Raw genomic sequence first — 56,913 nt, forward strand, 5'->3', positions numbered from 1 at the left:
GGAACAAGAACAGAAGAACAGATTATAGCAGCAAATGTAGATTATTTATTTTTAGTGAATGCACTTAATCATGATTTTAATGTTAGAAGGATGGAACGTTATTTATTATTAGCGTATGAAAGCGGCGCTATGCCAGTTATTGTTTTAACAAAGAGTAGTATATGTAATGATGTGGAAGAGAAAATTGTAGAAACGGAAGCTATAGCAATTGGTGTTCCTATTTTCGTTGTTGATAGTTTAGAGCATACAGGTATAGATTCGTTGAAACAATTCGTTTCTTCAGGGAAAACAATTGCTTTAGTTGGATCATCAGGGGTAGGAAAGTCAACTTTGTTAAATGCTCTAATAGGAATTGATGTAGCAAAAACGGGAGATATACGTGAAGAGGATAGTAGGGGGAGGCATACGACAACGCATCGAGAATTATTCCAATTGCCTAGTGGCGCTCTCGTGATTGATACGCCTGGCATGAGGGAATTGCAACTTTGGGAAGGCAGCGAAGCGATTCAAACAGCATTCTCTGATATTGAAGAACTTGCGACAACATGTCGTTTCCGTGATTGTAAGCATGAGAATGAACCAGGATGCGCGGTGTATAGTGCAATTGAAAACGGACTTATTACGATAGATCGTTTGAAAAGCTATAAAAAATTACAAAGAGAACTGGCGTATTTTATGAGGAAACAAGATGCAATCCTTGCCAGAGCAGAGCGTGATAAATGGAAGAAAATTTCTAAACAACATAAAAAAATGTAAAAACCAAAGGGGCCCCTTTGGTTTTTTCTATTTGTAAATTTTATAATAATGTTATTCATATATATAGACAAAGAGAAATTAATTGTTTAAACTTTACAAAGTATTCACCATAATAGGTTATGAAAATAATAATTAAGGAATGGGAAATATTCATAATTAACTCAATTTAACTTTTAAATTTGAAAATTAGGAGGTTCATAATGGGTAAACTATTAAATTTGTTTCGTGATATGAAAGTAGCAAAAAAGCTATTAATTTCATTCTTTGTAATTTTAATTGCAGCCGTTTCTATAATCGGGGGCATGTCTTATCAAACTGCTAAAAAGAATTTTGAATCACAAATTACGAGTAGTGCTAACGATAATATAAAAATATTAGATAATTTAATCAATCAAATGATTGAAGCAAAATTTAACGATGTGAATAACTTTGCACGAGTAATTCAAGGGAATATGTATCAAGGGGATAATCAGGATGAGCTAAGAAAGACATTATCTCAGTATATCAATTTGAATATAGATGTTGAACAAGTGTATGTTGCCGGTAATGATAAGAAATTTGTACAGGAACCAAATATACAAATGGCAGCAGATTATGATCCAACAACACGACCTTGGTATAAAGATGCAGTGGCAAAACAAGGTGGTATTGTTGTTAGCGAGCCATATAAGGCAAAAGGAAATGGACATATTGTCGTAACGATTGCAAAACAAACAGAAGATAAAAATGGGGTTGTTGCGCTAGATTTAAGTTTAGACAATTTATTAAAAACAACAAAGTTAATCAATATTGGTAAAAAAGGATATGCCTTCATTTTAGATGGAAAGCAAAAAATCATTGCTCATCCACAAGAAAAATCAGGGGATAAAGCAGCTGATTCTTGGGCAAAGAAAATTTATGAAGATAATCATGGTGCTTTTACATATTCTTATGGTGGTAGTGAAAAGAATATGGTATTTGCTACAAACGTAAAAACAGGTTGGAAAATTGGTGGGACGATGTACGCAACTGAAGTAATTGAAGCTGCTCAACCTGTATTTTATAATATGTTAATTGTTATGCTTATTTCGTTAGTAGTAGGTGGAGTACTTATTTATTTTGTGACACTTTCAATTACGAAGCCTTTAAAGAGATTAGTTATCACTTCTAAAGAAATAAGTGAAGGAGATTTAACGCAAACAATTGAAATTCATTCTAATGATGAAATTGGTCAACTTGCGAAAGGTTTTAACGAGATGACAAATTCATTACGGACGTTAATTGGAAGGATTAACACTTCGGCAGGACATGTTGCAGCAGCATCAGAAGAACTAACTGCAAGTGTAAGACAAGCGAGTGAAGCAACTGAGCAAATTACAACAGCAATGGATGAAATATCAAGTGGGGCAACGACGCAAACAACAAGTGTAGAAAATGGTGCTATGTTACTGTTTGATGTAACGGAAGGAATTCAGCATGTAGCAAATAGTTCATCATCTATTAATATCGCTTCTGCTCATACTCGTGAAAAAGCAGAAGATGGTGGGAAACTAGTAGGAAGAACAGTAAACCAGATGCAGTCTATTGCAGAATCGGTTTCACAATCAGATGCTGTTATACAGTTATTAAATAATAAATCAAAACAAATTGGTGATATATTGGAAGTAATTCAAAACATTGCAGATCAAACAAATCTTCTAGCTTTAAATGCGGCAATTGAAGCGGCAAGAGCTGGTGAACATGGAAGAGGTTTTGCAATTGTTGCAGATGAAGTACGTAAATTGGCAGAGCAGTCTAGCATATCTTCCAGTGAAATTAGTAAATTAATAGGCGAAATACAAGACGATATGGGTAAGACAGTCAAATCAATGAATCATGTAAATGAAGAAGTTCAATCTGGACTTGTTATTGCAAATGAAACGAAGCAAAATTTTGCTGAAATTTTACAATCTACAAATGAAATAGCTAATCAAATTAAGACGATGGTTGAAACGGCTAATGGAATGTCAAAAGGGGCAAATGAAGTATCTATTTCAGTAGGACAAATTGCAATGACAGCACAAAATAATGCGACAAGCACACAAAATGTTGCGGCTTCAGCTGAAGAACAGCTAGCTTCGATGGAGGAAATTGGATCAGCGGCGGGTACGCTATCTCAAATGGCTGAAGAATTGCAAGTATTAATTGAGAGATTTAAAGTTTAATAGAGAACAGACTCCCCCTAGTAGCATTATGACACTAGAGGGTAGTCTGTTTTATTATGTAAAATCAAATGAAGATGTAAACTTCCTTTATGACGTTTAAAATGGTATTTTGCATAATATTTGTCGAAAAATAGAGGTGTTTGTTAGCTTTGTGTATAATTATTAACCTATAGAATACAAATAAAAGGAGAGTATTATGGGAGTGTATTGGGGGACAAAAAGACATTCTTGGCTTAGTTACGTCTCATTTTGGCTAAGTATTTCATTTTTTATTGTTTTTCTAATTGAAGTGTTTATATTAAAAACACTTTCGAATAGCTCGGTGCAAATTGTTAAATATTTTTATTTTATACTTGTACCAGTAAATATTTTTCTTAGTTTAAAGTTACTATTTAAGAAGAATGAAAAGAAAGCGTTACCTATTTTTAGTTTCATTGTCTCATTATTATTTGCAATTTTAATAATCGTATTAGTTTTAGCAGCTATAGGGAAGTTCTTTTAAGGGGAGTGGTATAAGTCACTCTCCTTTTTTATTTGTGATAGTCTTACTATATGTAAAAGTGTGAATGCTGTGAGCTAATAAAAGCGGAGAGTAGACAATATTTGCATGGATTAAAGTCTGTCGTTATTTGAACTTGTAAGAGTGTATGGAGTAATGAGGTAATATACATAATAATGGAGATAGAATTAGTTATTTTATAAGTGTGTATGAAGCAAATGAATACGGTAAGAACGGTGATATATGGTACAATAGCTATGGATAGTGATAGAGATAAAGGGTATATAAAATACTCATCGTTTTTTAGTAAGAGAGGGGTTATCTTATGCTATACGAGGATTTGGAGACATTATTTCAAACAGCTCCGAAAGAAGATAGAGGCGGATGGAAATATATAATCCAAGAACAAAATGATACATTTAAAATTGGTGATGAAATACTGAAAAATCAAATGAGTGTCGAATTGTATTTTAATGAATACGATGAGGTGAAAATCACTTTATATAAAGATGGAATTCCCATTACGACTATGCAAAAAATTACGATTTCAAAAGTTGAATTAGACGAAGATGAAGAAGGTATTCAATTTGTTTTAGAACGCATGCCTAGTCGAATGATTCGGTTGCAGTTAAAGCCGTATTTAGCATTAGAAATGGGACCGTACTGGGAAGTATGTGATGATTGTGAATGAACATAAAAAAGCATCCAATAACATGGATGCTTTTTTATGTTTTTTGAAGTTGTTTAAACGCAATGATTGGAAGTATAACAATACTTACCCATCCGATGATAGGATATAGAATGTGAAGTAAGTCACTGTAACCGATGTAACTAAAGCAATAACTAATTAGTAAAATGAAGAAAATAATATTGTGATTTTTCCACCCAGTAATAGATTGCATCTGTTTTGTCATTCCGAACACATTACCAACTAAAGTTGTGAAAACTTCACCGAAAATAATGAGAACGAAGAAGAAGTGAAAAGTTGCATTAAATCTTCTTATGACTTCAGCCATTGGGATATTATATTGATAAAATTGATCGACTGATAAGATTGCTAAATGGCTGCATAATAAAATTAAAGAAAGTCCAGCACCACCTAAAATCCCACCCCAAAAAATGGCTTTTCGATCCTTTACTTCACTGGCTAATGGGACGAGAACACTTTGGGCGAGAGAAAGGTTTAAGGCGACATATGTAATAGGGCTAGTAATCCATTTCATATTCCAGCTCTCTGCAGGAATAGTGTTATTAATAGGAGGTGTACCGTGAAAAAAGGTTGTAATAGCAAGTCCGATAATAAAAATCATCATAATAGGTACGACAAGTGTATTTACTTCAAAAACACCTTGTAACCCGCGGCTACTTATAATGAGACAAGCGATAACTGTAATGAGAATACCGAGTTGTCTTGGTAAGCGAAGTTGCTCTTCAAATACTGCACCGGCCCCTGATAACATAACGCTCGTTACGCCGAATAAAACGAGTAATAATAATGTGTTTACAACATTCCCAAATACATCCCCAAATAAATATTTGTTAAATTCTTGCGCTGAAAATGCCCCGATTTGTGATGAAAGTAACATCATCTTTGTGCCAAGCCAAATAAAAAAAAATCCACTTACACATATGCCAATTGTCCCGTATAATCCATTCACTGTGAAAAATTCAACAATTTCTCGTCCAGTAGCAAATCCAGCTCCAACGACAGTTCCGATATAAGTAGCAGCTACTTTCTTTGCTACTTGCCATTGTTGATTGTCCATGTTATCCCTCTTTCTACTATGATGAGCTTGATGTACTATTATGCATATGTATGAGCTTGGACAATTAGACGTATGAAGTGGTTGAAAAAATACATGAATTAAATGATATTAGGGAAGCATTAAAGGTGTTAAAACTTTGTTACATATAAGCCAATTGTTCGAAAGGAAAGGGAATGTATGGTAAAATGTAATTAAGTTATTAAAAGATAAACATTACAAAATGATAAGAGGAGTGATTGTATGAGTACGAAAACAAATGTTGTTGAAGTATTAAACAAGCAGGTAGCAAACTGGAATGTGTTATATGTTAAATTACATAATTATCACTGGTATGTGACAGGGCCACACTTCTTTACATTACATGAGAAATTTGAAGAGTTTTATAATGAGGCTGGAACGTATATTGATGAGTTAGCAGAACGTATTTTAGCTTTAGAAGGTAAACCATTAGCGACAATGAAAGAATATCTCGCAACATCTAGTGTCAGCGAAGGGACAAGCAAAGAATCTGCAGAAGAAATGGTACAAACATTAGTGAATGATTATTCTGCACTTATTCAAGAATTAAAAGAAGGTATGGAAGTTGCGGGTGAAGCTGGCGATGAAACATCAGCTGACATGCTGTTAGCAATTCATACAACATTAGAACAGCATGTATGGATGCTAAGTGCATTCTTAAAATAACGATAAATATATAGAAACCCATTGAAAAATTATTTCAATGGGTTTTTTTATGATTTTTCAGTTTTCTTTTATGCTATAATATAGTAAAAAGGAGGCGATGCGATGTTTCGCTTTTTCAGAACTGGAAAAGAAGAGCGGGAAATTACGAAAGATGAATTAGAACAAGCGATGGCTCAGTTTTTAGAAACGAATGCTAATATCGTTTATACAGTATTAGTAAATGATGATTATACAGTAAATTATGATTTGTTAAAACCATATTTACCTGCATTTCCAACAAATGTTTTTCTCATAACGAAGGAAACGCTTGAGGTATTTGAACATACAGCAGAAAATTTAAATCTAGTGAAAGAAATTGATGTCGTACAAAAAGCAGTAGATCAATACGTAACAGAAAAAGAAATGTTCCCAATTGTTGAAGGTAGCGAAGATCGCCTCATATGCGGAATGAAACTAGGACCTTACTTAAATCGTAGCTTAAAAAGAGACTTATATATTTCAGAAAAACATTATTTAGTTTCAAGTAAACCAGATAGAAAAAAACAAAAGAGCGGGTAGATGTAATGAAAACAACAATACATATATTGTTGTCTTTTTTTGTTTATTAAAATATTGATTTTTCAGTCTATTGTTATTTATACTAAATGTATTGGACAGGGAAGAGCAACTATTAAGCATCATTCTGAGAATAAGGTATTGTTAGCGTGGGTTATACAAAGTGGTATAAAGATTCGCAAACAAATATTATAAAAGGTTTCGGGGGAATTGGTACATGAAAAATAGTATGACTTACATTCAATTATTAAATGAAACGTTACGTTGTTATGCAAATAAAGGAAGTTTTGAAGCGTACAATTATATAATGGAAAACGCTACAGGTGTAATAGGGAATGAGGCGCAAATATATAATTTTAAGTATGCACTCGCAAGTGCATCGGGACTTGAAAAAGAAGCATTACATTTAATGAGAGAGGCCATTATAGAAAAGGGATTCTGGTATGGAAATGAGTATTTAATTTCCGACGAAGATTTAAAATCACTACATAAATTTGAAGAATTTCATACAATGGTGCAATTATGTAAAGAAAGAGAAGAATTAGCACATAAAAAGGAAAGACCAGATGTGAAATATATATACAGTAAGAAAGAGGGAAATCTACTACTTACATTGCATGGTAACCAAGAAAATATACAAATAGTAGAACCATATTGGAAATCTGTTTTGATACAAGATTATATGTTAGCTTTACCACAGTCTTCACAAATTGAGTTTTCAGATGGATTTGTTTGGGAGGATATAGAGAGAGGGAAAGAGGAATTAAAAGAGCATTACAATAAGTTTATAGAAAATCATACAGTAGAAAGTGTAATCATTGGTGGTTTTTCTGCAGGGGCGAGAGTAGCTTTATATACGATTTTACAACAAGATATAAATGTAGATGGTTTTGTTTTTATGGCACCATGGCTTCCCGAGATTGAAGAGTGGGATGAGTTGCTAAGAGTGCTGAAGGATAAACATATAAAAGGATATATAGTATGCGGGGATCAAGATGAAGATTGTTTCGAATCCACGCAGCAATTTGTACAACTATTAAGAGAGAAAAATATAGAACATAAGTATAAAGTTGTGCCTGACTTAGATCATGATTATCCTATTAACTTTGAAGAGCTATTAAAAGAAGCTATTGAATATATAGGAAATGAAAACAATAAGTAGTAAGAAAAAGAGATGCATCACATGTGATGCATCTCTTTTTAGAATTATAAATTAAAAGCATTTGCTAGTAAGCGATAAGAATTTAATTTATGTTCAAATTGATGAGTAATCGTGACAATCATAAATTCGTCAGTATTGTATGCTTTGCTTAAGTTTATTATTTTTTCTTTTACAGAAGACGGATCACCAACAATCATACGTTGACGATTTTCTTTTATACGGAATAAATCATAAGCGCTGTATGAATAATTTTGAGCAGTTTCAATAGAAGGAGTACCAGTAGTTCGTTTTCCTTGCTCTAATAATAAGATTGATAAATCTAAACTAGAAGAAATTTTTTCCGCTTCTTCATTTGTTTCTCCGCATATAACAAAGATGGCAACGATTGAATTAGGCTTATCTCCTAAAAATGAAGGCTCATATTGTTCTTGGTAAGCCCTCATAACTTCAGGGCCTCCGAAGCCGTTAATAAATTGTGCAAATGCGAAAGAAGCTCCGTTGTTTGCAGCAATTTTAGCACTCTCTCCGCTAGAACCGAGCATCCACATTTCAGGAGACGTTGGGATAACTGGAGTGGCTTTTAAGTTTGCATAGTGATGGTTTTCTGGTACTTGATCATGTAAGTACATTGCAACGTCTGCAATTTGTTCTGGGTATTGATCAAGTGAGACCATTTTCCCTTCTTGAAGTGCGCGAGTTGCTATTGGCATACCACCAGGCGCTCTACCAACACCGAGATCGATGCGGTTCGGATACAATGCTTCTAGAACACGAAAATTCTCAGCAACTTTATATGGGCTATAATGCGGTAACATAACACCACCTGAACCGACTCTAATACGGTCCGTTTTTGCGGCAATATGAGAAATAAGTATTTCTGGACTTGAACCAGCTAAGCTTACGGAATTATGATGTTCGGATACCCAAAAACGTGTGAATCCGAGTTTTTCAACTTCTTGTGCAAGCGTAACTGTATGTGAAAAAGCTTGGGCTGCTGTGCTACCATCTGAAATAGGTGATTGGTCTAATACACTTAACTTGATCATAGAATATACCTCTCAATCTTAATGTACATCCTATTATATATTTACTTATGAAAAATGCGTAGTGAAATGCTCAAAATGAAAAGCGGATAATCTTATTTCCGCTTTTAACGAGAAAATCCGCGTTCATAATGATTCATTTCGACTAGATTTAAAATATATTCATAGTTGTCAATTTCACGCTTTAGTTGTTCACGTTCTTTTTCAGATAGTGTCATATTGCTAAGTTTTTTACATAAGTTTTGTTTCTTTAATTCTAAATGTTTTTTTGTAGCATCGTAGTCATAAGTATGTTTCATTTTTAACCACTCCTTCTTTGTAGTTGCTATATTATACGAAGTATAAAGAAAAGTGAGATCTGTCTCTTATGTACTTTTAGTGAATATTCAAATTGCAATGGTGTTATGTTTATGGGGATTTATGAATAAAATGCACTAAACCACTAACGTCCATTTGATGAAGTAAGGGGTGGAATTGTGCAGAAAGATATAATGTATAATACTGAAATGGATGAAGCGTTAAAAGTTATAGATAAAGGATTGAAGAAGACGATAAGCCCAAAACAAATTATTGTAGTGGGAGCTGGTATGGCTGGGTTAGTTTCAGCTTCTTTATTAAAGGGTGCAGGACATGATGTGAAAATTTTTGAAGCAAATAACCGGGTAGGTGGTCGTATAGAAACAGTTAGAATGGAAGATACCGGATTATATTTAGATGTTGGAGCAATGAGGATTCCTTATTCACATACATTAACGATGGCATATATAAGAAAATTTAGGCTACAGGTGAGACCTTTTATTAATAGGAATGAGACGGATATTATATACGTAAATGGACGGAAAACGACGTTAAAACAATATGAAAAAGATCCAAGTATTCTAAGATATCCTGTGGAAATGAATGAAGTTGGAAAAACGTCAGAGGAATTATTATTGTTAGCGGTACAGCCCATTATAAATTTTATAAAAAAGAACCCAGAAAAAAATTGGGATATTGTTGTAAAGGATTTTGGGAGATACTCTACTGGACAATTTTTAAAGTATCATCCTTATCAATATAATACTTACTTTTCGCCAGTAACAATTGAGATGATTGGTGTTCTATTAGATTTAGAAGGTTTTTTGGAACGGTCGTTTGTAGAGACTTTACGCTTTCTATACATTATGCAAGAGGAGAGCGGATTTTGTGAAATTGTGGGCGGGAATGATAGATTGCCAAAGTCATTTTTACCGCAATTAGAAGAGAATATTATATATAATCAAAAATTAATGAAGTTACATCAACACGATAATGGTGTGACAGCTTTCTATCGGAACGAGGAAACTTTTGAATATAGTAGTATTACAGGAGATTTAGTTATTGTTACCATTCCGTTTTCGACAATGCGTTTTGTAGAAGTAGATCCGTTTGATTCTATATCTCATGAAAAATGGAAAGCAATTCGTGAATTACATTATATGCCTGCGACGAAAATAGGAATTCAATTTAAAAGCCGATTTTGGGAAGAACAAGGACAATTAGGTGGCAGAATTATAACAGATTTGCCAATTCGTTATGCCTATTATCCAAGTTATGGAATTGGGGAGAAAGGACCGGCTATGATGTTAGGTAGCTATACATGGTCTTATGACGCGTTGTTATGGGATGGTTTATCAAAAGGGGATCGTATTTATTACGCATTACACAACTTAGCAACAATATTAGGTGGTCAAGTGTATGATGAGTTCATATCTGGAATTTCAAAAAGCTGGACATTGGATCCGTATGCGCTTGGAGGATTTGCACTTTTTCAAGCAGGTCAAGAAACTGAGCTGCAACCAGCGATTGTCAAACCAGAGGGGAGAATATTCTTCGCTGGAGATCATACAACGCTATATCACGGATGGATTCAAGGTGCGATTGAATCTGGAATTCGTGTAGCGGTGGAAGTGAATGAGTAAAAGGTTTTCAATTCAGAAAATTCTTTACTATATAACTTCAGATGGATATTATTATATATAAAAGAAATATAGGGAGTGTTTACAGTGAATCCGTTATTATTCGATTTTCCTTCTGAATTTTATACTGACAGGCTTTTTATTCGAATGCCGAAACCAGGAGATGGTAAAGTTGTATATGATGCAATTCAGGCTTCAATACAAGAACTAAAACCTTGGATGGTGTTTGCACAGAAAGAGCAAACAGAGGAAGAAGTAGAAGTGAGCATTAGAAAATCGCATATTCAATTTTTGCAACGTGAGGATTTAAGATTACTAGTATTTTCGAAAGAAACAGGTGAGTTTATTGCATCAGCTGGATTACATCGTATTAATTGGGATATACCTCAATTTGAAATTGGATATTGGATTGATACAAGGTTTAGCGGAAAAGGCTATATGGTAGAGGCTGCGAAAGGTATAACGGATTACGCTTTTTCTGAATTAAAAGCAAATCGTGTAGAAATTCGTTGTGATTCTTTAAATAAGAAGAGTAGAGCGATACCTGAGAAATTAGGTTTTAAGTTAGAAGGTACGTTAGAAAGTGCGAGTGTTGCGGTAGATGGAAACGGATTAAGGGATATGTGTGTATTTGCTATGACTAGAAATACATATGAAAAAGAAGAGCTGTAAGAAAACAGCTCTTCTTTTTATGCATTATGGTACAGGATGTCCATTAGAGCTTTCGAAAATTGTAAACCATTGTTGACGGTCTAAGTTAACTTTTGTAGCAAGAGCGGCAGTTTTTACGCGATCTAATTTACCAGAGCCAACGATTGGCATCATATTAGCTGGATGAGCAAGTAACCAAGCATACATAACCGTATCTATACTAGAAACACCTAGCTCAGTAGCAACTTTTTGCACAGTTTCACGTACGCGTACAGCACGTTCTGATTGACCAGTAAAAATCTCCCCACCAGCAAGAGGTGACCAAATCATTGGATTGATTCGTTTTTCTTGGCATAAGTCAATTGTTCCTTTTTCAAAATGCTCAAGCTGCAATGCAGAAACTTCAATTTGGTTCGTAATAAGCGGGAAATCTAAGTACGAACTTAACATATTAAATTGTGAAGGTAAGAAGTTAGATACACCGAAGTGACGAACTTTTCCTTCTTGTTTTAATTGTGAAAAGGCTTTTGCCACTTCATTTGGATCCATAAAAGGATCGGGACGATGAATAAGTAATACGTCAATATAATCTGTATGTAAATTTTTAAGTGATGCTTCTACACTTTGCATAATATGCTCTGTACTAGTATTGTAGTGAGCAACATATCGCTCTGGAAATTTCGGTGATGGGGGAGCGATTCCACACTTTGTAATAATTTGCATGTTTTCTCGTAAGGAAGGCTTTAATTGTAAAGCTTCGCCAAATAACCCTTCACACGTATATGCGCCGTAAATATCAGCGTGATCAAAAGTAGTAATTCCCATATCCATACAATCTTCAATGAAAGAAAGTAATTCTTGTTTCGTCATATTCCATTCTGCTAAACGCCAAAATCCTTGAATAATACGAGAAAATTCTAGCGTCTCAGCCATTTGAACTCGCTCCATTATAAGTACCTCCTAGAAGAATAATAATGTTTTGAAAAGGCTTTCTTACTACATGTTATTATATAGTTAATTAGGTGTACAGACAATAAATATGTTTTGCTACAAAAACGATTTTCTCTATATGCTATAATATAGAAACATATAGCTATAAGGAGATGTACGAAATGATTCCAGTAACAATATTAACTGGTTTTCTTGGATCGGGGAAAACGACATTATTAAATCGTATTTTATCAGAAAATCACGGTAAGAAATTAGCGGTGATTGTAAATGAAATAGGGCAAATTGGCATTGATAATCAGTTGATTATGAATGTGGAAGAAGAAATTATGGAAATGACAAATGGCTGTTTATGCTGTACTGTACGTGAAGACTTACTTGTTGCTTTGAAACAGTTATTGGACGTAAAAGCAGAAGGGAAAATGGATTTTGATGGTTTAGTAATTGAAACGACGGGCCTTGCAAATCCAGGCCCGATTATTCAAACATTCTTTTTAGATCCAGTCATTCAATCTGCTTACCAAATTAACGGTGTTGTAACGGTAGTAGATAGTTATCATATACATAAACATTTTGTAAAAGGATTAGAAGCAAAAGAGCAAATTGCGTTTGCTGATGTCGTTTTAGTAAATAAATTAGATTTAATTGAAGAGAATGAGAAAGAACATCTCTTGCATGAAATTCAAGGAATTAACCCGACTGCAAAGTTAATTGAGGCGACTAACTGTGAGGTAGATATACCATCTTTATTACAAATCCAAACGTTTAAAATGAAAGATACGTTGCAAATTTACCCTCATAAAGAACATAACCACTTAGAAGGTGTGAAATCATTTGTATTACGTGAAGAACGTCCGCTGGATTTACAAAAGCTTAATGAGTGGATGTCAGCTGTCGTTCAAGAGCTAGGGGAATATTTATATCGTTACAAAGGAATTTTATCAATAGATGGAGTAGATAAACGTATCGTTTTCCAAGGTGTACATACGTTATTTGCTGCTTCGTACGATAGAGAGTGGCAAGAGGGCGAAGAGCGAGTAAGTGAAGTAGTTTTTATCGGAAGAGATATTAATAAAGAGTGGTTCCAAGAACATTTCGAGGAGTGTGTGAAATAAGTCTGCGTAAATTGCAGGCTTATTTTTTATGAGCATTCTATTAGATTGCAAAACAGAATTAAATAAGGGGGAGAAACTAAAAATTGATAAATGTATAATAAAAAGCCTGTTTTCACAGGCTTGTATTTTCGTCTATTAGTAACTCCATTACAACACCTACAACTGGACCTTCATCATCAATATCCCCATTTAAGCGGAAACCAAATGATTCATACAGTCCCATTGCAAGTTTGTTGTCTGGATGTAAACTTAAGTAAATTATTTTGCATTCAAATTTTTCTTGTAAGAATTGAATGAGTAAGCGAAGGAAACGTTTTGCGTATCCTTTTCCTTGATATTGTTGGTCAATCATAAAGCGATCGAGCCATACACTTTTATGTTTTACTGAATACCATCCATACATTGCGTATCCTACAAGTGTTTCTCCATCATATAAACCTACTGACGTTCCGTTTCCTTCATATAATGATTCTGCTAAAGAAAACGCGTTACTTTCAATAAATTGTTGCTGATCTTTTGCGACGTCTAAAGCAACTACTGAACGCCAATTTTTTGCTGTTACTTCACAAATGTGAAGATTCATAATTCCAACTCACCTTCTAAATTAATATAGCTTTAAAGCTAATATGGATAATTTTACTTGTTATTTTGGTCAAGTCAAGGATAAATACATAAAAAGGCAGCTGAATAACAAATTCAGCTGCCTAGAAAGTATAATGGATTAGTTTGTTGCTTCTTTCAATGTGTTTACGTTTTCTTCCATTAAAGTAAAGTAATCTTTATTATTTTTTGCATCATCTTCAGAAATAGTAGCTAAGTGATTTAAGCGTAAAACTTTTGTACCAGTTTCTTTTTGAATTACGGATGCTACTTTTGGAGTAGAGAATGTTTCGAATAAAATATATTTTAGGTTATGTTCTTTTACTGTTTTTGTAATGTCAGCAAGCTGCTTTTGAGATGGTTCATCAGAAGCTGAAATTCCAGCGATAGGAATTTGTTTTAGGCCGTATCGTTGTTCCCAGTAACCATAGGCAGCATGAGAAACTAAAATTTCTTTCGTTTTTGCGTTCGCTACAGCTGCCTTAAATCCATCGTCTAAATCAGTAAATTTAGTTTGAAGTGCTGCAAAGTTTTTTTCGAATTCTTGTTTATGTTCAGGTTGTAACTCTACAAGTGCATTTTTAATTTTTTCTGCCTGTTTCATTGCTAGAGTAGGGTCTAACCAAACATGCGGGTCTTTATCGTGATGATGTTCATCTTCTTTATGGCCATCTCCATGATCATGATGCTCTTCTTCAGTAGAAGCACGAAGCTCAATACCTTTAGATGCATTTACAATTTTAACATTTTCTTTTTGTAATGTTTTTTCCATTTTTTCAGCAAATGGTTCTAATTCAGCGCCGTTATAAACAAATAAATCGGCTTTTGCAACTTGTACTGTTTGTTTTTGACTTGGTTCAAATGTATGTGAATCTGCACCAGGTGGGTAAATCGCTTCAACATTTACATAGTCGCCACCGATTTTCTTTGCGAAATCAGCAAGTGGAAAAATCGTTGTATAAACTGTTAGCTTTCCATCTTTCTTGGCATTACTTTCTTTTTTATTTGAGCAGCCAGCGAAAATTAAGGTAAAAATAAGTAAGAATGAAAATATAGTCAATCTTTTAGGCATGAAGTTCTCCTCTTTTCTTTTTTACGGATATATTTTCCCCAATTATAGAAGAAAAATATCATTTTAATACAAAACGGAATAATTACGTTTTAGTTTGCGAACTTAGTATAATACATCTTTAATAAAGTTGCAATAAATAATAATCATTCCGATTTGTTTTTGTTATAAAGTTGTCAAATATAGGTGTATTATTTTTGCAAATGCATGCATATGTGACAACGCTGTTTTCATATATTGAAAAGGAGGTAAAGAGGGGGATGAGCGCTTGGGTTACTTAATGGAAGCTATTTTATTAATATTAGCGGTAGTATTGCCATTATCTTTCGTATTAATTTTTTTAAGAAGATTAATAAGTAATTTAGGGGACGCTACAACAATAACGAAATTACAAGAGAGAGATGAGAAAAAAGAGTGAGTAAAGCACTATGCGTACGCATAGTGTTTTACTTGTGGTAAAATAAGAGCAGGAAACTCCTAAAGGTTGTATTTTACTAAAGGAGAGAAAAGTAAAATAAGAGGTATATGCATATATGAATAAGCGAACAGCGTTAATACTTGGTGCAAGTGGTTTAGTTGGACAAGAGATAACGCGTCTATTACTTGAATCAGATTACTACGATTCGGTTACTATTTTTGTAAGAGAGCCAATGCAATTGCAACATGAGAAGTTACAGCAGAAACAAGTTGATTTTTCGGTATTAGAGGAATATAAAGAGTTCTTTGCTGTGGATGATGTTTTTAGTTGCTTAGGAACAACAATAAAAAAAGCAAAAACAAAAGCAAATTTTAAAAAAGTAGATTATGAATATACGTTACGGGCTGCGTGTTTAGCTGAAAAACAAGGGGTACAAAATTTCCTTGTCGTGTCTTCTATGGGAGCGAATCCTAAATCATTCTTCTTTTATTCACAAGTGAAAGGAAAAATGGAAGAAGAATTGCAAAAGTTAGTGATTGGTGGTATTCACATTTTTAGACCATCATTATTAGTAGGAAATCGACAAGAATTTCGTTTCGGCGAACGAATGGCTGAAAAGTTATCTCGTATTATTCCGTTTATCTTTAAAGGAGCTTTCAAAAAATATAAACCAATTTCAGCTAAAGATGTGGCGAAAGGGATGTATATAACCGCGCTGCGAGAAGAATCGGGTATCCATACTTATAATTCAAATGAAATTACAACGATAGAATAAATAAAACCGAGAAGAATGACTTCTCGGTTTTATTTATTCGTATGAATTTTTCCTGGTGCTCGCTTATATTGGTGAGGTTCTTGCAATTCAAAGCCAAGTTCATTGGCCGCTATTCTCGGAAAATACGGATTGCGAAGTAATTCACGTCCGATGAAAATTAAATCTGCTTCGTTATTATTTAAAATTTGCTCTGCTTGTACTCCGGTCGTAATCAATCCAACTGCACCAGTTGCAATGTTAGCATGCTCTTTAATATGTTTGGCATATTGTACTTGATAACCGGGATACACATCAATATGTGCTGGTACAACTGCGCCAGAACTACAATCGATTAAATCTATTCCCTGTTCTTTCATCCACTTTGTATACTGAACATAATCTTGAACTGTTAACCCGTCAGGATGATAATCATTTGCTGAAATACGGACAAATAACGGCCCGTCCCAAACTTCATTTATCGAGTCAATGATTTCGCGTAAGAAACGATAGCGGTTTTCAGGTGAACCACCATATTCATCAGTCCGCTTATTGGAAAGCGGAGAAAGAAATTCATTAATAAGATAACCGTGAGCACCGTGTATTTCAATAACATCAAATCCAGCTTGTTTTGATCGTACTGCAGCTTGCTGAAAAGCTAATACGGTATCTTTAATTTGGTGTTTGCTCATTTCTATTGGCATTTTCATTGTTTCATTAAATGGAATGGCTGAAGGAGCTAACGCATCTGTTTCTAGTTCTGCTTTTCTTCCGGCGTGAGCGAGTTGAATGGCAGCTTTTGCACCATTATCATGTATAAAAGTAGTCGTTTTATGTAAGCCTTCAATTAAACTGTTATCCCAAATGCCTAAGTCTTTATTTGAAATTCGACCTTCAGGTAACACGGCTGTTGCTTCAATCATAACTAAACCAACTTGACCGGCAGCTCTTGTTCCATAATGAATGAGATGGAAATTCGTTACTTGGCCATCCCCGTTTTCCGATGAATACATGCACATAGGTGACATAACAATCCGGTTTTTTAATGTAACGTCCTTAATTGTATAAGGTGAAAAAAGTTCGGAATTCATCCAATAGCCTCCTAGATTGAATTTTCTTACATTGTATCATTCTCTTTTTTGTTTCTCTAATAAAACGCTTATACGAAAAATTTTGTATATTCGTGTTACAATGACTAATATGAACTGAATTGGAGGATGGCATATGTACCAGGCTTATTATGAAAGCGAAGTAGGTTTGCTTGAAATTACAGCGAATCAAGAAGGAATTACGTCTGTTATATTTGTTGATGAACGACAAGAAGAAAATAAAAATGAAATGATAGAACAATGTATAAATGAGTTAGATGAATATTTTAAAGGGAAAAGAAAAGAGTTTACGGTCCCGCTGTCTGCGGAGGGAACAGCATTTCAAAAAAATGTATGGGATGCACTTTATACTATTCCATACGGCGTAAGTGCTTCATATTTAGATGTTGCAGAGAAAGTTGGAAATACAAAAGCTGTACGGGCAATAGGAGGGGCAAATAGTCGGAATCCAATTTCAATAATTGTTCCATGTCACCGTGTAATAGGAAAGAGTGGAAAGCTTGTTGGATATGCTGGTGGTTTATGGAGGAAAGAGTGGTTATTAAAACACGAAGGTATTTTGAAATGACGTATGGATGGGAAGAGGGATTGTTTTGAAATGTATAAATTGTGGGCAACCTTGCGAGGAGGAACAGTTAAATTGTGCAAGTTGTCAGCGAAACTTGGATAATGAACAAGATGAAGGTAGCTCGTTAATAGATAAAGAACTAGAAGTATATGTAGGGAGACAATATCCGTATTACAAAAGGAAATGGGAACTTGAGAATAAGCGGATTGCTAGGTGGAGTTGGAATGGTTGGGCTGCTATTTTCAATATAGGCTGGCTAGGATATCGTAAGTATTATGTACCAGCTGCTTTATTTATGTTGTTATTAGTAGCGTGTGATGCATTTTCGTATTATATGGGATTTAATGTAGCGTTGCCAATCATTAATATGGTGCCTCTTACGTTTTTATTACTCATTTTTATTCTGTTTGGAATGGGGATTTTTGCAAATGGATTGTACTATCAATTTGCGGAAAGACGTATATACCGAATAAAAGCAAGAGAAATAAAAGATAAATCAGTTGAAAACTATCTAATCAATGATAGCGGCGGAACGAGCAAAATGGGAGCGACAATTGTTACTATTTTAGCAGTTGCCAGCATATTTTTTAGTCATTTCTTTTTTCCGACTGATCGAGACGTTATTCAAAAGGTTCGTACAAGCTCGCTTTATGAATATCCTTTCTTTTCAATAGGTGAATCTTTCGAAAATTATTTTCAAAATTCAGGTTGGATATATTATCGTGGAACGGAAGGGTTAGAATTAGTAGAATTCCAAGGATATAACACCGGAACGCCAAGACAAAAGGTGAAGATTCAATTTGTTGTCGATTATAAATTAGGTGAAGTGGAACCATACTCATTTATGGTTAATGGTGAATCTAAAACTGAAGAAGAGTTTTTGAAGCTGATGGAAGAAATATTTAAAGTTCAAAATCCATTTGATATAGAGGATGGATTACAAGTAAATGCTATTCAAGAAAGCGGCTGGAAAGAAATTTCCGATCGCTTTTTTCTATGTTTGTTAAAATAAATATTTAAAATAATCAGAATCTTTTGTATAATGAAATATATTATATAGGATTTAACTTATACATATAGATTGGGGGAAGGAAGAATGAAGAGAAAGACAACAACAATTGCTGCACTTGCGTTAACGACGAGTGTATTGGTTGCAGGATGTGGGAATGGTGAGAAGGCTTCGACAACGAAGAAAGAATCGAATAAGGGAATGGCAGATAAACAAGTTTTAAATTTGCTAGAAACAGCTGAAATTCCTTCAATGGATACATCTAAATCAACGGATTCTGTATCTTTCCGTGTATTTGTAAATGCAATGGAAGGTTTATATCGTCTAGATAAAGATAATAAACCAACACCAGGTATGGCAAAAGATGTGAAGATTAGTGAAGATAAAAAGACATATACATTTGAATTACGTGATGCGAAATGGTCAAATGGTGATCCAGTTCGAGCACAAGATTTTGTATATGCATGGCAACGTACATTAGACAAAGCAATAGCGGCAGAATATGCATTCATTTTATTTGATGTGAAAAATGCACAGAAAGTAAATAAAGGTGAATTACCATTAGATCAATTGGGTGTTAAAGCGAAGGATGATAAAACGTTGGTAGTAGAATTAGAGCAACCAGCACCTTATTTTCTTGAGCTTACGTCGTTCCCTACATTTTTCCCATTAAATGAAAAATATGTGAAAGAGCAAGGAGATAAATACGGATTAGAAGCAGATAAATTAGTATATAATGGACCATTTACAATGAGTCAATGGAAACATGAACAAAATTATCAGTTAAAGAAAAATCCTAATTATTGGGATAAAGATACTGTAAAGTTAGACGAAATTAATGTAAGTATTGTGAAGGAAACAAGCACGGGAGTAAATTTATATGATAGTGATCAAGCAGATCGAGTTATTTTAACTTCTGAATTTGTTGATAAATATAAAAAGAATAAACCAGATGAATTTAAAACGAAGTTAGACCCGCGTATGTATTTCTTACGCTTTAATCAAAAAAATGCAACATTTAAAAACCAAAAAGTACGTGAAGCGATTGATTTAGCATACGATAAAAAAGGAATTGCTGATGTCATTTTAAATGACGGTTCATTGCCAGCATATTTCTTAGTACCTGAAAAATTCACGACAGGTCCGGATGGAAAAGATTTCCGCTCTGTAAATAAAAACTTCCGTGATAGTAAAGATAACGCAGAGAAAGCAAAAAAATTATGGGAAGAAGCGAAGAAAGAGCTTGGTCAAGATACAATTACGGTTGAATTACTAAACGATGATAACGGTAGCCGTAAAAAAGTAGGCGACTTTATTAAGGAAGAACTAGAGAAAAACTTGCCTGGTATTAAAGTGAATTTGAAACAGCAACCATACAAGCAGAAGCTAGATTTAGAAAAGAAATTCCAATATGAATTCTCATTATCTGCATGGAGCCCTGATTATCCGGATCCAATGACTTATATTGATATGTTTGTTACTGGAAGCTCATTTAATGAAATGGATTATTCTAATCCGAAGTATGATGATTTAGTAGCGAAATCAAAAGGAGAGCTATTAAAAGATGATAAAGCACGCTGGAATGCACTTGCGGAAGCTGAAAAAATCTTAATTGGTCAAGACGCAGCAATTTCTCCTACGTACCAACAAAGTACAGCTTATTTAGAGAAGCCATTTGTAAAAGGCATTGCTAACCATACGTTTGGCGGGGACTTCAGTTATAAATGGGCATATATTACAAAAAAATAGTATAATAAAAGATGAGTGAATTTTCGCTCATCTTTTATTTGTATAAGGAGGAATTATAGTTGTTAAGAGGAATCAATCATATTTGTTTTTCGGTATCTAATTTAGAAAACTCTATTATGTTTTATGAAAAAGTATTAGAAGGAGAATTATTAGTTAAAGGAAGAAAATTAGCTTATTTTAACATATGTGGAGTATGGATAGCGCTTAATGAAGAGACGCATATTCCGAGAAATGAGATTCATCAATCTTATACGCACATTGCATTTTCTGTTGAACAAGAAGACTTTAAATGTCTAATACAGCGATTAGAAGAAAATGATGTTCATATTTTACAAGGAAGAGAACGTGATGTAAGGGATTGCGAATCTATATACTTTGTTGATCCTGACGGTCATAAATTTGAGTTTCACTCAGGGACACTGCAAGACCGTTTAAATTATTATAGAGATGAGAAACCTCATATGACATTTTATTAGGAGGGATAGCATTTGCATGCACTTGTAATTGGTGGAACAGGAATGCTAAAGAAAGTTTCTATGTGGCTTTGTGAGAAACGATTTTATGTTTCTATTATCGGGCGAGATGAAGTGAAATTAGAAAATGTTAAGCGAATGAGTTCTGCACCAGAAAATATTACATGCCTTTCGTTAGATTATTATAATGATGAAGATGTAAAGCTAGCTATTAAAAGTACAATTAAGAAAAATGGCCCGATCACATTAGTTGTTGCATGGGTACACACAAGTGCAAAGCATGCACTATCAAATATTTGTAAAGAACTAGATTTGTCGTCTAAAACATATAGTTTATTTCATATTTTAGGTAATAAAGCATCACGTATGCCTGCACAAAAAATAGGGAGTACGCGATGTATTTATCATAGAATTATTTTAGGGTTTATTTTAGAAGATACATATGGAAGATGGCTTACTCATGAAGAGATAGCTGATGGAGTTATAAAAGGGATTGAAAGTAAACGAGCGGAGTGGATTGTAGGGAGAGTTGAACCGTGGGAATTACGACCAATATGGTGAGGGGGAGTATGAAATGAAAACAACTATATATGTAACAAGGCATGGTGAAACAGAGTGGAATGTAGCGAAGCGAATGCAGGGACGGAAAAATTCTGCTTTAACTGAAAATGGTATAGTTCAGGCGAAACAATTAGGGAATCGAATGAAAGATTTACCAATCCATGCGATTTATAGTAGTCCGAGCGAAAGAACACTTCATACGGCAGAGTTAATAAAGGGGGAACGTGATATACCCATTATAGCGGATGAGCATTTCTATGAAATCAACATGGGTATATGGGAAGGACAAACAATCGCAGATATAGAAAAGCAATTTCCAGAAGAAGTACATCTGTTTTGGAATGAGCCACATCTTTTTCAGGCAACATCAGGCGAAAATTTTGAGGCCGTTTATGAAAGAGTAATTGAAGGTATGCAGCTTCTTTTAGAGAAGCATAAAGGACAAAACATATTGATTGTTTCTCATGCGGCAGCAGCAAAATTACTTGTAGGGCATTTCGCGGGAATTGAAATAGAAAATGTGTGGGATGATCCATTTATGCATAGTGCCAGTTTGAGCATAATAGAATTTGAAGAGGGTATTGGTAAAGTGAAACAATTTGCAGATATAAGTCACTTTCAATAAATGTAAAAAAGGCCGCAAAACGGCCTTTTTTTGGGTGGTATAAAAACTAGCAGTTACGTTTTTTATACCAGAAGTGATCGAATTTCTTATTTTTGCAAGATGGGAATTTATGTCCGCCTTTGCAATCATTCCATTTGTGTCCGCTATCGTGACAGTCTTTACCATGATCACATGAATCATCGCAAGAGTGACCGTGTCTGTTAGGGAAGAATTCGCATTTTTTACAGAAACTTCGTTTTGTCCAGAAAAATTTCTTTTCAAAGCGTATGCATTTTGTAATGAATGTACAATGTTTTCTGCGAGTACGTTTTGTAACTAATACGCATTCTTTTCTACGCGTTACTTTCGTAACGAACGTCCATTTTTGAACACGTACACGTGTACATTTCGTAACAAATGTCCATTTTTTTACATGCGTACATTTTGTAACGAACGTACAATGTTTCACGCGAGTACATCTTGTTCTAGGACATTTACCCCCAGTTGTACATTTACATCCAGTTGTACAATGATGATGAGTGAATTTATCATCATCGCACTCAAATGTACTTGGATCTTGGTGTAAGAAATCCTCCATCCCAGCACTTTTGATTTCTTCGACAGCTTTTCTAATATCACGTTTCATAGAAATCCTCCTTATCATGTATTAAAGTGAAAAGGTATTCTTTTTCCTTAACATGATATGTATGTAGGCATCTTTCTGAACAGGACAAGAGTGTAATTTTATATAAATAGATGATTGCGGATGTATGGACAAGACAAGGCGCATACATTGAATGAAGAGAACTGAGAAGGGATGAGAAAACATGCTGCCTTCATATGATTTTTTTGTTCATCCAATGTACTTAGTGGAATTGAAAAAGGACATTTGGTCAGATAGTCCAGTACCAGCAAAATTGACTTATGGAAAAAAGAAGTATGATATTGATATCGTATACAGAGGAGCTCATATTCGCGAATTTGAGAAAAAGTCTTATCATGTTATGTTTTATAAGCCTAAAAAATTTCAAGGTGCGAAAGAGTTTCATTTGAATTCGGAGTTTATGGATCCGTCTCTCATACGAAATAAATTATCTTTAGATTTTTTTCATGATATTGGTGTACTTTCGCCAAAATCACAACATGTATTTATAAAAATTAATGGTCAAATTCAAGGTGTGTATTTACAGTTAGAATCGGTTGATGAAAATTTTTTGAAAAATAGAGGATTACCGAGTGGTTCTATTTATTATGCGATAGATGATGATGCGAATTTTTCATTAATGAGTGAACGAGATAAAGATGTTAAGACAGAGCTCTTTGCGGGTTATGAATTTAAATATTCGAATAAAAATAGTGAAGAACAGCTGAGTGAATTTGTATTTCAAGCGAATACTTTGACGAGGGAAGCCTATGAAAAAGAGATTGGGAAGTTTCTACATGTAGATAAATATTTACGATGGTTAGCAGGAGTTATTTTTACGCAAAACTTTGATGGTTTTGTTCATAACTATGCACTATATCATAACGATGAAACAAATTTATTTGAAGTTATACCGTGGGATTATGATGCGACTTGGGGGCGAGATGTACAAGGGAGACCGCTTAATCATGAATATATTCGTATTCAAGGTTATAATACGTTGAGTGCAAGATTGCTAGACATACCTGTATTTAGAAAGCAGTATCGAAGTATTTTAGAAGAAATATTAGAAGATCAATTTACAGTTTCGTTTATGAGGCCGAAAGTAGAAGGGTTGTGTGAATTGATTCGTCCATATTTACTACAAGATCCATACATGAAAGAAAAATTAGAAACATTTGATCAAGAGGCTGATATGATTTATGAATATATAAATAAGAGAAGAAAGTATATACAAGACCACTTACATGAATTGGATTAATTTTGAAAGAGATTGAAACGTTATCAATCTCTTTTTTTTTGTATAATAAAGATGTATCAATAAAAATGAAGTAATATATTTGATAGAGAATGGGGATGCGGATATATGACGATTAAATGGATTGATTGGGTAAAACAAATACAATCTATAGCTCAAGCAGGTTTAACGTATTCTAAGGATGTGTATGATATTGAACGTTTCCAGCAATTACGAGATATTTCTATTTCAATGATGTCACATTACACGAAAACAGATTGGGAAATCGTAGAGAAGTTATTTGCAAGTGAGACAGGCTATCAAACACCTAAAGTTGATATAAGAGCGGTTGTTTTTCAAAATGAAAAGTTATTATTTGTGAAAGAAAAAAGCGATGGGAAATGGGCATTGCCAGGTGGATGGGCTGATGTCGGTTATACGCCAACCGAAGTTGCAGCAAAAGAAGTTTTCGAAGAGACTGGTTATGAGGTAGATCATTTTAAGTTACTAGCTATATTTGATAAAGAAAAACATCAACCATCTCCATCGGCGACGCATGTATATAAGATTTTCATTGGATGCGAGATTATTGGTGGAGAAAAGAAAACTAGCATTGAAACAGAAGAGGTGGAGTTTTTTGGTGAAAATGAATTGCCTAATTTATCAATTGCTAGAAATACAGAAGACCAAATTAAAGAGATGTTTGCCTACATGAAAGACCCGCAGAAAGAGAAATTAATAGATTAATCCTGCTTGAATTGTACATATTGTTAAAATGAAGATATTGGCAGATTGCAGCCTTTATGTAATAATGGGATGGTATGTGAAGAAAAAAGGAGATAAAAAAGAACATGTTAGCAAACATAATAGATCAGTTATTGCAATTTTTTGCAAGCTTAGGTTACTTTGGAGTAGCTCTTGCTTTAATGATTGAAGTAATCCCGAGTGAAATTGTACTTTCGTATGCTGGCTTTTTAGTAGCAAATGGTAAAATTAGTTTTGTGGGTGCAGTTATCGCCGGAACGATTGGTGGTACTTTAGCGCAAATCTTTTTATACTGGCTTGGATACTACGGAGGGCGTCCGGTTGTAGAGAAATATGGGAAATATCTACTTATTAATAAACATCATTTAGACATAGCGGAAGGTTGGTTTAAGCGTTATGGAGCAGGCGTAATATTTTCTGCGCGCTTTATCCCAGTAGTGCGTCATGCGATCTCTATTCCAGCAGGACTAGCTAAGATGCCATTAAAACTATTTACACTTTATACGGTTGTAGCGATCATTCCATGGTCAATTCTATTTATATACTTAGGTGAAAAACTTGGTGGGAATTGGCGACAAATTAAAGAGTATGCATCTGATTACACACATTACATAATTATAGGAGCTGTTCTTTTTATTGCTCTATACTTTGGTTTAAAGTATTTCAAAAAGAAAAAAGCAGCGCGTTAAAGTCAATGATAATTCATTGGCTTTTTTTGTTTGTTTCGGTTCTAAAGAAAAGGAGTTGTCCATAATGTGTAATAATAAAGCGTAGCGGAGGAATGTGATGAAAGGGTCACCGTTTATACGTGGAACGATATTTTTAACGATGGCAACGATGATATCAAAAATGTTAGGGTTTATATATGTTATACCATTTACAGCGATGGTCGGTACGAGTGGTTACGTTCTATACACATACGCATATCGTCCTTATACCATCATGCTCAGCATAGCAACAATGGGATTACCGCTAGCTGTTTCAAAGATGGTATCAAAATATGATCAACTGAATGATTATCATACGGTTAAGAGAGTGTTGAAAAGTGGAATCGTGTTTATGTTTATAATGGGAGTCATTTCGTGTTTTACGTTATATATGCTAGCTCCGCATTTAGCTAAACTTGTCATCGATGGGAATGATCAAACGGGGAATAGTGTAGGAGCGGTTACTACTAATATTCGAATTGTAAGTTTTGCGTTAATACTTGTGCCAGTAATGAGTTTATTAAGGGGCTTCTTTCAAGGATTCCAATCGATGGGGCCTTCTGCATTAAGTGTAGTTGTGGAGCAATTTTTTCGGGTTTTAACCATTTTAATAGGAAGCTTTGTTGTTTTATATGTTTTAAAAGCTTCTGTTTCGCTAGCAGTTGGTATTTCAACGTTCGGTGCCTTTATGGGAGCTGTAGGTGGATTAACTGTTTTAAGTGCGTATTATATGAGAAGGAGAAGGCACTTAAAGAAAAAAGAAATGGCAAGTATACCACAAACAACGAAATCTTTTTTCTCGCTTTATAAGGAGCTCTTTACATATTCTATTCCATTTGTTGTAGTAGGCTTAGCAATTCCGTTGTATCAGACGATTGATACATTTACAATTAATAAACTACTTATACAGATAGGGTATATGCAAGGCGAAGCGGAAAAAATTAATGCAATAATTGGCCTTGTTCAAATGGTTGTGCTTATCCCGGTATCCGTTGCGACAGCTTTTAGTATGTCTCTCGTACCAGAGATGACGAAAGCTTATACAGCAGGAAATACGAAGCTATTGTACAAACATTTTACGAGAACAAATGTATTAGTAGTAGCGATTACGGTACCGGCGGCAATTGGAATGATGGTGTTAGCCAAGCCTGTATATACCCTTTTATTTGGTGCTGGAAATGATCCAGAGATGGGGAGAATCATTTTACAGTATTATGCTCCTGCTTGCATACTATTTTCTCTTTTTACAGTAACGGCTGCTATGCTACAAGGAATCAATCAACAGCAGAAGACGGTGCTAGGACTAGTGATTGGAATTATTGTGAAGATAGTTTTAAATATTGTATTGCTTCCGTATTTCGATTATGTAAGTTTTATCATTTCAACATACGCGGGCTATACGATTTCAGTTGGGTTTAACTTGTGGATGCTTTCTAAATATGTTATAAAGGCAACATAAGCTTTTAAGGCAGAGAGCACTCTGTCTTTTTCTATGTTTATCCCGCTCTAACGGGCAGTAAGATCCTCATCTCAAAATTCAGCGAAAGAAAAGAAGTTTGGTTGGGGGCGGGCAGCCCGTAAAAGCCCGATTGGTGAGGGCTGAAAATCAGTGGGGGATGAAGTCCCCACTGATTAAAGTTTCACTTTATAATATTTTTCTTATAAAAACGTTTTCAAAATAATTTTTCTATTGAAATTTAAACGTATGTTTCATATGCTGAGAATGGCGGTTTAAAAACTGTGATTTAAGAGAGGTAGATTCCTACATGTAAAAAGAATCGGGGTGATAGTATGTTAAATATATATTTAACAGACCGAAACGGAAAACTACAAGAGATTGAGGAAATGCAAAAGGGGTGCTGGATTAATGTACTTCATCCAACAGAAGAAGAAATTCAATATCTAGTACAAACTTTAAATGTAGACTTAGATTTCATTAAAGACCCTTTGGATGATGAAGAACGCTCTCGTATTGAAAAGGAAGACAATAATACTTTAATTATCGTCGATATTCCGACAGTTAGACATGACGAAGAAGGAAATTCGATTTATGACACGATTCCAATAGGTATGATTGTGATGCCGGATTGTTTTGTTACAATCTGCTTAGAAGAGAATCCAATTTTTGAACGTTTTATTAATCAACGTATTAAAGAATTTTATACGTTTAAGAAGACGCGCTTTGCACTTCAGCTCTTATATACGATTTCTACTTATTATTTAAGATACTTAAAGCAAATAAATCGAAAAACAATTGATTTAGAGCATCAATTAAATCAGTCAATGAAAAATAAAGAGATTTTCACATTGTTAGGCCTTGAGAAAAGCTTAGTATACTTTACAACGTCATTAAAGGCTAATAAAATTGTAATTCAAAAGTTAATGCGTAATAGTACATTTTTAAAAATGTATGAAGACGATCAAGATTTATTAGAAGATGTATTAATTGAAAATAAACAGGCTATTGAAATGGCGGAAATATATAGTCATATTTTAAGTGGAATGATGAATACTTTTAGCTCCGTTATATCAAATAATTTAAATAGTGTTATGAAACTGTTAACGTCAATTACGATCATTTTATCTTTACCGACGATGGTTTCTAGTTTCTTTGGAATGAACGTAAAGGTTCCGTTTGAAGGAGAAGCCCACGGTTTTGTAATTGTACTCATCATATGTGTAACACTATCTTTCACGTTAGCTTTTGTTTTTTGGAAGAAACGTTACTTTTAAAGATAAGAAAGCTGCTCTAGCATAGTTATACAACTACGCTAGAGCAGCTTTTTTGCTATGAAATCTCAAATTTTGAATAGAATATAACTTGTACAATGTAATGTATATAAAGGGTATGTATTCCATATAAGCCTTGTTCAATTAATGAAATGGGGTTAAAATTACATATTGTTAATGAAAAGTTGGAGGAAATACATCATGGAATTGTTTCAATTACCGAAAGCATTCCTGCAAATGAATACAATTTTTATCTCCATATTGATCGAAGCACTTCCTTTCGTGCTCATTGGTGTATTTATTTCAGGATTCATTCAAATGTTCGTGACAGAAGATATGGTGGCAAAATGGATGCCGAAAAACCGATTTCTGTCTGTTTTATTAGCTACTTTTTTAGGTATGTTGTTTCCGGGCTGTGAATGTGGAATTGTTCCGATTGTAAGACGATTAATTGGAAAAGGTGTTCCACCATACGCAGGGATTGCATTTATGTTAACTGGACCTATTATTAATCCAGTTGTATTATTTGCTACTTATGTTGCCTTTGGGAGTAGTATGCACATGGTATGGTATCGTTCTATTGTAGCGATTATCGTAGCCATTATCGTTGGAATTATATTATCCTTTATGTTTAAAGAACATCAATTAAGAGATGATCACTTCCCAGAAGTGAATAATAAGCGTCCACTGCGTAAAAAAATGTGGGATGTATGTACACACGCTGTTGAGGAATTCTTCTCAATGGGAAAATATTTAGTACTAGGTGCGTTAATTGCAGCAGCGGTACAAACGTTTGTACAAACTTCAACACTTCTTGCTATTGGACAAGGTCCGTTTTCTTCATCAGCTGTTATGATGGGACTTGCTTATATATTATCACTTTGTTCAGAGGCAGATGCATTTATCGCTTCTTCGTTCCAAAGTACGTTTTCAACAGCTTCACTTGTCGCGTTCCTCGTTTACGGACCGATGGTGGATATTAAAAATATGTTTATGATGCTTGCGACATTTAAAACGAAATTTGTAATTGTTGTTATAGTTACAGTTACTCTTGTTGTTTATGCAAGCTCACTACTCATTTATGCGATGGGGTGGTAGGTTATGTTTCGAGCATATATATTATTAGGTTTTACAATATTAATTGCGCAGCTTCATATTTCTGGTAACATTACGAAGTATATCAATATGAAGTATGCCTATTTATCAACAACAGCAGCAATTATTTTAGGTTTCTTAACGATTATACAAATTATCGTCGTTTTCCAAAAAGAGCACCAAAAGGAAAAAGAGAAAAATGATTGCAGTTGCGACCATAGCCATTGCGGGCATGATCATTCAAAAGATGAGAATACATGGTGGAAAAAAGCATTTTCGTACTCATTGTTTTGTTTTCCAATTATCTCAGGGTTATTTTTCCCAATTGCGACGCTAGATTCGGATATTGTTAAAGCGAAGGGCTTTCACTTTCCTGTTGCACAAGCAGAAAGTAAGGATCCATTTATGACAAGACAATTCCTAAGACCTGATACGAGCATTTATTACGGGAAAGAAGGATACCGCGGTGTAATGGAAAAAGGGAAGAAAGAGTTTGTTACGAAAGACAATATTAATTTGAAAGATGAAGACTTCCTAAAGGGTATGGAAACAATTTATAATTATCCTGGCGAGTTTACTGGGAAAAAATTATCTTTTAAAGGGTTTGTTTTTAGAGATGATTCTTCTAAAAAAGAACAATACTTCTTATTCCGTTTCGGTATTATACATTGCGTAGCAGATTCTGGTGTGTATGGTATGTTAGTGAAAAAACCAGAAGGCGTAGAGTGGAATAATGATGACTGGATTCAAGTAGAAGGAGAGATAACTACTGAGTTTTATCAGCCGTTTCATGCGAATATTCCTGTATTAGAAGTAACAAAATGGAATAAAGTTGAACAGCCGAAAGAACAATATGTATTTAGAGGAGCCGATTGATAAAATCGGTTCTTTTTTGTGGACTAAAAGTTCTGAATGTTGTTAATATTAAACGTGTAGTTCATTTAGTATAGTGATTATTGAAATATTAGGGATAGATCATTAAAGGGGTGATAACAATGACAGAAGTAAAGGGGAAAACAGCCAATGAGTCAAGGGTGTTCAAAACGAGCCGAGTCTTCCCAACAGATTTAAATGATCATAACACGCTATTTGGTGGGAAGATATTAGCGGAGATGGATATGGTTGCTTCTATTTCAGCATCCAGACATTCAAGAAAGGAATGTGTCACAGCATCTATGGACTGGGTCGATTTCTTACATCCTGTTCGTTCTTCAGATTGTGTTAGTTATGAATCTTTCGTAATTTGGACGGGAAGAACTTCGATGGAAGTGTTTGTGAAGGTAGTGGCTGAAGATTTAATTTCAGGTGAGAAGCGTATAGCGGCAACGTCATTCGTTACTTTTGTGGCACTTAGTAAGGAAAATAATCCAGTTCCAGTACCGCGTGTTATCCCTGAAACCGAAGAAGAGAAAGAATTACATCGTATTGCTGTGTTACGTGCAGAACAGCGTCATATACGTAAGGCAGAGAGTAAGAAAGTAGCCACATTGTTAACCTTTTGAGATGAATATTTAGCCATTTAAGTTACTATAGCAGTCGGAAATGGTTTTAAAATGAAAAGCGGACACCTAAAAATAGGTGTCCGCTTTTATAGTTTTTTCATCCACATATCATATGACAGTAGCTACTTAGCAGAAGCAAGCAGCACCGACGATGATTAAGAGGATAAATAATACGACTAATAGCGCAAATCCATTACCATGTGCGAAGCCCATTGTTATTTCCTCCTTTTATTTTAAGATACAACATACAATATGCAAATGAGCTATTGTTTGATATGGACATATATCATGCAATGACATATTTTCTTGAATGATAATGTAATAAAAAAGGGAAGATATAGAAATAACAGTAAGTGGAGAAAGGAATTTATCCATGAAGCACTTTTTCGCTATAATCCTTTGTTTAATAGGTGTATTCATTTGGATGAACATCGATGTGGAAATGGGGAAGGAAATGGCTAGTGAATATGAATTAGGACAAGTTCGATTAGGGGAATTTCAACTATATACGAACGGTGAAGAGTTATATAGAAAATTATTTGACGATATAAACGATGCAGAAAAGTATATATATATCCATTTTTATATTGTAGGAAAAGACGAAATAAGCCAAGAGTTTTTACAGTTATTAGAGAAAAAAGCATCTAGCGGAGTAGAAGTGAAATTGTCAGTCGATCGGGTAGGCGGATATAAGCTGAAGAAAAAGGTAATTAGCCGATTAAAAGAAAACGGTGTGAAGTTTACATTTAGTAAAAAACCGAAACTGAAAAATATGTTCTATTCTTTGCATCAACGAAATCATAGACGTATTGTTACGATAGATGGAAAGGTATCATACGTCGGTGGCTTTAATATCGGAAAGGAGTACCTTGGACAAAATCCAAAGTTTGGGCCATGGCGTGATTATCACGTGCGTATCCATGGTGAGGGTGCAGCGGATATGGAAAGAAAGTTCGCCGAAGATTGGAAAGAAGATACAGGAGAAAAAATGCCTATACATGAAAGTATACCTACATTAGGGAATGTGAAATATCAATATTTATTTTCAAATGGAAAAGGCTTATGGGAAAAATATGGAGCACTATTAAAGCAGGCTAAAAAGTCTTTAATTATCGCTACACCATATTTTGTACCAAGTAAAGAAATGGTGAAAGAGTTAAAAGCTGCATTAAATCGTGGTGTTAATGTGAAAATTCTCGTGCCATTTAAAAGTGATGCCATATTGTTAAAACAAGCTGCCTATCCATATTTGAAAGATATGTTACATGCTGGAGCGGAGATTTATCAATATCGAAATGGATTTTTTCATGGGAAAGTAACAATCATTGATGGAGAAATTGTTGATATTGGGACAGCGAATTTTGATAATAGAAGTTTTTATTTAAATTGCGAGTCTAACTGTATCATATATGATAAAACCGTTGTTGATGAAGTATGGAGTCGATTACAGGTAGACTTTCATAAATCAAAACGATTTTCTGAAGAAGATTTTGAGAAAATTAGTAGATGGGATTGGTTTTTAGCAAGAATAGCGAATGTTTTAGCATCATATTTATAGTATATGGGCAAAAGAGAAGGGAGGCGCTTTAATGGACTGTATGAAAGAATTAATGAGATATAGTTATATGCTAATATACAAGGTTGGAGAGTATGCTGGAAAGGTCAGAGACGAAGAATTAAAAAATCTATTACAGCACCATTTACCATATATGTTACAAGCATATAATGAACAAGTAAATTTTCAAGAAGGAGAGAATGTGCAGCATATAACCTGTGAAACAACGGAGTTTGATTTGCATGAAATGGAAAAGGAAACAGTTAGTAAATATACAGGGGATATTCATATTGCAACCAGTTATATTGCGCACTTGAAACGATTAGCTTTAAAGTTTGCTCAAGTTGCAGTGGAAGTTGCTAATCCAGAGTTTCGCTCATTTTTGGAAAATTGTTTCCTGAAAATGAACCGTTACGCTTATAGTGTGTGGCAATATGTTATGAAGAAGGAATATAAGATTACACATCTATATGAAAATGAAAAGTTTGCATGAGAAACTAAGGCGAAATGGTATGCGCCTTAGTTTTTTTACGTCCATTGAGAGAAAAAACTAGTTTTATTGTGTATCGATTGGAAATGAAATAAAATCAGGTTTTGTTATCAGAAGATTTACAAAAATTTACCGTATATTTACTGTTTTTCAATCTCTCCTTTAAAAATAGAGAGTAATATGAGGTTGTACATATTCTATCACAAGGAGGAAACGCAAATGAATAAATGGGTTAAATCATTAACTGCTATGGCACTTGCAAGTTCTTTATTAATGGTAGGTTGTAGTAAAGGTGAGGACAAGAAGAAAGAAGACGACACAACAACACAACAAGAGGATAAAAAGGATAAAGAAACAAGCGGAACCGAGAAGTCTACTGATTCTAAAGAAAAGAAATAAAGTAATAATAAAGCTTCCTCTCATATATGAGGAAGCTTTTTTGTTGTAAATTGACTGAGATTATTGAAAAATAGAAAGAGAATGAAAGAGGGGGAAAACAAATGAAAGTATGTATATTGGGAGCAACAGGACGAGTAGGTTCAAACATAATTAATTTAGCATTAAAGGATTCAGCTGAAGTGACTGCATTAGCGCGTGATTTAAATAGAATAGAAATACAACATGAAAGGCTACGAGTGATAGAAGGTAATGTATTGAACGAAAATGATATAAAGAAAGTGATAGAAGGAAGCGATATAGTAATTAGTACACTTGGAACGGATCAAAATGGAACATTAGGGAAGAGTATGCCACAAATCATTAAGCAAATGGAAGAAGAAGGGGTTCGTAGAATCATAACAATAGGAACAGCTGGTATTTTACAAGCAAGAACAAATCTAAATTTATATCGTTTTCAATCAACGGAATCAAAAAGGAAAACGACAACGGCAGCGGAAGATCATTTGGCTGCATATAAAGTACTAAGTAATAGTAATAATTTATGTTGGACAGTTGTTTGTCCGACACATTTAATAGATGGTGAGGCGACAGAGGTATATCGAACTGAAAAAGATATATTGCCAGAGGGTGGATCAAAAATTACAGTGGGTGATACAGCACACTTTGCATGGGATCTATGTAAGAAAAACATATATGAAAATAGTCGAGTAGGTATTGCATATTAAAAAACCATCCCGAAGTCGGGATGGTTAAAAGATGATATAACACAAGAAGATGATAATCATAATGATTTGGAGAATTGCTTTCGCTACTGTACTGCTTAAAAAACCAACTACAGTAGCGACTCCAACTAGAAAGGCATCTTTTGGCGCTTTTTTATGCACTAGTTCTGTTATAAATACTGATAAGAACGGTATGATAATAAGTCCGAATGGTGGGAAGAAGAACGATCCGACAATGATAGAAATCATTCCGACACGTTCGCCCCATTTAGAACTACCGTATTTTTTTAAGAAATATCCATTTGCAATAAAATCAGCAACGAAAATGAAAAGAGTGAAAATGACTTGAATAATCCAAAAAGAAGTTGTTAATTCGCCTCCATTTATACCGAAATGGTAAATCAAATATCCAGCCCAGACAGCTAGTATGCCAGGGATAATTGGATAAATAAAGGCGAGAAATGAAACAATGAAACAGGCAATGATACAAATTGTTAATAAAACAGTCACTTTATAGCTCCTTTTTAATATCTAGTTTATGTACAGCAACTTTTTTGACTTGATGTCCATCAAGTTCTAATACTTTAAATTGAAAACCAGCATATTCAATGGAATAGCCAGCTTCAATATTTAAGTCAACTGCTTGAGAAAGAAGCCATCCTCCGATTGTATCTAAATCACTATCATCAATATGTAGGCCAAACATATCATTTACTTCAGAAATAAGCACCTTTCCATCTAAAACAGTAAGCTTAGGTGTACGCTTTTCAATCATAGGTGATTCATCCGCATCGAATTCATCTTGAATTTCTCCAATGATTTCCTCAAGAATATCTTCCATTGTTAAAAGTCCGGCAGTACCACCATATTCATCCATAACGATTGCCATCTGAACGCGATTTTTTTGAAGATGGACTAACGTTTTACGAATTGGAACTGTTTCAAATACAGTTAGAACAGGATGTATATAAGATTCAAGTGGTTTATAAATACCTTTCGTTTGATCATGGAATACTTCTTTCGTATTGATCATCCCAATGATATCATCTTTATCTTTTTCGATAATTGGATAGCGTGTATATTTTTCAGTAGCGACGATATCCATATTTTCTTCTAACGTATTTTCAGTAGATAAGCAAATCATTTCGGTACGAGGAACCATAATTTCTTTTGCAACTCGATCATCAAATTCAAAAATGTTATTTACATATTTATATTCGGTTTGGTTTATTTCACCGCTTTTAAAACTTTCACCTAAAATGAGTCGCAATTCCTCTTCAGAATGAGCAAGTTCACTTTCTTTCGCAGGTTCTAATCCAAGTAATTTTGTGAAAAATATAGCAGTACTATTGAGTAGCCAAATGAATGGGTACATAATTTTATCAAATAAAATAAGCGGTCTTGCAAATTTGAGTGTGATTGCTTCTGCTTTTTGAATTGCGAAAGACTTTGGAACTAATTCACCTAATACAACGTGGAAAAATGTAATAACACTAAAAGCAATAACAAAAGATAAAGTGTTAGCCATTGTTCCAGTAATATTAATTTTTTCAAAGAGCGGTCGTAGTATATGTTCCACAGTCGGTTCACCAAGCCAACCAAGCCCTAAAGAAGTGATTGTAATTCCGAGCTGACAAGCTGATAAATAAACATCTAAATTAGATAGGACGCTTCTTGCAGCTAAAGCTTGTTTATTACCTTCATTTGCAAGTTGGTCAATTCGACTTTTTCGTACTTTTACAACAGCGAATTCTGATGCAACGAAAAAGCCAGAAATAAGAATAAGTACAAAGATGAGAAAAATATTTAATATGTCCAAGCGTGTTCTCCATTCCAAGGTTTGGAATAAAGATGTCACCTCCTGCAATTATGTTATACTTTTATAATAAATCCAAATGAAAAGAATAGTCAAAGGAAAAGGGTAAATATTGGTATGTTTCTGTAATAGTTTTTGAATTTGCTGTTATTTTGTCCGCTATACAAAAGGAATAACCCCCTACTTTTAGATTATAGAGGGTTATTTTAAATTAAGGTTTTGGAACACTTCTCGTTAAAGTGTATGACTGTTGCTTGGAGTAGTTTGTGGTCCATAGTGTTTGAAGGAAAGAAAGTATGCTATATGGGATATAGAGTAGTAATAAGCCGATTGTAACAATTATGGGTGAATTTCCGCCAAATTGAACGATAAATTGTAACAGTCCATTTGCATGAAAAACGCATTCCATAAAAACGAATGAAAGAATAATGGAACCTAAAATTGATTTATGATTCGAAGTAAGCGCCAAAAACAATGTATCCACAAGAAAAGAATCATGTTTTATTTCATATTCATTTGTGTTTTTTAAGAAAGGAATCCATTTTTTTACTGCTTGCATAACGATAATCATGGAAGTACTACATACGATGATAAATGATGAGTAGTAAGGAAGGTTTATAAATTGTGCGACGTATAGAAGTAGTAATAAGACTGAACATTGTAATACCACAGTACAAAAAGAGTAAGGAATCCATTTCAATACAGTAGTAAACTTTTTAAACGAGTTAGGTACTTTGAAAAATAAATGGCCGATACCCAAACTTATGAAAAATCCGATCGCAAGGGTAAAAGTAAAACGAACAATCGATATAAAATATATTTCCCATATGTAAGGGAATAATGGTGTTGAATGATTAGAAGTATGTATCATTTGGTTTGCTGAGAAAAAGATAGATTCATGCATCCAATCAACCTTTGGAATTGATATAGAAGAAAGCTGTGCGAAGTTTTGAAAAATGCTAATAAATCCATTTTGATAAGAATAATTGTGTGTAATAAAAAGAGCTGGAATAGGACTTATGGAAAAAATAACAATAATACCAATTATAAATTTACATATATGTGAGCGTAATAAGGACATATAACCACCTACTCTTAGAATATTCAGAAAATTCTTATTCTTATTTTAGCTTTTTTTGAAAGAAGTTACAATATATTTTTCATTCAGTAATTCAGAGAGAAGATTTGATAGCAAAAATATGCAAGTGAAGGATTCATGAATAAATTATGACAAGAAAATGAATAATTTTCAGAAAAATAAAATAAATTATTTATTTTTTTCTGAAAATATAATATAGTTATGGCACAGAAAGTATTTTAACATAAGGAGGCTTTTTATGAGGATTAAAGGGAATTACGTGCCGAAAAGGGAAGTTTTACTGTGCTCAAGTTCGATTACGATAGGGGAAGCGTTAGAGCATTTAAATAAAACGGGGTATCGTTGTGTACCAGTTTTAGATGAAAAAAAAGAGAAATTTTTAGGGAATATATATAAAGTAGATATTTTAGAATATAAAGGATCACTTGATGAGAGTGTAATACAATTATTAAACGATAAAGAAGGATTTGTGAGAGAAGATTCATCTTTCTTTAAAGTATTTTTTACAATAAAAAAATTGCCTTATTTATCAGTAGTTGATGAAAAAGGGGTTTTCCTTGGAATTTTAACGCATAAAAAAGTTTTTGAGTTATTAGAGGATGCATGGGGTGTTCACTCTAGTAAATACTCTGTCATGATTGGAACGCAAGACTATAATGGAGCAATCCAAAAGTTATCGACAGTTTTAAAGAAATACACTGGTATTCAAAGTTTGATGACTTTTGATAATGATGCCTTATTAGTTCGTAGAATTATGTTTACATTAGGAGAAGAGTTTAACGACGGTGAATTAGAGACATTATTGAAAGATTTAGAAGATCACGGATTTAGAGTTGTGTATGTGGAAGAGATGAAAAATCCACGCGAAGTTGAAACGATAGAGTAACATACAAAAGCCATCTAAATTATATTAGATGGCTTTTGTATGTTACGTGTATAAAGTTATTTGAAAATAACGATCGAATAATAGGTGAGATTATAACAATATTTGTGTAAGAGAATAAAAAATGTAGATAATTTCGATTTTCAAAAAAATCAATTTGAAAATATGTTTTTATTTTGCAACTAAATATGTTACTATATGTGTGATAAAAACAAAGAGGTCTGACAACTATACTCCACGTAATAACACTCTAACGATTTAAAAATTCAAAAAAATCAAAAATTAAAATAATAATTATATTAATGATTAGAGTAAAAATAAGGGGAATGGAGAAATTATGGAGAAAGACACTGCTTTGTAAGGGGCATATTTTATCATCTTGAGCAGAGAGGAGGATGCATAGCATATTGTAAAATATAGAGATAAACAATGAAAAAGTGCTATGCAAATGAAGAGCATGAAGGGACGTTTAAGGCCAGGTGATACGGTAGCAATTGGTTTAATGCTATTTGCATTATTTTTAGGAGCAGGAAATTTAATTTTTCCGCCAGTTTTAGGTCAACAAGCAGGAGAGAATGTTTGGATTGCTACAATAGGATTCCTTGTAACGGGAGTCGGATTACCCCTACTAGCTGTAACAGCTGTCGCGTTTGTAGAGGGGGACTTGAAAGCGCTATCTTCTAGAGTCCACCCTATATTTGCGTTTATTTTCCCATTGATTAGTTATTTAGCAATTGGACCATTTTTCGCGATTCCTCGTACTGGAGCTGTTTCGTTTGAAATGGGTATGAAGCCTTTTTTATCAGAGGCAATGGTTTCAGAGTGGTACATGCTATTTCTTTTCACGATAGTTTTCTTCGGAATAACGTGGTATTTATCATTAAATCCATCTAAATTAGTGGATTGGTTCGGAAAGTTTCTTACACCATTATTAGTATTAATTGTGGCTGTTATTGTCGGAAAGGCAATTATTGATCCAATTGGAGAGCCAGCTGCGCCGTTAGCTGCTTACAAAGAAAATGCTTTCTTTGGTGGATTTATTCAAGGATATTTAACGATGGATGCAATTAGCGCGCTCGTATTCGGAATTGTCGTTGTACAAGTTATCCGCTCTAAAGGGATAAAAGAGAGTAGTCAAATTGCAAAAATAACAGTAGTATCAGGTATTATTGCTGTACTTGGTTTAACGTTAATTTATTTATCACTTGCTTATCTTGGTTCAACAAGTACATCACTTGGTATCTCAGAAAACGGTGGTCTTATTTTAACGAATGTTGTAAATGAGCTATATGGGACGAGTGGTAAAATTTTATTAGGGCTTGTTATTATACTCGCTTGTTTAACAACTTCTGTTGGGTTAACATCTGCGTGTGCGGGTTTCTTTACAAACTTATTCCCAAAACTTTCGCATAAAACGATTGTAACAATGGTATGTGTATTTAGTTTAATTGTATCTAACCTAGGTTTAACACAATTAATCGCAGTAACATTACCTGTGTTAATGATCATTTATCCAGTTGCAATCGTATTAATTGTACTTTCGTATTTCCATAAGTGGATTGGGAAGCGTAATACAATTTATATTGGAGCTATTTTAGGTGCATTGTTAATTAGTTTCTTTAACGGTTTAGAAAGTGCGAAAATTAAAATTGACGCGATTTCTAATGTACTACAAATGTTACCGTTATATAACGAAGGAATCGGATGGTTAATTCCATCATGTATTGGCGGGATTCTCGGTTTCTTCTTCTATAAATCAAATGAATCAAGTGAATTACAAAAGAAAGGTGCTTAGGCACCTTTCTTTTTTTGAAGGGGATTTTTGTATTTTGTCTAAGTAATAATTGGGGGGGATGATAAATGGCTAATTTTGAAGATTTTTTAAATTTGGATTTGAGAATTGGAACTGTAATACATGCAGAGGAATTTAAAGAAGCGAGAGTACCAGCGATTAAACTAGCAATAGATTTTGGAGAAATCGGGATAAAGCAGTCAAGTGCTCAAATTACGAAAAGGTATAGTCCAGAAGATTTAATCGGTCAACAAATCGTTGCTGTTGTAAACTTTCCACCAAAGCGTGTAGCTGGATTCAAATCAGAAGTGCTTGTGCTTGGTGGTGTTCCTGAAGCTGATGATGTTGTGTTACTTCAGCCTAATATGAAATTGCCAAATGGAACAAAAATTAGCTAGGGTGAAGGTAGGGGCTAATATGGATATCGGACGAGAATATTTGCAATGTGCGATTTCGAACTTTAAAGCAACAAAGAAACAAGGGGAGCGGGCACTTTCTCAATTATCATATGAACAAATACAATGGTCTTCTCATGAAGAAACAAATAGTATAGCGATTATTATTAAGCATCTTCACGGTAATATGCGTTCTAGATGGACGGATTTTTTAACGTCTGATGGTGAAAAAACAGATCGTAATCGAGATGGTGAATTTGAAGGATGCTATCACTCAAAAGAAGAAACCCTTATAGCTTGGCAAGAAGGATGGAAATATGTTTTTAATACGATGAATACTTTAACGCCGGAACACTTATTGAAGACGGTATACATTCGCGGTGAAGCACATACTGTCATGCAAGCAATTGAAAGGCAAATTGCTCATTATGCATTGCATATTGGTCAGATTATTTACATTGGGAAGATGTTAAAAGAAAATGAGTGGGAATGTTTAAGTATTCCGAGAGGTCAGTCTACGCGTTCTGTAGAGAAAAAACGTTCAACATAATAATAAGAAAGAAACCGATAAAAAATGGGAAAAAAGAAAGTCAGCCAAATAATAGATGGTTCTGTAATCATAAGAATACTGCCAAAAATAAGTCCATATATAATAAGAAAGAAATTGAAAAGTGTATTCACAGGGAGAAATCGTGAGATAAACACTTGCTGTCGTTTAAAACAATCACTGTGAAATAAATAAAAGCGGAAGTACCATGTGGCTGTAATAAGGTCTTTCTTTCTCACAATTCTTTTTTTGCATGTATGACAGATAAATGGTGGTTGCATTTCATTACGCTCCATTTTTTATTTTCATAATAATGTGAGACAAAAGTAGGTACAAAGTGTATGTTCCTATATACGCTCCTGCAATAAGGAAAAATGGATTCAGTAAAATTCCATGAATGCTCGTCATGAAAACTAAATCTTGTATTAAAACATCGTATATATTAATGGAAATAATTATACCGAGTACATACAGTGCCAAGTACGCAGAAATATGTAGCACAATAGCGATTTTTGGTTGCTTAGCGGACAAATAAAAAATGAATGATAGAGCAATTGGTAATATTCCTATTAATAGCTTCAATTCATTTCACCTCATTAACAATATAGCCGAAATTTTAACGGTCTATTCTCTAGGGCTTGTACATAACTTGAAATAGAGAGGTGATAGTATGAATCGGGGCTTTTTTTTTATGAAGTTTACAAGTATGCGTAAGTTAGTTTTATTTGTTATTACTACAATGCTAGCGACTTTTTTTCTTATTAGTATGATGGTAACCTCTATGAAAGAGACAAAGTCAACGTATTTATATAATTGGTTAAATGAGTTATCGATGAATGGTTACATGTATGTACTTGGAAAAGAGAATCATTATTTTACACAGGAGTATCGAAATTTGAATCAAGATTTTTCAATTTCTTCTTTTCTCTTTTCTATGGCTACAAATATTCGCTTTAATGATGTACGCAGTTTCGTCGGGAAAGAGCTCCCGGGGTTTGGTAAGTACGATACAGAAATTGTTATTGCGGGTGAGGGTACAAATTATTCTAACTTACCGATAGAGTCGAGTGTTCCTCTTGAAGAAGTGGTGAAGGAACGGACTAGTGGAACTGGACAAGTACCTAAACAAGATACGAGTAAAGAGAAAAAACAGCCGTCCCAAACGACTGGGAAGAGACAAGTTGCGTTTATTTATCATACACATAGCTGGGAATCTTATTTACCTTTACTTAACTTAACGAATGACCCGAATCCGAATAAAGCAACGAGTTCTGTATCGAATATTTCTATATTAGGAGATCGTTTCCGTGAACAACTAGAAGGTGAAGGGATTGGAGCTACTAACGATAAGAGTGATGTTGGTCAAAAGTTAATAAGTAAAGGTTTAAACAGTAATAGTTCGTATAAAATGTCACGAGAAATTGTGCAGCAAGCTATGGCTGGAAATAAAGATCTTCAATACTTTTTTGATTTGCATCGTGATAGTGCCCGAAAGAATGTAACGACAAAAACAATTGGAGATAAGTCATATGCAAAGCTTGCATTTGTAGTAGGGAAAGGAAATAAAAACTATGAAAAAAACTTACAATTAGCGACAGCTTTACATGAGGCGATTAATAAGAAATATCCAGGAGTGAGCCGTGGGGTCATTCAAAAAGGGTTCCAGACAGGAAATGGAATCTATAATCAAGACCTATCAGGACAAGCAATATTAATTGAAGTTGGCGGTGTAGATAATACAGAGGAAGAATTGAATCGATCAATTGATGCACTTGCTAAAGCATTTGGTGAATATTTTTGGCAGGCAGAAAAAGTGAATGGATAAAGTGAAACGTGAATTAGCCAGGACATCTATCGATAATTATTAGCGCACTTCAATCTTGAAAAAACGTAAGTGTAATGCTTGCGTTTTTTCTTTGTAATGGTGAGACGTCACAGAATAGACATAATTTGTCGTTGTTATAGTAATATCGAAATTTGTCAATTTATAGTAGGAGATTTACAAAGGAATTTTCGGGAAAGTAGAGAAAATCTTTTTATAAGGAAAACTTTTTATTATGAAACTGGTAGGGTGATTGAAGTGATTAGGGAAATCGAAATAGAAGATGCAGCATCATTTTTGCAATTAAGTAAGCAATTAGATGAAGAAACGAAGTTTATGCTATATGAACCAGGAGAAAGGAAAACTACAGCTGAGCAACAAGAAAAAATGATCCATCGATTTATGGAAAATGAATATGCAACAATATTTGTAGCAGTTGAAGATGAGAGAATAGTAGGTTTTATATTAGTGAATGGAAATAACATTCAAAGAAAGAGGCATGTGGCAAGCATTGTAATTGGTATTTTGCAAGAGTATAGCGGGCGAGGTATTGGGACGAGATTGTTTAAAGAGGTTGAGAAGTGGGCAAAATTACATGATGTATGGCGTTTAGAATTAACAGTAATGGCCCACAATACAAGAGCTCAGGCACTATATAAAAAAGCTGGATTTGAGAAAGAAGGTGTCAAAAAAGCTGCTCTTATTATCGATGGAAAGGGCATCGATGAGTATGAAATGGCCAAATTATTAAAATAAGAGGTCGTTATATGAAAAAAAGATGGGCACTACTTGGTATTGTAGCTGCAATAATTATTATTGGAGTAGCAGGAATCAATTATAAAATGTATAAGGATAAGCAGGCGCGGGAAGTAAGTGTAAATAGCATATTTCCGAAAGCGAAAGAAACGATTGCTAATATGGATGGGGATATTGCGGTAATTAATAATCCGAATTCAATGCTTGTACTTGTAAATAAAAGTAGGCGTTTACCAGATGGGTATAGACCGCCAGATTTAGTTATTCCGAAAGTGCGCTACTCTAGTGAAGGTGATCAAGAAAAGAAAAAGATGAGAAAAGAGGCAGCGAGGGCGCTTGAGGATATGTTTCAGCAGGCTGACAACGAGCGTATTTTTCTTTTTGCAGTTTCTGGATTTAGATCTTTTGATCGACAAAAAGCATTAAATACGATGTATAAAAAACAAGACGGGGAAGCAAAAACAGCAATGTCTAGCGCGGTTCCTGGCACAAGTGAGCATCAAACTGGACTAGCTATGGATATTACGTCTCAATCTGCTAAATTTCAGTTAGAGACGGTTTTTGGGGAAACGAAAGAAGGTCAGTGGCTTTCTGAAAATGCCCATAAATTTGGTTTTGTTGTTCGATACACAAAAGCGAAAGAAACGATTACGGGTTATCGGTATGAACCATGGCACGTAAGGTATGTGGGAAATCCACAAGCTACATATTTGTATGATAATCAACTGACGCTTGAAGAAGTAACAGAGTAAATGATTGAGGGGAGAGACGTATAATGACGATGTTATATAAGAAAAAAGTACATGCATATATTACAAGAGAAAAAGAGGGGGTTATGCAATTACTTGTTTTTAAACATCGTGATATACATGAAGCTGGTATTCAAGTGCCAGGAGGAACGGTTAATGAAGGTGAAACGTTAGAAGCGGCTATATTGCGTGAAGTACAGGAAGAATCCGGATTGCGTCATTTATGCATAGAACGTTTTTTAGCAGATTACATCATACATATGAAAGAAAAACAGGAATATGAAAAACGCCACTTTTTTCATGTAACTTTACTAACAGATGTAAAGGATACTTGGGAACATATTGTAAGTGCTGGTGAGGAAGATAAAGGATTAGTATTTTGTTACGAATGGGTTGATATTGCAAAATGCCCTGAATTAGCTGGGAAACAAGGTGAGTTTTTACATTTGTTAGATGAAGTATACGCACAGTAATGTAAGAGTCTGAAGCGAAGGTTAATGCGTTTCAGACTATTTTTATTTTTCGGGAAATTAAAGGTGTTTAAATAAGGATATTGAATTTCTTTAAAGGGATATTAATTTAGGATGTGTTGAGGTGAAAAATTGAAAAATTAAGGGTTATACGCTAAAAAAGTTCATATAAGGGAGAATATAAATGGAAATTCAGTTTAATCCAATCTTAAAAAAGGAATTAACAATTCAAGATATTCAAAATGAAATGGAATCTGGAAAGTTAACTTCAAAAGAGCTAGTAATGTATTATCTCTATAGAATCGCAAAGTATGATCAAGACGGACCGAAAATCAATTCAATTTTAGAAATCAATCCAGATGCTATTTTTATTGCAGAAGCGTTAGATTATGAAAGAAAGACAAAAGGCGTAAGGGGACCATTGCATGGAATACCTGTTTTGCTTAAGGATAATATTGAAACGAATGACTCCATGCATACAAGTGCAGGTACAATAGCTCTAGAACAAAATATAAGCAGTGAAGATGCATTTCTTGTTACTAAACTGCGAGAAGCAGGGGCAGTGATAATTGGAAAAACGAATATGACAGAATTAGCAAATGCAATGTCTTTTGAAATGTGGGCTGGATATAGTGCAAGAGGTGGTCAAACAATCAATCCATACGGAACGGGCAAGGATCATATGTTTGTTGGCGGATCTAGTACAGGATCTGCGATAGCAGTTGCTGCTAACTTTACAGTAGTATCTGTTGGGACAGAAACCGATGCTTCTATTTTGAGCCCCGCTGTTCAAAATTCTGTAGTAGGTATTAAACCGACTGTCGGTTTAATTAGTCGTAGGGGAATTATTCCATTTACTTATTCACAAGATACAGCTGGACCATTTGCTAGAACGGTAACAGATGCTGCTATTTTGCTAGGGAGTTTAACTGGAGTGGATGAGAAAGATGTAGTTACTCGAAAAAGTGAAAATAGGGCATATCGGGATTATACATCTTACCTTGATGCAAATGGTTTAAATGGAGCGAAGATTGGTGTGTTTAACGATGCACCAAAAGATTATTACGAAAATGGTGAGTATGATGAAATCTTGTTTAAGGAAACGATTCAAGTATTACGTAATGAAGGAGCGACAGTAGTAGAAAATATTGATATTCCTTCTTTTCATAGAGAATGGAGCTGGGGAGTTCCGCTTTATGAGCTGAAGCATAGTTTAGATAACTATCTTTCTAAATTACCTTCTACTATCCCGGTACATTCTATTTCGGAGTTAATGGAGTTTAATAAAAACATAGCAGAAAGAGCTTTAAAATATGGACAAACTAAGTTAGAGGGAAGAAAAGATTTTCCTAATACGTTACGAAATCCAGAATATTTAAATGCGAGATTAGAAGATATATATTTTTCTCAAGAACAAGGCATTGATTTTGCATTGGAAAAATATAATCTTGATGCGATACTGTTTCCTTCCTATATAGGTTCTACTATATGTGCAAAAGCGGGTTATCCGTCTATAGCAATACCAGCAGGGTATATGGAAAGCGGGAGGCCTTTTGGAATTACCATTGCAAGCACTGCCTTTAGTGAAGGGATATTAATTAAATTAGCTTATGCTTTTGAACAAGCGACAAAGCATAGAAAAATCCCCAACTTATCATGAATAGAATAAACAAAGAGGACAGGAATCCCTGTCCTCTTTGTTTTAGTGATTAAAGTGAAATATCGTTCTGCTCTGTCTTATGATATTTTAATAAACTAAAAGATAAACAAGCGGAACATAAAATAAGAATAGAAGCGATGATATAAATTGTACGAACACCGAACATATCAGTAATAATGCCAATGCTAAGCATAGATAGTCCAGAGGCTGTTGAAAGAAGTGCACCATGTGCTGTATACATTTTGGATAATAAAGCAGGGGCGACACTTGATTGTAAAACAGTCGTTTGGGAAATATCTCTAATTTGATAACATGGTCCCATTAGAACACATAGAAAAAGCGCAATAAATCCGCTGCTTGTCATACCGTATAAAAATGTAAGAATACTAAACATAAGAGAGCCAATCGACATAGATCGTATTAAATTGTTTTGAATATAGGAACTCATTTTCCAGGCTAATAGACCACCGATTAACGTGCCAACATAATAACTTGTATTAATATATCCCCACCATTCTTCGCCCTTATGAAGGATAGTCGTAACGTATGCCATCGTAATAGCACCAATCCATATTGTCCCTGCGAAAGTTTCGATTAAGTCCATATATGTAACGGTACGGAGAGAAGGATTTTGAAATAGGAGTTTCCAACCTTCCAATAAAACAGTACTTTTGGAAGAGGGAGAATCTGCTATTCTTTCAGTATGTATGGAACGTAATGAAAAATGTAATGCAATGCATCCGAAAATCATTAAAATGTTATTAATCATGAGTGTAGAAGTAGCGCCAATGAGAAGAACGACAATACTCGTAAATGAATAAGCAACGGCTTGCACAATTTGTGTTGAAAAGGAAAAGATACTATTTACTTTTACTAATTTTTCTTTCGGTGTAAGGCGCGGGAGAATACCGTATAATAACGGAGCACCCCACCCACTACATAATGAAATGACAAAAATAAAAGTTAATAGAGCTATAATGTTTGTGGATAAGACCGGGAACAAAATCATTAATAATAGTAAAAAGACTGTTTTCAGCCATTGGAGGGTATATAACAGCGTATAAGATGGAAAACGATTTATTATAAGTGGTGCAGAGATGTTAGCAATTAGATTTGTGATAACTTGTAATAATGGAAAAAGAGCAGTAATAGTAGCTGATTTAGTTGCTATATAAATATGAGTTGTAATAATCATTACATATACGATGTCAGCGAGAGTAATGCATATTTTGGAACCTAAATAGTAGATTAGTGACAGGTTTCTCAATAAGATTATCACCTCTATAAAAAATAGTATTTAGTAATTAGAATAATTGTAATTTAAAAATTAAAATTTTTAAAGAATTTAATTTTTTGTCACTTTTTGAAAGGGATTTTCATGTATAATGAAGAATATATTGATATAGTATTATATTAATGATCATTGTAACAGTGAGTATGTACAATAGCTTGTAGCAAACGCCCAAGTGTAAGAAAGGGCGGATAAACCATTCTTTTCTTCATATACATATAGAAAATGAGAAAGAAAGTGAGGGTTGCATATGGCTGCTTGGGTAATTTGGTTTATAATAGCTGGTATTTTATTTATCGCAGAAATGTTGTCGATTACATTTTACATGCTTTGGCTTGGAATTGGAGCTGTTGTCGGAGGTCTTATTGCTTTGTTTGCTCCTGATGCACTACTGTTACAAGTTACTGTTGGTGCAATTGTGAGTTTAACTTTGACATTCTTTACGAAAAGAATTTCAAAAAACTTTCGAGAAGCAAAAGGTTTTACTGATACAGTAGATATGCTTGTTGGTAAAAAAGGGATTGTTATGCAAGCGATTACAAATGAAGCGAATGGTATTGTGAAAGTGGATGGAGATACTTGGACAGCTATTGCAGATTCTTCAATTGATGCTGGAGAAAAAGTCGTTGTTATAAAGAGGCATAGTACTATATTACAAGTGAAAAAGGAGAGTGAATAAATATGGTAGCATTAACGTTAACGATTATATTCGCACTAATTGTAGTTACATTTATCGCATTAACAATTAAAATTATTCCTCAGCAAAAAGTTGGGGTTGTTGAAAGATTTGGTAAGTTTCAACGTATCATGCACCCAGGGTTAAATATTTTAATACCAATTGTAGATCGTGTTCGTGTATATCATGACTTACGTATTCAACAAACGAATGTACCACCGCAAAAGGTAATTACGAAAGATAATGTTCAAGTAGAAATTGATACTATTATTTTCTATCAAATTGTTGAACCAGAACTTGCGACATATGGTATTTCAAACTATGAATATGGTGTTCGTAATATTACTTCAGCAACGATGCGTCAAATTATCGGTAAAATGGAACTGGATGAAACGTTATCTGGTCGTGAAAAAATTTCAACAGAAATCCGCTTAGCGCTTGATGAAGCAACAGAAAAATGGGGCGTACGTATTGAACGTGTCGAAGTTGTTGATATTAACCCGCCAAAAGATGTGCAAGCATCAATGGAAAAACAAATGAAGGCTGAGCGTAATAAACGTGCGATTATTTTAGAAGCTGAAGCAGCAAAACAAGATAAAGTCCTTCGTGCTGAAGGGGAAAAGCAAAGTAAAATCTTGATGGCTGAAGGGGATAAAGAAGCGCGTATTCGCGAAGCTGAAGGTATAAAAGAAGCAAAAGAATTAGAAGCGCAAGGGGAAGCAAGGGCAATTGAAGAAATTGCAAAAGCAGAACAAAATCGTATTGAATTGCTTCGTGAAGCGAATTTGGATGAGCGTATACTTGCTTACAAATCATTTGAATCATTAGCTGAAGTTGCAAAAGGACCAGCAAATAAAGTCTTTATTCCGTCTAATGCAATTGAAACACTTGGTACTCTTGGGGCAATTGGAGAAATATTTAAAGAAAAACAAGTGAAGAAACTACCTTCAAATGATACAGGAAAAGAACAATAAAAGTGAGGAAGAGAAATGGGATACCATTTCTCTTTTTTTGCGTATATTCCGAAAAGCTTGTACATATCCATGTATAAAGAAGGTGATGCAGTGAAAAAGTATGCAACTCGAATACATGGGAAGAAACTGATTTCGTTACTCCTTTTATATGCGCTAATAGTAATTATGATAGCGTCGATTTTGACGTCATTTTTACATACAATGAAATCGAATTATGCAAATCAATGGTTTGGAAAAGTATCGATGCAAGGTTTTGTTCAAATGATAGAAAGTGAGAATCGCTATTACGGATTTGATTATTTTAAGAAGAATAAAAGAGAGTCAGTTGGAAATTTAATGTTCTCTATTGCGACAGATTTGAAAATTAAAGATTTAAGAACATTCGTCGGTAAAGAAGTACCTGGTATGTCAAAGTATTATTCTAATATTATCGTAGCTGGGGAAGGAACAAACTTGACGAATATCCCAAATGAATCTAGTGTACCGATTGAAGAAGTAACGAAAGAACGGGAAGTAGCAAAAGATAAAGTTACAGAAGCGGAAAAGAATAATCCGGTTCAGAAAAAGAACGGAGCGAAAAAAGGTGAAAGTGCAGTATATATTTATCATACACATAGCTGGGAATCCTTCTTTCCATTATTACCAGGGGCTACGGATCCATCAAGTCCAGATGTAAATGTGTCCTTACTAGGGAAACGTATGAAAGAGCAACTTGAAGGACAAGGAATTCCGGTAGTTCACGATAAAACGAATATGGGTGATTTATTAGCGAGTAAAAAATGGAAATGGCCGCAATCATATAAAGCGTCTCATGAATATGTAAAAGAAGCATTAGCACAAAATAATAAAATTGCGTTTCCAATTGATATACACCGTGACGATCAGCGTAAGAAAGTAACAACAAAAGTAATTAACGGAAAATCGTATGCAAGATTATATTTTATAATTGGGATGGAAAATGAAGGCCGTGCTGAAAATGAAAAAATTGCAAGAGCGATCAATAGTTATTTAGATGAAAACTACTACGGATTAAGTAGAGGGATTTTTCCAAAGTATAAAAAAGATGGAAATGGCGTTTATAACCAAGATTTATCGAAAAATGCGATGTTAATTGAAGTTGGTGGTGTTGATAATACGTTAGATGAATTATATAACACAATTGATGTGTTAACAGAAGCGTTTAGTAAATATTATTGGAATGATGCGGAAAAAGTGAATGGATGAGGGACGGGAGACCGTTCCTTTTTTATTTTGGAATCTTAAAAAGTGATATAATGGAATTTTATGAATGTTAAATAAAGGGAGAGAGAAACATGCAAATACTACTAATACGCCACGGAGAATCAGAAGCTGATATTTTACATGTGCATGAAGGTCGAGCTGATTTTGAGTTAACTGACAAAGGGAGACAACAAGTACAAAGACTTGTACAGAAAGTGAAAAAAGATTTTGCGCCAGATTTCATTTGGGCAAGCACATTAAAACGCGCTCGTGAAACGGGTGAAATATTAGCAGAAGCAATTGGTTGTCCAATTCAATTAGAAGAGGAATTAATGGAGTTTAATAATGGAGTGCAAGCAGGCTTATCATTTGAAGAAGCAAAGAAATATCCAGAGCCAAAGTTTCTTCATGACCGTTTTGAAAACGGAGAATCATTTATTGAGTTTCGAATGAGAATAGAAGGAATCTTTTCTAAAATTATGATAGAGAATACATATGATCGAATTGCAATTGTTGCCCATGGAGGCGTAATTAATAGTCTATTACGTGCATTTTTCAAAATGCCAATTTCAATGGACTACTATTTCAAAATGGGAGATACGGGAATAAGTTTAATTGAAATTGAGGGTGAACAAAAAACGGTGCATTTCATTAATGATACGAATCATTTGGACGGGATGTAAAGACTTATGTACAAAGTTGTATTTTTCGATGTTGACGGTACGTTATTAAGTGAGATTGATAGAAGCATGCACGAAAGTACAAAAGAAGCGATACGAAGGTTAATAGATAAAGGAATTCACGTAGTTGTTACAACTGGAAGACCGTATAGTTTATGCTCACAATTTAAGGAACTAGGTATAAATACGTTTATTTCAGCAAATGGTGCACATATAAAATGTGGGAAAGAAGTTATACATAAATCAGTACTTTCAAGCGAAATCGTTCATGATATTTCAAATTTTGCTGAATTACATGGTCACAGTGTTTCTTACTTTACAGAAGAATTTGCAATGAATAATATTGCTTCAAAAGATGAACGTGTCATGCGAGCGTTAAATGAAACTTTAAATTTAGAGCGGTATCCTGACAAAGTTAGAAACTTATCAGATGAGATGTATTGCATATGTCTGTATGCTGATGATACAGAAGCTCAAAAATTCATTGAAAGATATCCAGCACTTACGTTTGAGCGTTTTCATGGTTACGTTATAAATGTATTGGAAGATAGTAAAGTATCGAAGCTAACTGCAATTCAAAAAGTATTGGAACATTTAAACATTAGTAAATTAGAAGCCATTGCTTTTGGCGATGGTGGAAATGATATTGAGATGTTGCAGTATGTAGGATTAGGAGTTGCGATGGGAAATGGTGGAGAGGAGTTGAAGAGAAGGGCTGATTTCGTTACAACGAAGGCGAGTGAAGGCGGAATTTCTTATGCCTTAAAGAAGTTGCGAATTATTTAAAACTAATAGTTAGTCAGTGTGAAAAATACTGTTTTAATAATGGCTTTTGTTAATATGTATACTGTTTTAGGGAATTATTTGAGCTCTCCTACTTACAATTTAACTGCAGAACAAATCCTTTATTTTCGCGTAGCAGGGCTGTTTGGTATGTTGCTGTCACCACTTGCAGGTCTTTTAACAAAGAGGTTTGAAGTAAGGAAAGTTCTTCAAGGAGGATTGTTGATTGTTATTTTTAGTCTAAGTTCAATGGGCTTTGTTTCGGATCTATCTCTACTTGTAATGATGAGTGTCTGTTTTGTAATAGGTATTGCTATATCCGTTCCGTCTTTAGTTTCTCTTGGAGGTCAATTAGGAGGGAAAGCAAGGGGAATATACTTTTATTTTTAGGTACTAGTATAGGACCTATCATTTCTATTTATCTTATGAAAATAGGAGGTTATGCTCAAACATTTATTTTATTAGGAATGATACTTTTTATTGGTTTTGTAGCTAATTAATGAATGAGTGGAAAATCACTCAAATAAAGGAATGCGAGGATCTTTCATATGCTCGCATAATAAAATATGAATTTGTCCACGATGATGATAAAAGTGTGTAACGATTTCAAGTAACCATTCAAAGCGCGAATAAGAAATCCCCCAATAGGCAGTCATAACTTCTGCTAATTCTATTTGGGAGTAGGAAAGAAATGTTTTAGAGAGAAGGTTGTATCCTTCAATCATCGTTTGTTGCATGTGAGCAACTGTTACGGGTGTATGTTCTATATAAAAGGTATGTAATTCTTTTTCTGAAATACCATTTAAAATGAGTAAATCAGCATGACAAATAAGAGAAAGATGTGCACACATTTCAAATAATGATCGTTTTGAGTGAATCGGTTGTATTTTTAAATCGTTTTCACTATATTGGTTAAGCATATAAATAGAAGTATCAATAGCAACTTTTAGTTGATGCAATGCAGATTGAACAAACATTGTAATTCTCCTCGTCTCCGTATATAATAGTTTCTTGAGGATATTATATCATACTCAAAATTCCGAAAATTCTAGTAGTTTGACTAGCATAATGAAAAGTATTATATTGTAAAAGGTCATATGAAACGTGAAATAGAATGGAATGCAATTATTGAGTTAGGAGTTAGACCAATGAGTTTGAAATATGGAAGAGATACAATTGTAGAAATTGACTTAAATGCTGTAAAACATAATGTAAAAGAATTTAAAAAACATGTAAATGATGAAGAAATTAAGATGATGGCTGCTGTAAAAGCGAATGGGTATGGCCATGGGGCAGTTGAAGTTGCCAAAGCTGCAATTGAAGCGGGAATACATCAACTTGCAGTTGCATTTGTAGATGAAGCAATAGAATTAAGAGAAGCAGGAATTACTGTGCCAATTTTAATTTTAGGATACACACCAGTAGCGGCTGTAGAAGATGTAATTCAATATGACGTTATGATGACTGTTTATAGAGTAGAAGATTTACATGGTATAAATGAAATTGCAAACCGTCTTCAAAAGAAAGTACAAATTCAAGTGAAAATTGATACAGGAATGAGTCGTATCGGTTTACAAGAAGAAGAAGTTAAACCATTTTTAGAAGAATTAAACCGTATGGAGTATGTAGAGGTAGTAGGGATATTTACGCATTACTCTACGGCAGATGAAATCGATAAATCATATACGAATATGCAAACAAGTTTATTTGAAAAGGCTGTTAATACAGCGAAAGAATTAGGAATTCAAATACCATATATTCATAGTTCAAATAGTGCGGGATCAATGGAATTAAGTAACACATTTCAAAATATGGTACGCGTTGGAATAGGAGTGTACGGTATGTATCCATCAAAAGAAGTGGATCATTCAGTCGTTTCTTTACAGCCTGCGTTGTCGTTAAAATCAAAAGTAGCTCATATTAAACATGCGAAGAAGAATCGTGGTGTAAGTTATGGGAATACGTATGTAACAACTGGTGAAGAATGGATTGCGACTGTACCAATTGGTTATGCTGATGGTTATAATCGTCAATTATCTAATAAAGGCTATGCGTTAATTAACGGGGTTCGAGTACCTGTTATTGGCCGTGTTTGTATGGATCAGTTAATGTTGGATGTTTCAAAAGCGATGCCAGTACAAGTAGGAGACGAAGTAGTATTCTACGGTAAACAAGGTGAAGAAAATATCGCAGTAGAAGAAATAGCGGATATGTTAGGCACAATAAACTATGAAGTTACATGTATGCTAGATAGAAGAATTCCGCGTGTCTATAAAGAAAATGACGAAACAACTGCAATTGTAAATATATTAAGAAAAAACTGAATCATTTCGATTCAGTTTTTTTATTCATATCAAATGCGAATATACCCTCGTTATGTAATACGGAGTAAACTTTGCGAAACACACTTTTTAGTTCATCTAAATTAAACTATCACCGGCAGAGATGACCAGTCCCGCAACAAAAATCTAATATACGAGAGTAGGGAAGAGCATCTTGTAAAACGAGGCTGGATAGGAGTATTCAACAAAATGTCCCCAATGTTTATTATAGATGTCTGCTAAAATATCATAATTAAAATAAATTGTTTTTTTAACATATGTATTCACCTAAAAATTCATTAAATTATAATAGTCATGCCTCGTGTTAATTTCAAAACCACATTGTGTATATAGTTTTAAAGCGTGGATATTTTTCGTTTCGACGTCTAACTCAATTGTTGAAACTCCTTCTGTAATAAGAGTATGTACTATATTACAAAGAATATCTTTTCCGTATCCTTTACCTTGATAAGAAGGATGAACGGCGAATCCTGATAGTGTAGTAGATTGCTCTTGTTTAGAAACTGTAATTGTTCCTATCACTTTTTCAGCAATAAGGGCACTGTAAACTTGATGGGAAGATGAATTCATCATTTTTTGTAACCATGTGGTCGTATTTTCTACTGAATCACCAAAAGCTTTACTAGAAATTTTAATAAGATCAAGAAGTGATTCTGAAGGTGCAAGAGTAAGCTGTATATTATTATCTGTTGTTTTTTGAATTTCGTTTGTTTTGCACTCCATACTATATTCACTATATAAATATGGTAACTTCATATGTTTTACAAATTCATTCCCAGAAATAGAATCCCCATTAATAATAAGAAGAGCTTCATCTGTCTCTCTATTTTGTATTTCTTTCATTGCAGTTTGTAAAAGGATAGTTCCGAAACGTTGTTTTCTAAAATGAGGATGTACAAAGCCTATTAGTTCAAGCTTTGTTGGTCTTTCGAAATCATACATATTTAAAGCGCCAATTAATTGAGTACCGTTATAAAGAAGAAAATCGTTTATATAATCTTCATTTCGATTTTTTAAAAAGTTGATATGTAAATCTGAAGAGTAATCAAGATTGTCTTGTTGCCCACAAATATAAGCCAAATCCTTCATTTGCTGTATTTCACTTTCTGTTACATAACGCTTTTTCTGAATATCCATTGTATACTCCCTCTCATTTGTATTTAAAAATAGGATGGGTGACTTAACCATTTCTTTAATTCCACATTACCTTGCACAGATAACAGTCGGTATAAATAACGATAAGGCTGTCTATATTCTTCTAATTGAGGAATAGACATAATTGTTTCGTAACCACTTTTAAAGGCATGTACTTTTTTCTGTAAATTCTATAAATTCATTATATAACAGATGATGTGTTATGAGGATAAAGATAAAAAGATAGACAGCATACTTACATTTATAGTGAAAACTCATTAAAAATATTATATTTCTCTATTTTTGTATGAATTGTCTAAAAATAATGGTGGTAATACTTGAATGTAAGACTCGTATCTTTAAATCTATGAAGAGTAAAAGTAAAATTAAGCATTCATTTATAAGATTGTAAATCACAATAATGTAGACTATAGAAAATATTTCTCAATAATAAAATGAAGAGAAAAGCATGAAGAAGTAGAATGCATTCATTTATAATAGACTTAAATTAATTAATATAATTAATTGTTAATTTTATTATATTAATTGGATAGGAGAGAATGTTATGGCAAATGTACTCGTAATAAATTTTCCTGGGGAAGGTCATATTAATCCGACTTTAGCTGTTGTAAGTGAGTTAATTCAGCGAGGGGAAACAGTTGTTTCTTATTGTATTGAAGATTATAGAAAGAAGGTTGAAGCAACAGGTGCGGAATTCCGAGTGTTTGAGAATTTTCTCTCTCAAATTAATATTATGGAACGAGTAAATGAAGGTGGGAGCCCTTTGACGATGCTATCTCATATGATTGAAGCATCAGAGCGTATTGTTACTCAAATTGTAGAAGAAACAAAAGAGGAAAAATATGATTATTTAATATATGATAATCATTTTCCAGTAGGACGTATTATAGCGAATATTTTACAATTACCAAGCGTTTCATCCTGTACAACGTTTGCTGTTAATCAGTACATTAATTTTCATGATGAGCAAGAATCGAGACAAGTAGATGAAATGGATCCATTATATCAATCTTGTTTAGCGGGAATGGAAAGATGGAATAAGCAGTATGGAATGAAATGTAATAGTATGTATGATATTATGAACCATCCTGGTGATATTACGATTGTATATACTTCAAAAGAATATCAGCCACGTTCAGAGGTATTTGATCAATCGTATAAATTTGTAGGTCCATCAATTGCTACTCGAAAAGAAGTGGGGAGTTTTCCTACCGAAGATTTAAAAAATGAAAAAGTGATTTTCATTTCTATGGGAACAGTTTTTAATGAACAACCTGCTTTGTATGAAAAATGTTTTGAAGCGTTTAAAGATGTTGATGCGACAGTCGTATTAGTCGTTGGTAAGAAGATAAATATAAGTCAATTTGAAAATATCCCGAAAAACTTTAAGTTGTATAATTATGTCCCGCAATTAGAAGTTTTACAGCATGCTGATGTATTCGTGACACATGGTGGTATGAATAGTTCGAGTGAAGCGTTATATTACGGTGTTCCATTAGTTGTAATTCCGGTAACAGGAGATCAGCCATTCGTTGCAAAACGATTGACTGAAGTAGGGGCAGGAATAAGACTTAATCGCAACGAGTTAACTTCTCAATTGTTACGTGAGACTGTAAAGAAAGTAATGGATGATGTGACGTTTAAGGAGAATAGTCGTAAAGTGGGAGAGTCGCTTAGAAATGCCGGTGGATATCAAAGGGCAGTTGAGGAAATATTCAAATTAAAAATGAAGCCGTACGTAAAGATT

General features: G+C 34.0%; 63 protein-coding genes and 3 pseudogenes (2 of these 66 running past the window's edge). 47 read left to right on the plus strand and 19 right to left on the minus strand.

Translation table 11 applies throughout. The features are described 5' to 3' along the window. The 4 genes from rsgA to HMPREF2590_RS10300 form a co-directional block, all read left to right on the plus strand. Positions 1–756, plus strand: the 3' portion of a protein-coding gene (gene rsgA / locus HMPREF2590_RS10280; RefSeq protein ID WP_001073075.1) for a ribosome small subunit-dependent GTPase A. 297 nt of this gene lie to the left of the window's left edge; the window shows 756 of its 1,053 coding nt (coding positions 298–1,053); its start codon lies off the left edge, out of view; its stop codon occupies positions 754–756. Positions 757–956: 200 nt separating this feature from the next. Next, on the plus strand, positions 957–2,939 hold the full coding sequence (locus HMPREF2590_RS10285; RefSeq protein WP_000517294.1) for a methyl-accepting chemotaxis protein: 1,983 nt from the start codon (positions 957–959) through the stop codon (positions 2,937–2,939). Positions 2,940–3,135: 196 nt separating this feature from the next. After that, complete coding sequence (locus tag HMPREF2590_RS10295; RefSeq protein ID WP_000539571.1) at positions 3,136–3,441, plus strand: hypothetical protein; 306 nt, start codon at positions 3,136–3,138, stop codon at positions 3,439–3,441. 322 nt (positions 3,442–3,763) lie between these two features. Beyond that, positions 3,764–4,129 (plus strand): DUF3979 family protein, encoded by a 366-nt coding sequence (locus HMPREF2590_RS10300; protein ID WP_000965059.1) that lies wholly within the window; start codon positions 3,764–3,766, stop codon positions 4,127–4,129. A 34-nt stretch (positions 4,130–4,163) separates the two neighbouring features. Here HMPREF2590_RS10300 and HMPREF2590_RS10305 read toward each other — a convergent pair whose 3' ends face one another. Next, positions 4,164–5,204, minus strand: a complete 1,041-nt coding sequence (locus tag HMPREF2590_RS10305) for a YkvI family membrane protein (RefSeq protein WP_000370203.1) — start codon at positions 5,202–5,204, stop codon at positions 4,164–4,166. 240 nt (positions 5,205–5,444) lie between these two features. Here HMPREF2590_RS10305 and HMPREF2590_RS10310 point away from each other — a divergent pair, with 240 nt between their 5' ends. From HMPREF2590_RS10310 to HMPREF2590_RS10320, 3 genes are all read left to right on the plus strand, one after another. After that, complete coding sequence (locus HMPREF2590_RS10310; RefSeq protein ID WP_000105199.1) at positions 5,445–5,888, plus strand: Dps family protein; 444 nt, start codon at positions 5,445–5,447, stop codon at positions 5,886–5,888. Positions 5,889–5,990: 102 nt separating this feature from the next. Continuing rightward, a complete protein-coding gene (locus HMPREF2590_RS10315) occupies positions 5,991–6,446 on the plus strand; it encodes a DUF3939 domain-containing protein (RefSeq protein ID WP_000488206.1) in 456 nt (151 codons plus the stop codon). A 214-nt stretch (positions 6,447–6,660) separates the two neighbouring features. Continuing rightward, positions 6,661–7,605 (plus strand): alpha/beta hydrolase, encoded by a 945-nt coding sequence (locus HMPREF2590_RS10320; protein ID WP_000798319.1) that lies wholly within the window; start codon positions 6,661–6,663, stop codon positions 7,603–7,605. A gap of 44 nt (positions 7,606–7,649) precedes the next feature. On the opposite strand, the gene HMPREF2590_RS10325 is transcribed toward HMPREF2590_RS10320, so the two are convergent. After that, a complete protein-coding gene (locus HMPREF2590_RS10325) occupies positions 7,650–8,651 on the minus strand; it encodes an LLM class flavin-dependent oxidoreductase (protein ID WP_000594043.1) in 1,002 nt (333 codons plus the stop codon). Positions 8,652–8,755: 104 nt separating this feature from the next. Next, positions 8,756–8,947 (minus strand): DUF3896 family protein, encoded by a 192-nt coding sequence (locus HMPREF2590_RS10330; protein ID WP_000683359.1) that lies wholly within the window; start codon positions 8,945–8,947, stop codon positions 8,756–8,758. A 177-nt stretch (positions 8,948–9,124) separates the two neighbouring features. Here HMPREF2590_RS10330 and HMPREF2590_RS10335 point away from each other — a divergent pair, with 177 nt between their 5' ends. Beyond that, positions 9,125–10,588: a flavin monoamine oxidase family protein gene (locus HMPREF2590_RS10335; RefSeq protein WP_001168125.1), complete on the plus strand. Its 1,464-nt coding sequence runs from the start codon at positions 9,125–9,127 to the stop codon at positions 10,586–10,588. Between the two features lie 84 nt (positions 10,589–10,672). Continuing rightward, the gene (locus HMPREF2590_RS10340) at positions 10,673–11,257 is read left to right on the plus strand and encodes a GNAT family N-acetyltransferase (protein ID WP_001068743.1); all 585 of its coding nucleotides are present in this window, start codon (positions 10,673–10,675) and stop codon (positions 11,255–11,257) included. Between the two features lie 24 nt (positions 11,258–11,281). On the opposite strand, the gene HMPREF2590_RS10345 is transcribed toward HMPREF2590_RS10340, so the two are convergent. Beyond that, entirely contained in the window at positions 11,282–12,184 is a 903-nt protein-coding gene (locus tag HMPREF2590_RS10345) for an aldo/keto reductase (RefSeq protein ID WP_000442785.1), read from the minus strand. A 164-nt stretch (positions 12,185–12,348) separates the two neighbouring features. Between HMPREF2590_RS10345 and HMPREF2590_RS10350 the strand changes: the two genes are divergently transcribed. Next, complete coding sequence (locus tag HMPREF2590_RS10350; protein ID WP_000613430.1) at positions 12,349–13,299, plus strand: CobW family GTP-binding protein; 951 nt, start codon at positions 12,349–12,351, stop codon at positions 13,297–13,299. A 112-nt stretch (positions 13,300–13,411) separates the two neighbouring features. Here the strand turns inward: HMPREF2590_RS10350 and HMPREF2590_RS10355 are convergent, their stop codons facing one another. Together HMPREF2590_RS10355 and HMPREF2590_RS10360 are read right to left on the minus strand one after the other, a co-directional pair. Further along, positions 13,412–13,882, minus strand: coding sequence for a GNAT family N-acetyltransferase (locus HMPREF2590_RS10355; RefSeq protein WP_001048677.1), 471 nt, complete (start codon positions 13,880–13,882; stop codon positions 13,412–13,414). A gap of 138 nt (positions 13,883–14,020) precedes the next feature. Then, entirely contained in the window at positions 14,021–14,971 is a 951-nt protein-coding gene (locus tag HMPREF2590_RS10360) for a metal ABC transporter substrate-binding protein (protein ID WP_001126151.1), read from the minus strand. A 265-nt stretch (positions 14,972–15,236) separates the two neighbouring features. Between HMPREF2590_RS10360 and HMPREF2590_RS30310 the strand changes: the two genes are divergently transcribed. Further along, entirely contained in the window at positions 15,237–15,386 is a 150-nt protein-coding gene (locus HMPREF2590_RS30310) for a hypothetical protein (RefSeq protein WP_000540932.1), read from the plus strand. Between the two features lie 115 nt (positions 15,387–15,501). Beyond that, a complete protein-coding gene (locus HMPREF2590_RS10370) occupies positions 15,502–16,161 on the plus strand; it encodes an oxidoreductase (protein WP_001042736.1) in 660 nt (219 codons plus the stop codon). Positions 16,162–16,190: 29 nt separating this feature from the next. Here HMPREF2590_RS10370 and namA read toward each other — a convergent pair whose 3' ends face one another. Then, positions 16,191–17,228: an NADPH dehydrogenase NamA gene (gene namA, locus HMPREF2590_RS10375; protein WP_001083647.1), complete on the minus strand. Its 1,038-nt coding sequence runs from the start codon at positions 17,226–17,228 to the stop codon at positions 16,191–16,193. 133 nt (positions 17,229–17,361) lie between these two features. On the opposite strand from namA, the gene HMPREF2590_RS10380 reads away from it, so the two are divergent. The 6 genes from HMPREF2590_RS10380 to HMPREF2590_RS10405 all read left to right on the plus strand — a co-directional run bounded on the left by HMPREF2590_RS10380 (position 17,362) and on the right by HMPREF2590_RS10405 (position 22,231). Continuing rightward, positions 17,362–17,814, plus strand: coding sequence for a methylated-DNA--[protein]-cysteine S-methyltransferase (locus HMPREF2590_RS10380; protein ID WP_000283915.1), 453 nt, complete (start codon positions 17,362–17,364; stop codon positions 17,812–17,814). Between the two features lie 7 nt (positions 17,815–17,821). After that, on the plus strand, positions 17,822–18,826 hold the full coding sequence (locus HMPREF2590_RS10385; RefSeq protein WP_002196418.1) for a DUF2628 domain-containing protein: 1,005 nt from the start codon (positions 17,822–17,824) through the stop codon (positions 18,824–18,826). Between the two features lie 84 nt (positions 18,827–18,910). Then, positions 18,911–20,572, plus strand: a complete 1,662-nt coding sequence (locus tag HMPREF2590_RS10390; RefSeq protein ID WP_000824274.1) for a peptide ABC transporter substrate-binding protein — start codon at positions 18,911–18,913, stop codon at positions 20,570–20,572. Positions 20,573–20,631: 59 nt separating this feature from the next. Continuing rightward, entirely contained in the window at positions 20,632–21,048 is a 417-nt protein-coding gene (gene fosB / locus HMPREF2590_RS10395; RefSeq protein WP_000943769.1) for a FosBx1 family fosfomycin resistance bacillithiol transferase, read from the plus strand. 12 nt (positions 21,049–21,060) lie between these two features. Next, positions 21,061–21,606 carry a short-chain dehydrogenase gene (locus HMPREF2590_RS10400; RefSeq protein WP_000543128.1) on the plus strand — a complete coding sequence of 182 codons (546 nt, stop codon included), beginning with the start codon at positions 21,061–21,063 and terminating at the stop codon, positions 21,604–21,606. Between the two features lie 13 nt (positions 21,607–21,619). Continuing rightward, positions 21,620–22,231: a phosphoserine phosphatase 1 gene (locus HMPREF2590_RS10405; protein ID WP_000858825.1), complete on the plus strand. Its 612-nt coding sequence runs from the start codon at positions 21,620–21,622 to the stop codon at positions 22,229–22,231. 46 nt (positions 22,232–22,277) lie between these two features. On the opposite strand, the gene exsB is transcribed toward HMPREF2590_RS10405, so the two are convergent. Continuing rightward, on the minus strand, positions 22,278–22,856 hold the full coding sequence (exsB, locus tag HMPREF2590_RS10410; protein ID WP_000817498.1) for an exosporium protein ExsB: 579 nt from the start codon (positions 22,854–22,856) through the stop codon (positions 22,278–22,280). Positions 22,857–23,037: 181 nt separating this feature from the next. Here exsB and cotH point away from each other — a divergent pair, with 181 nt between their 5' ends. The 8 genes from cotH to HMPREF2590_RS10450 all read left to right on the plus strand — a co-directional run bounded on the left by cotH (position 23,038) and on the right by HMPREF2590_RS10450 (position 30,889). After that, entirely contained in the window at positions 23,038–24,114 is a 1,077-nt protein-coding gene (cotH, locus tag HMPREF2590_RS10415; protein WP_000937999.1) for a spore coat protein CotH, read from the plus strand. A gap of 105 nt (positions 24,115–24,219) precedes the next feature. Beyond that, positions 24,220–24,837 (plus strand): NUDIX hydrolase N-terminal domain-containing protein, encoded by a 618-nt coding sequence (locus HMPREF2590_RS10420; RefSeq protein ID WP_000153576.1) that lies wholly within the window; start codon positions 24,220–24,222, stop codon positions 24,835–24,837. 104 nt (positions 24,838–24,941) lie between these two features. Then, entirely contained in the window at positions 24,942–25,544 is a 603-nt protein-coding gene (uptA, locus tag HMPREF2590_RS10425; protein WP_000880691.1) for an undecaprenyl phosphate transporter UptA, read from the plus strand. Between the two features lie 97 nt (positions 25,545–25,641). Then, positions 25,642–27,021: a putative polysaccharide biosynthesis protein gene (locus tag HMPREF2590_RS10430; protein WP_000678847.1), complete on the plus strand. Its 1,380-nt coding sequence runs from the start codon at positions 25,642–25,644 to the stop codon at positions 27,019–27,021. Between the two features lie 332 nt (positions 27,022–27,353). Beyond that, positions 27,354–28,295 (plus strand): magnesium transporter CorA family protein, encoded by a 942-nt coding sequence (locus tag HMPREF2590_RS10435; RefSeq protein ID WP_000932389.1) that lies wholly within the window; start codon positions 27,354–27,356, stop codon positions 28,293–28,295. 198 nt (positions 28,296–28,493) lie between these two features. Continuing rightward, positions 28,494–29,390: a permease gene (locus tag HMPREF2590_RS10440; RefSeq protein ID WP_000418716.1), complete on the plus strand. Its 897-nt coding sequence runs from the start codon at positions 28,494–28,496 to the stop codon at positions 29,388–29,390. A 3-nt stretch (positions 29,391–29,393) separates the two neighbouring features. Continuing rightward, on the plus strand, positions 29,394–30,263 hold the full coding sequence (locus HMPREF2590_RS10445) for a TIGR03943 family putative permease subunit (RefSeq protein ID WP_000488043.1): 870 nt from the start codon (positions 29,394–29,396) through the stop codon (positions 30,261–30,263). A 119-nt stretch (positions 30,264–30,382) separates the two neighbouring features. Continuing rightward, a complete protein-coding gene (locus tag HMPREF2590_RS10450) occupies positions 30,383–30,889 on the plus strand; it encodes an acyl-CoA thioesterase (protein ID WP_000141164.1) in 507 nt (168 codons plus the stop codon). Between the two features lie 126 nt (positions 30,890–31,015). Here the strand turns inward: HMPREF2590_RS10450 and HMPREF2590_RS28710 are convergent, their stop codons facing one another. Further along, entirely contained in the window at positions 31,016–31,102 is an 87-nt protein-coding gene (locus tag HMPREF2590_RS28710; protein ID WP_000505094.1) for a YjcZ family sporulation protein, read from the minus strand. A 160-nt stretch (positions 31,103–31,262) separates the two neighbouring features. Here HMPREF2590_RS28710 and cls point away from each other — a divergent pair, with 160 nt between their 5' ends. From cls to HMPREF2590_RS10470, 4 genes are all read left to right on the plus strand, one after another. Continuing rightward, positions 31,263–32,447, plus strand: coding sequence for a cardiolipin synthase (cls, locus tag HMPREF2590_RS10455; RefSeq protein ID WP_002004934.1), 1,185 nt, complete (start codon positions 31,263–31,265; stop codon positions 32,445–32,447). A 31-nt stretch (positions 32,448–32,478) separates the two neighbouring features. Then, a complete protein-coding gene (locus HMPREF2590_RS10460; protein ID WP_000340542.1) occupies positions 32,479–32,937 on the plus strand; it encodes a spore coat protein in 459 nt (152 codons plus the stop codon). 216 nt (positions 32,938–33,153) lie between these two features. Further along, complete coding sequence (locus HMPREF2590_RS10465; RefSeq protein WP_001045960.1) at positions 33,154–33,333, plus strand: hypothetical protein; 180 nt, start codon at positions 33,154–33,156, stop codon at positions 33,331–33,333. A 101-nt stretch (positions 33,334–33,434) separates the two neighbouring features. Continuing rightward, a complete protein-coding gene (locus HMPREF2590_RS10470; RefSeq protein ID WP_000861655.1) occupies positions 33,435–34,058 on the plus strand; it encodes an NAD(P)-dependent oxidoreductase in 624 nt (207 codons plus the stop codon). A gap of 24 nt (positions 34,059–34,082) precedes the next feature. On the opposite strand, the gene HMPREF2590_RS10475 is transcribed toward HMPREF2590_RS10470, so the two are convergent. The 3 genes from HMPREF2590_RS10475 to HMPREF2590_RS10485 form a co-directional block, all read right to left on the minus strand. Further along, positions 34,083–34,565, minus strand: coding sequence for a DUF456 domain-containing protein (locus tag HMPREF2590_RS10475; protein ID WP_000217334.1), 483 nt, complete (start codon positions 34,563–34,565; stop codon positions 34,083–34,085). Between the two features lies 1 nt (position 34,566). Next, a complete protein-coding gene (locus tag HMPREF2590_RS10480; protein ID WP_000353738.1) occupies positions 34,567–35,874 on the minus strand; it encodes a hemolysin family protein in 1,308 nt (435 codons plus the stop codon). A 208-nt stretch (positions 35,875–36,082) separates the two neighbouring features. Beyond that, complete coding sequence (locus tag HMPREF2590_RS10485; RefSeq protein ID WP_000055263.1) at positions 36,083–36,952, minus strand: hypothetical protein; 870 nt, start codon at positions 36,950–36,952, stop codon at positions 36,083–36,085. Between the two features lie 256 nt (positions 36,953–37,208). Here HMPREF2590_RS10485 and cbpA point away from each other — a divergent pair, with 256 nt between their 5' ends. From cbpA to HMPREF2590_RS10505, 4 genes are all read left to right on the plus strand, one after another. Next, positions 37,209–37,856, plus strand: coding sequence for a cyclic di-AMP binding protein CbpA (gene cbpA / locus HMPREF2590_RS10490; protein ID WP_001220526.1), 648 nt, complete (start codon positions 37,209–37,211; stop codon positions 37,854–37,856). 454 nt (positions 37,857–38,310) lie between these two features. Continuing rightward, a complete protein-coding gene (brnQ4, locus tag HMPREF2590_RS10495) occupies positions 38,311–39,648 on the plus strand; it encodes a branched-chain amino acid transport system II carrier protein BrnQ4 (RefSeq protein WP_011110049.1) in 1,338 nt (445 codons plus the stop codon). A 65-nt stretch (positions 39,649–39,713) separates the two neighbouring features. Then, entirely contained in the window at positions 39,714–40,043 is a 330-nt protein-coding gene (gene csaA, locus HMPREF2590_RS10500) for a chaperone CsaA (RefSeq protein ID WP_001263016.1), read from the plus strand. After that, positions 40,024–40,590 carry a DUF1572 domain-containing protein gene (locus HMPREF2590_RS10505; protein WP_000435829.1) on the plus strand — a complete coding sequence of 189 codons (567 nt, stop codon included), beginning with the start codon at positions 40,024–40,026 and terminating at the stop codon, positions 40,588–40,590. Before csaA ends, HMPREF2590_RS10505 begins: the two co-directional genes overlap by 20 nt. Here the strand turns inward: HMPREF2590_RS10505 and HMPREF2590_RS10510 are convergent. After that, entirely contained in the window at positions 40,551–40,868 is a 318-nt protein-coding gene (locus tag HMPREF2590_RS10510; RefSeq protein ID WP_002098535.1) for a hypothetical protein, read from the minus strand. The two genes, HMPREF2590_RS10505 and HMPREF2590_RS10510, sit on opposite strands and share 40 nt — an antisense overlap. Before the next feature lie 4 nt (positions 40,869–40,872). Continuing rightward, entirely contained in the window at positions 40,873–41,169 is a 297-nt protein-coding gene (locus HMPREF2590_RS10515; RefSeq protein WP_000770734.1) for a hypothetical protein, read from the minus strand. 88 nt (positions 41,170–41,257) lie between these two features. On the opposite strand from HMPREF2590_RS10515, the gene spoIIP (HMPREF2590_RS10520) reads away from it, so the two are divergent. From spoIIP (HMPREF2590_RS10520) to HMPREF2590_RS10540, 5 genes are all read left to right on the plus strand, one after another. Then, complete coding sequence (gene spoIIP / locus HMPREF2590_RS10520; RefSeq protein WP_001079280.1) at positions 41,258–42,412, plus strand: stage II sporulation protein P; 1,155 nt, start codon at positions 41,258–41,260, stop codon at positions 42,410–42,412. Between the two features lie 255 nt (positions 42,413–42,667). Beyond that, positions 42,668–43,165 (plus strand): GNAT family N-acetyltransferase, encoded by a 498-nt coding sequence (locus HMPREF2590_RS10525; protein ID WP_000617574.1) that lies wholly within the window; start codon positions 42,668–42,670, stop codon positions 43,163–43,165. Between the two features lie 11 nt (positions 43,166–43,176). Continuing rightward, positions 43,177–43,917: a M15 family metallopeptidase gene (locus tag HMPREF2590_RS10530; protein ID WP_000747647.1), complete on the plus strand. Its 741-nt coding sequence runs from the start codon at positions 43,177–43,179 to the stop codon at positions 43,915–43,917. 23 nt (positions 43,918–43,940) lie between these two features. Beyond that, complete coding sequence (locus HMPREF2590_RS10535) at positions 43,941–44,387, plus strand: NUDIX hydrolase (protein ID WP_000178289.1); 447 nt, start codon at positions 43,941–43,943, stop codon at positions 44,385–44,387. A 181-nt stretch (positions 44,388–44,568) separates the two neighbouring features. Beyond that, positions 44,569–46,044, plus strand: a complete 1,476-nt coding sequence (locus tag HMPREF2590_RS10540; protein WP_000405398.1) for an amidase family protein — start codon at positions 44,569–44,571, stop codon at positions 46,042–46,044. Between the two features lie 49 nt (positions 46,045–46,093). On the opposite strand, the gene HMPREF2590_RS10545 is transcribed toward HMPREF2590_RS10540, so the two are convergent. Further along, positions 46,094–47,311: an MFS transporter gene (locus HMPREF2590_RS10545; protein WP_001245222.1), complete on the minus strand. Its 1,218-nt coding sequence runs from the start codon at positions 47,309–47,311 to the stop codon at positions 46,094–46,096. A gap of 274 nt (positions 47,312–47,585) precedes the next feature. On the opposite strand from HMPREF2590_RS10545, the gene HMPREF2590_RS10550 reads away from it, so the two are divergent. From HMPREF2590_RS10550 to HMPREF2590_RS10575, 6 genes and pseudogenes are all read left to right on the plus strand, one after another. Further along, positions 47,586–48,014 (plus strand): NfeD family protein, encoded by a 429-nt coding sequence (locus HMPREF2590_RS10550; RefSeq protein WP_000741974.1) that lies wholly within the window; start codon positions 47,586–47,588, stop codon positions 48,012–48,014. A gap of 2 nt (positions 48,015–48,016) precedes the next feature. Further along, positions 48,017–48,985: an SPFH domain-containing protein gene (locus HMPREF2590_RS10555; RefSeq protein WP_000226253.1), complete on the plus strand. Its 969-nt coding sequence runs from the start codon at positions 48,017–48,019 to the stop codon at positions 48,983–48,985. A 15-nt stretch (positions 48,986–49,000) separates the two neighbouring features. Further along, complete coding sequence (spoIIP, locus tag HMPREF2590_RS10560; protein WP_002098533.1) at positions 49,001–50,209, plus strand: stage II sporulation protein P; 1,209 nt, start codon at positions 49,001–49,003, stop codon at positions 50,207–50,209. Positions 50,210–50,298: 89 nt separating this feature from the next. Further along, positions 50,299–50,889, plus strand: coding sequence for a histidine phosphatase family protein (locus HMPREF2590_RS10565; protein WP_001166433.1), 591 nt, complete (start codon positions 50,299–50,301; stop codon positions 50,887–50,889). A 6-nt stretch (positions 50,890–50,895) separates the two neighbouring features. Continuing rightward, positions 50,896–51,672 carry a Cof-type HAD-IIB family hydrolase gene (locus HMPREF2590_RS10570; RefSeq protein WP_000278964.1) on the plus strand — a complete coding sequence of 259 codons (777 nt, stop codon included), beginning with the start codon at positions 50,896–50,898 and terminating at the stop codon, positions 51,670–51,672. 30 nt (positions 51,673–51,702) lie between these two features. Beyond that, positions 51,703–52,169, plus strand: a pseudogene (locus tag HMPREF2590_RS10575) (MFS transporter); the annotation flags it as partial. A 15-nt stretch (positions 52,170–52,184) separates the two neighbouring features. On the opposite strand, the gene HMPREF2590_RS10580 reads toward HMPREF2590_RS10575, so the two are convergent. Further along, positions 52,185–52,646, minus strand: coding sequence for a DinB family protein (locus HMPREF2590_RS10580; RefSeq protein WP_000498003.1), 462 nt, complete (start codon positions 52,644–52,646; stop codon positions 52,185–52,187). A 171-nt stretch (positions 52,647–52,817) separates the two neighbouring features. Here HMPREF2590_RS10580 and alr point away from each other — a divergent pair, with 171 nt between their 5' ends. Next, positions 52,818–53,993, plus strand: a complete 1,176-nt coding sequence (alr, locus tag HMPREF2590_RS10585; protein WP_001987589.1) for an alanine racemase — start codon at positions 52,818–52,820, stop codon at positions 53,991–53,993. A 22-nt stretch (positions 53,994–54,015) separates the two neighbouring features. Here the strand turns inward: alr and HMPREF2590_RS30690 are convergent. The 3 genes and pseudogenes from HMPREF2590_RS30690 to HMPREF2590_RS28720 all read right to left on the minus strand — a co-directional run. Further along, a pseudogene (locus tag HMPREF2590_RS30690) lies at positions 54,016–54,278 on the minus strand (class I SAM-dependent methyltransferase); the annotation flags it as partial. After that, positions 54,279–55,148: a GNAT family N-acetyltransferase gene (locus tag HMPREF2590_RS10590; protein WP_000354430.1), complete on the minus strand. Its 870-nt coding sequence runs from the start codon at positions 55,146–55,148 to the stop codon at positions 54,279–54,281. 23 nt (positions 55,149–55,171) lie between these two features. After that, a pseudogene (locus tag HMPREF2590_RS28720) lies at positions 55,172–55,330 on the minus strand (nitrate reductase); the annotation flags it as partial. Positions 55,331–55,710: 380 nt separating this feature from the next. Here HMPREF2590_RS28720 and HMPREF2590_RS10595 point away from each other — a divergent pair. Then, positions 55,711–56,913, plus strand: partial view of a macrolide family glycosyltransferase gene (locus tag HMPREF2590_RS10595; RefSeq protein ID WP_003312479.1) — the 5' portion only. Its footprint extends 6 nt past the window's final position; the window shows 1,203 of its 1,209 coding nt (coding positions 1–1,203); the start codon lies at positions 55,711–55,713; its stop codon lies off the right edge, out of view.

The organism is Bacillus sp. HMSC036E02 (assembly GCF_001836235.1).
Taxonomy (GTDB): Bacteria; Bacillota; Bacilli; order Bacillales; family Bacillaceae_G; genus Bacillus_A; species Bacillus_A cereus.

Excerpts from the sequence above, each read along its gene's own strand:
- HMPREF2590_RS10310 (WP_000105199.1), top strand. The coding sequence starts at position 5,445 with ATGAGTACGAAAACAAATGTTGTTGAAGTATTAAACAAGCAGGTAGCA.
- HMPREF2590_RS10550 (WP_000741974.1), top strand. The coding sequence starts at position 47,586 with ATGGCTGCTTGGGTAATTTGGTTTATAATAGCTGGTATTTTATTTATC.
- HMPREF2590_RS10390 (WP_000824274.1), top strand. The coding sequence starts at position 18,911 with ATGAAGAGAAAGACAACAACAATTGCTGCACTTGCGTTAACGACGAGT.
- csaA (WP_001263016.1), top strand. The coding sequence starts at position 39,714 with ATGGCTAATTTTGAAGATTTTTTAAATTTGGATTTGAGAATTGGAACT.
- HMPREF2590_RS10430 (WP_000678847.1), top strand. The coding sequence starts at position 25,642 with ATGAAAGGGTCACCGTTTATACGTGGAACGATATTTTTAACGATGGCA.
- HMPREF2590_RS10355 (WP_001048677.1), bottom strand. The coding sequence starts at position 13,882 with ATGAATCTTCACATTTGTGAAGTAACAGCAAAAAATTGGCGTTCAGTA.
- HMPREF2590_RS10435 (WP_000932389.1), top strand. The coding sequence starts at position 27,354 with ATGTTAAATATATATTTAACAGACCGAAACGGAAAACTACAAGAGATT.
- HMPREF2590_RS10350 (WP_000613430.1), top strand. The coding sequence starts at position 12,349 with ATGATTCCAGTAACAATATTAACTGGTTTTCTTGGATCGGGGAAAACG.
- HMPREF2590_RS10555 (WP_000226253.1), top strand. The coding sequence starts at position 48,017 with ATGGTAGCATTAACGTTAACGATTATATTCGCACTAATTGTAGTTACA.
- HMPREF2590_RS10565 (WP_001166433.1), top strand. The coding sequence starts at position 50,299 with ATGCAAATACTACTAATACGCCACGGAGAATCAGAAGCTGATATTTTA.
- alr (WP_001987589.1), top strand. The coding sequence starts at position 52,818 with ATGAGTTTGAAATATGGAAGAGATACAATTGTAGAAATTGACTTAAAT.
- namA (WP_001083647.1), bottom strand. The coding sequence starts at position 17,228 with ATGAATTCCGAACTTTTTTCACCTTATACAATTAAGGACGTTACATTA.
- HMPREF2590_RS10405 (WP_000858825.1), top strand. The coding sequence starts at position 21,620 with ATGAAAACAACTATATATGTAACAAGGCATGGTGAAACAGAGTGGAAT.
- HMPREF2590_RS10580 (WP_000498003.1), bottom strand. The coding sequence starts at position 52,646 with ATGTTTGTTCAATCTGCATTGCATCAACTAAAAGTTGCTATTGATACT.
- HMPREF2590_RS10320 (WP_000798319.1), top strand. The coding sequence starts at position 6,661 with ATGAAAAATAGTATGACTTACATTCAATTATTAAATGAAACGTTACGT.
- HMPREF2590_RS10345 (WP_000442785.1), bottom strand. The coding sequence starts at position 12,184 with ATGGAGCGAGTTCAAATGGCTGAGACGCTAGAATTTTCTCGTATTATT.
- HMPREF2590_RS10325 (WP_000594043.1), bottom strand. The coding sequence starts at position 8,651 with ATGATCAAGTTAAGTGTATTAGACCAATCACCTATTTCAGATGGTAGC.
- cotH (WP_000937999.1), top strand. The coding sequence starts at position 23,038 with ATGCTGCCTTCATATGATTTTTTTGTTCATCCAATGTACTTAGTGGAA.
- HMPREF2590_RS10360 (WP_001126151.1), bottom strand. The coding sequence starts at position 14,971 with ATGCCTAAAAGATTGACTATATTTTCATTCTTACTTATTTTTACCTTA.
- HMPREF2590_RS10285 (WP_000517294.1), top strand. The coding sequence starts at position 957 with ATGGGTAAACTATTAAATTTGTTTCGTGATATGAAAGTAGCAAAAAAG.
- HMPREF2590_RS10505 (WP_000435829.1), top strand. The coding sequence starts at position 40,024 with ATGGAACAAAAATTAGCTAGGGTGAAGGTAGGGGCTAATATGGATATC.
- HMPREF2590_RS10300 (WP_000965059.1), top strand. The coding sequence starts at position 3,764 with ATGCTATACGAGGATTTGGAGACATTATTTCAAACAGCTCCGAAAGAA.
- HMPREF2590_RS10385 (WP_002196418.1), top strand. The coding sequence starts at position 17,822 with ATGGGAAGAGGGATTGTTTTGAAATGTATAAATTGTGGGCAACCTTGC.
- HMPREF2590_RS10570 (WP_000278964.1), top strand. The coding sequence starts at position 50,896 with ATGTACAAAGTTGTATTTTTCGATGTTGACGGTACGTTATTAAGTGAG.
- HMPREF2590_RS10420 (WP_000153576.1), top strand. The coding sequence starts at position 24,220 with ATGACGATTAAATGGATTGATTGGGTAAAACAAATACAATCTATAGCT.
- cls (WP_002004934.1), top strand. The coding sequence starts at position 31,263 with ATGAAGCACTTTTTCGCTATAATCCTTTGTTTAATAGGTGTATTCATT.
- HMPREF2590_RS10540 (WP_000405398.1), top strand. The coding sequence starts at position 44,569 with ATGGAAATTCAGTTTAATCCAATCTTAAAAAAGGAATTAACAATTCAA.
- HMPREF2590_RS10305 (WP_000370203.1), bottom strand. The coding sequence starts at position 5,204 with ATGGACAATCAACAATGGCAAGTAGCAAAGAAAGTAGCTGCTACTTAT.
- HMPREF2590_RS10465 (WP_001045960.1), top strand. The coding sequence starts at position 33,154 with ATGAATAAATGGGTTAAATCATTAACTGCTATGGCACTTGCAAGTTCT.
- HMPREF2590_RS10440 (WP_000418716.1), top strand. The coding sequence starts at position 28,494 with ATGGAATTGTTTCAATTACCGAAAGCATTCCTGCAAATGAATACAATT.
- HMPREF2590_RS10315 (WP_000488206.1), top strand. The coding sequence starts at position 5,991 with ATGTTTCGCTTTTTCAGAACTGGAAAAGAAGAGCGGGAAATTACGAAA.
- HMPREF2590_RS10370 (WP_001042736.1), top strand. The coding sequence starts at position 15,502 with ATGAATAAGCGAACAGCGTTAATACTTGGTGCAAGTGGTTTAGTTGGA.
- HMPREF2590_RS10330 (WP_000683359.1), bottom strand. The coding sequence starts at position 8,947 with ATGAAACATACTTATGACTACGATGCTACAAAAAAACATTTAGAATTA.
- HMPREF2590_RS28710 (WP_000505094.1), bottom strand. The coding sequence starts at position 31,102 with ATGGGCTTCGCACATGGTAATGGATTTGCGCTATTAGTCGTATTATTT.
- HMPREF2590_RS10535 (WP_000178289.1), top strand. The coding sequence starts at position 43,941 with ATGACGATGTTATATAAGAAAAAAGTACATGCATATATTACAAGAGAA.
- cbpA (WP_001220526.1), top strand. The coding sequence starts at position 37,209 with ATGAGGATTAAAGGGAATTACGTGCCGAAAAGGGAAGTTTTACTGTGC.
- HMPREF2590_RS10590 (WP_000354430.1), bottom strand. The coding sequence starts at position 55,148 with ATGGATATTCAGAAAAAGCGTTATGTAACAGAAAGTGAAATACAGCAA.
- HMPREF2590_RS10470 (WP_000861655.1), top strand. The coding sequence starts at position 33,435 with ATGAAAGTATGTATATTGGGAGCAACAGGACGAGTAGGTTCAAACATA.
- HMPREF2590_RS10510 (WP_002098535.1), bottom strand. The coding sequence starts at position 40,868 with ATGCAACCACCATTTATCTGTCATACATGCAAAAAAAGAATTGTGAGA.
- spoIIP (WP_001079280.1), top strand. The coding sequence starts at position 41,258 with ATGAATCGGGGCTTTTTTTTTATGAAGTTTACAAGTATGCGTAAGTTA.
- spoIIP (WP_002098533.1), top strand. The coding sequence starts at position 49,001 with ATGGGATACCATTTCTCTTTTTTTGCGTATATTCCGAAAAGCTTGTAC.
- HMPREF2590_RS10450 (WP_000141164.1), top strand. The coding sequence starts at position 30,383 with ATGACAGAAGTAAAGGGGAAAACAGCCAATGAGTCAAGGGTGTTCAAA.
- uptA (WP_000880691.1), top strand. The coding sequence starts at position 24,942 with ATGTTAGCAAACATAATAGATCAGTTATTGCAATTTTTTGCAAGCTTA.
- exsB (WP_000817498.1), bottom strand. The coding sequence starts at position 22,856 with ATGAAACGTGATATTAGAAAAGCTGTCGAAGAAATCAAAAGTGCTGGG.
- HMPREF2590_RS10460 (WP_000340542.1), top strand. The coding sequence starts at position 32,479 with ATGGACTGTATGAAAGAATTAATGAGATATAGTTATATGCTAATATAC.
- HMPREF2590_RS10380 (WP_000283915.1), top strand. The coding sequence starts at position 17,362 with ATGTACCAGGCTTATTATGAAAGCGAAGTAGGTTTGCTTGAAATTACA.
- HMPREF2590_RS10295 (WP_000539571.1), top strand. The coding sequence starts at position 3,136 with ATGGGAGTGTATTGGGGGACAAAAAGACATTCTTGGCTTAGTTACGTC.
- HMPREF2590_RS10485 (WP_000055263.1), bottom strand. The coding sequence starts at position 36,952 with ATGTCCTTATTACGCTCACATATATGTAAATTTATAATTGGTATTATT.
- HMPREF2590_RS10445 (WP_000488043.1), top strand. The coding sequence starts at position 29,394 with ATGTTTCGAGCATATATATTATTAGGTTTTACAATATTAATTGCGCAG.
- brnQ4 (WP_011110049.1), top strand. The coding sequence starts at position 38,311 with ATGAAGGGACGTTTAAGGCCAGGTGATACGGTAGCAATTGGTTTAATG.
- HMPREF2590_RS10530 (WP_000747647.1), top strand. The coding sequence starts at position 43,177 with ATGAAAAAAAGATGGGCACTACTTGGTATTGTAGCTGCAATAATTATT.